General features: G+C 56.2%; 48 protein-coding genes and 2 tRNA genes (2 of these 50 running past the window's edge). 4 read left to right on the top strand and 46 right to left on the bottom strand.

Annotated features, from left to right (window positions below):
- The 18 genes from pnp to HZA73_07660 form a co-directional block, all read right to left on the bottom strand.
- On the bottom strand, positions 1–420 hold the beginning of the coding sequence (pnp, locus tag HZA73_07745; GenBank protein ID MBI5805923.1) for a polyribonucleotide nucleotidyltransferase. The gene continues 1659 nt to the left of window position 1, outside the view; the window shows 420 of its 2079 coding nt (coding positions 1–420); it begins with the start codon at positions 418–420; its stop codon lies off the left edge, out of view.
- A gap of 181 nt (positions 421–601) precedes the next feature.
- Positions 602–871, bottom strand: coding sequence for a 30S ribosomal protein S15 (gene rpsO, locus HZA73_07740; protein ID MBI5805922.1), 270 nt, complete (start codon positions 869–871; stop codon positions 602–604).
- Between the two features lie 130 nt (positions 872–1001).
- Positions 1002–1454: a D-tyrosyl-tRNA(Tyr) deacylase gene (locus HZA73_07735; protein MBI5805921.1), complete on the bottom strand. Its 453-nt coding sequence runs from the start codon at positions 1452–1454 to the stop codon at positions 1002–1004.
- A gap of 92 nt (positions 1455–1546) precedes the next feature.
- The gene (locus HZA73_07730; protein MBI5805920.1) at positions 1547–3694 is read right to left on the bottom strand and encodes an aldehyde:ferredoxin oxidoreductase; all 2148 of its coding nucleotides are present in this window, start codon (positions 3692–3694) and stop codon (positions 1547–1549) included.
- 137 nt (positions 3695–3831) lie between these two features.
- On the bottom strand, positions 3832–4215 hold the full coding sequence (locus HZA73_07725; protein MBI5805919.1) for a 4Fe-4S binding protein: 384 nt from the start codon (positions 4213–4215) through the stop codon (positions 3832–3834).
- Positions 4216–4323: 108 nt separating this feature from the next.
- Positions 4324–5349 carry a CapA family protein gene (locus HZA73_07720; protein MBI5805918.1) on the bottom strand — a complete coding sequence of 342 codons (1026 nt, stop codon included), beginning with the start codon at positions 5347–5349 and terminating at the stop codon, positions 4324–4326.
- Between the two features lie 122 nt (positions 5350–5471).
- Positions 5472–6395 carry a M23 family metallopeptidase gene (locus HZA73_07715; protein ID MBI5805917.1) on the bottom strand — a complete coding sequence of 308 codons (924 nt, stop codon included), beginning with the start codon at positions 6393–6395 and terminating at the stop codon, positions 5472–5474.
- A 104-nt stretch (positions 6396–6499) separates the two neighbouring features.
- A complete protein-coding gene (locus tag HZA73_07710) occupies positions 6500–8917 on the bottom strand; it encodes an LPS-assembly protein LptD (protein ID MBI5805916.1) in 2418 nt (805 codons plus the stop codon).
- A 252-nt stretch (positions 8918–9169) separates the two neighbouring features.
- A complete protein-coding gene (locus tag HZA73_07705) occupies positions 9170–9733 on the bottom strand; it encodes a signal peptidase II (protein ID MBI5805915.1) in 564 nt (187 codons plus the stop codon).
- Between the two features lie 9 nt (positions 9734–9742).
- Complete coding sequence (locus HZA73_07700) at positions 9743–10138, bottom strand: TraR/DksA C4-type zinc finger protein (GenBank protein MBI5805914.1); 396 nt, start codon at positions 10136–10138, stop codon at positions 9743–9745.
- A 17-nt stretch (positions 10139–10155) separates the two neighbouring features.
- On the bottom strand, positions 10156–13413 hold the full coding sequence (locus HZA73_07695) for an isoleucine--tRNA ligase (protein ID MBI5805913.1): 3258 nt from the start codon (positions 13411–13413) through the stop codon (positions 10156–10158).
- A gap of 9 nt (positions 13414–13422) precedes the next feature.
- Positions 13423–14316: a hypothetical protein gene (locus HZA73_07690; protein MBI5805912.1), complete on the bottom strand. Its 894-nt coding sequence runs from the start codon at positions 14314–14316 to the stop codon at positions 13423–13425.
- A gap of 168 nt (positions 14317–14484) precedes the next feature.
- Positions 14485–15399 carry a sugar kinase gene (locus HZA73_07685; protein ID MBI5805911.1) on the bottom strand — a complete coding sequence of 305 codons (915 nt, stop codon included), beginning with the start codon at positions 15397–15399 and terminating at the stop codon, positions 14485–14487.
- 88 nt (positions 15400–15487) lie between these two features.
- Entirely contained in the window at positions 15488–16312 is an 825-nt protein-coding gene (locus HZA73_07680) for a purine-nucleoside phosphorylase (GenBank protein ID MBI5805910.1), read from the bottom strand.
- A complete protein-coding gene (locus tag HZA73_07675) occupies positions 16309–17007 on the bottom strand; it encodes a DivIVA domain-containing protein (protein ID MBI5805909.1) in 699 nt (232 codons plus the stop codon). The genes HZA73_07680 and HZA73_07675 overlap by 4 nt, the downstream gene beginning before the upstream one ends.
- A gap of 127 nt (positions 17008–17134) precedes the next feature.
- Positions 17135–17440 (bottom strand): YggT family protein, encoded by a 306-nt coding sequence (locus tag HZA73_07670; protein MBI5805908.1) that lies wholly within the window; start codon positions 17438–17440, stop codon positions 17135–17137.
- Between the two features lie 118 nt (positions 17441–17558).
- Positions 17559–18248 (bottom strand): YggS family pyridoxal phosphate-dependent enzyme, encoded by a 690-nt coding sequence (locus HZA73_07665; GenBank protein ID MBI5805907.1) that lies wholly within the window; start codon positions 18246–18248, stop codon positions 17559–17561.
- Positions 18249–18366: 118 nt separating this feature from the next.
- The gene (locus tag HZA73_07660) at positions 18367–21498 is read right to left on the bottom strand and encodes a T9SS type A sorting domain-containing protein (GenBank protein MBI5805906.1); all 3132 of its coding nucleotides are present in this window, start codon (positions 21496–21498) and stop codon (positions 18367–18369) included.
- A 297-nt stretch (positions 21499–21795) separates the two neighbouring features.
- Between HZA73_07660 and HZA73_07655 the strand changes: the two genes are divergently transcribed.
- Positions 21796–23949 (top strand): PBP1A family penicillin-binding protein, encoded by a 2154-nt coding sequence (locus HZA73_07655; protein ID MBI5805905.1) that lies wholly within the window; start codon positions 21796–21798, stop codon positions 23947–23949.
- A 55-nt stretch (positions 23950–24004) separates the two neighbouring features.
- Here the strand turns inward: HZA73_07655 and lpxD are convergent, their stop codons facing one another.
- The 12 genes from lpxD to HZA73_07595 form a co-directional block, all read right to left on the bottom strand.
- The gene (gene lpxD, locus HZA73_07650) at positions 24005–25057 is read right to left on the bottom strand and encodes a UDP-3-O-(3-hydroxymyristoyl)glucosamine N-acyltransferase (protein MBI5805904.1); all 1053 of its coding nucleotides are present in this window, start codon (positions 25055–25057) and stop codon (positions 24005–24007) included.
- Positions 25054–26007: an OmpH family outer membrane protein gene (locus tag HZA73_07645; protein ID MBI5805903.1), complete on the bottom strand. Its 954-nt coding sequence runs from the start codon at positions 26005–26007 to the stop codon at positions 25054–25056. The genes lpxD and HZA73_07645 overlap by 4 nt, the downstream gene beginning before the upstream one ends.
- A 66-nt stretch (positions 26008–26073) precedes the next feature.
- Positions 26074–28338 (bottom strand): outer membrane protein assembly factor BamA, encoded by a 2265-nt coding sequence (gene bamA, locus HZA73_07640; protein MBI5805902.1) that lies wholly within the window; start codon positions 28336–28338, stop codon positions 26074–26076.
- 562 nt (positions 28339–28900) lie between these two features.
- Positions 28901–31360 carry an ATP-dependent Clp protease ATP-binding subunit gene (locus HZA73_07635; protein MBI5805901.1) on the bottom strand — a complete coding sequence of 820 codons (2460 nt, stop codon included), beginning with the start codon at positions 31358–31360 and terminating at the stop codon, positions 28901–28903.
- Positions 31361–31450: 90 nt separating this feature from the next.
- Entirely contained in the window at positions 31451–32509 is a 1059-nt protein-coding gene (locus HZA73_07630; GenBank protein MBI5805900.1) for an ATP--guanido phosphotransferase, read from the bottom strand.
- 146 nt (positions 32510–32655) lie between these two features.
- Positions 32656–33162, bottom strand: coding sequence for a UvrB/UvrC motif-containing protein (locus HZA73_07625; GenBank protein ID MBI5805899.1), 507 nt, complete (start codon positions 33160–33162; stop codon positions 32656–32658).
- Between the two features lie 203 nt (positions 33163–33365).
- A complete protein-coding gene (mfd, locus tag HZA73_07620; GenBank protein MBI5805898.1) occupies positions 33366–36605 on the bottom strand; it encodes a transcription-repair coupling factor in 3240 nt (1079 codons plus the stop codon).
- A gap of 61 nt (positions 36606–36666) precedes the next feature.
- Positions 36667–37473 (bottom strand): ABC-2 family transporter protein, encoded by an 807-nt coding sequence (locus tag HZA73_07615; protein MBI5805897.1) that lies wholly within the window; start codon positions 37471–37473, stop codon positions 36667–36669.
- Between the two features lies 1 nt (position 37474).
- Positions 37475–38266: an ABC-2 family transporter protein gene (locus HZA73_07610; protein ID MBI5805896.1), complete on the bottom strand. Its 792-nt coding sequence runs from the start codon at positions 38264–38266 to the stop codon at positions 37475–37477.
- The gene (locus HZA73_07605) at positions 38263–39246 is read right to left on the bottom strand and encodes an ATP-binding cassette domain-containing protein (protein MBI5805895.1); all 984 of its coding nucleotides are present in this window, start codon (positions 39244–39246) and stop codon (positions 38263–38265) included. The genes HZA73_07610 and HZA73_07605 overlap by 4 nt, the downstream gene beginning before the upstream one ends.
- Positions 39247–39426: 180 nt before the next feature.
- Positions 39427–40713 (bottom strand): type IV pilus twitching motility protein PilT, encoded by a 1287-nt coding sequence (locus HZA73_07600; protein MBI5805894.1) that lies wholly within the window; start codon positions 40711–40713, stop codon positions 39427–39429.
- A gap of 263 nt (positions 40714–40976) precedes the next feature.
- Positions 40977–41447 carry a hypothetical protein gene (locus tag HZA73_07595; GenBank protein MBI5805893.1) on the bottom strand — a complete coding sequence of 157 codons (471 nt, stop codon included), beginning with the start codon at positions 41445–41447 and terminating at the stop codon, positions 40977–40979.
- Positions 41448–41519: 72 nt separating this feature from the next.
- Here HZA73_07595 and HZA73_07590 point away from each other — a divergent pair, with 72 nt between their 5' ends.
- Positions 41520–42608 (top strand): DUF1624 domain-containing protein, encoded by a 1089-nt coding sequence (locus HZA73_07590; GenBank protein ID MBI5805892.1) that lies wholly within the window; start codon positions 41520–41522, stop codon positions 42606–42608.
- Positions 42609–42682: 74 nt separating this feature from the next.
- Here the strand turns inward: HZA73_07590 and HZA73_07585 are convergent, their stop codons facing one another.
- The 6 genes from HZA73_07585 to HZA73_07560 all read right to left on the bottom strand — a co-directional run bounded on the left by HZA73_07585 (position 42683) and on the right by HZA73_07560 (position 46226).
- Positions 42683–43213, bottom strand: a complete 531-nt coding sequence (locus HZA73_07585; GenBank protein ID MBI5805891.1) for a ferritin family protein — start codon at positions 43211–43213, stop codon at positions 42683–42685.
- A gap of 148 nt (positions 43214–43361) precedes the next feature.
- A complete protein-coding gene (locus HZA73_07580; protein ID MBI5805890.1) occupies positions 43362–43769 on the bottom strand; it encodes a hypothetical protein in 408 nt (135 codons plus the stop codon).
- A gap of 240 nt (positions 43770–44009) precedes the next feature.
- Positions 44010–44489: a cyclic nucleotide-binding domain-containing protein gene (locus tag HZA73_07575; protein ID MBI5805889.1), complete on the bottom strand. Its 480-nt coding sequence runs from the start codon at positions 44487–44489 to the stop codon at positions 44010–44012.
- A 33-nt stretch (positions 44490–44522) separates the two neighbouring features.
- Entirely contained in the window at positions 44523–44714 is a 192-nt protein-coding gene (locus HZA73_07570; GenBank protein MBI5805888.1) for a hypothetical protein, read from the bottom strand.
- 35 nt (positions 44715–44749) lie between these two features.
- Positions 44750–45925 (bottom strand): LysM peptidoglycan-binding domain-containing protein, encoded by a 1176-nt coding sequence (locus tag HZA73_07565; protein ID MBI5805887.1) that lies wholly within the window; start codon positions 45923–45925, stop codon positions 44750–44752.
- 22 nt (positions 45926–45947) lie between these two features.
- Positions 45948–46226: a DUF1844 domain-containing protein gene (locus tag HZA73_07560; protein MBI5805886.1), complete on the bottom strand. Its 279-nt coding sequence runs from the start codon at positions 46224–46226 to the stop codon at positions 45948–45950.
- A 166-nt stretch (positions 46227–46392) separates the two neighbouring features.
- Between HZA73_07560 and alr the strand changes: the two genes are divergently transcribed.
- Together alr and mazG are read left to right on the top strand one after the other, a co-directional pair.
- On the top strand, positions 46393–47544 hold the full coding sequence (gene alr / locus HZA73_07555; protein MBI5805885.1) for an alanine racemase: 1152 nt from the start codon (positions 46393–46395) through the stop codon (positions 47542–47544).
- Between the two features lie 106 nt (positions 47545–47650).
- Complete coding sequence (gene mazG / locus HZA73_07550) at positions 47651–48493, top strand: nucleoside triphosphate pyrophosphohydrolase (GenBank protein ID MBI5805884.1); 843 nt, start codon at positions 47651–47653, stop codon at positions 48491–48493.
- Positions 48494–48703: 210 nt separating this feature from the next.
- Here mazG and HZA73_07545 read toward each other — a convergent pair whose 3' ends face one another.
- From HZA73_07545 to moaC, 10 genes are all read right to left on the bottom strand, one after another.
- Complete coding sequence (locus tag HZA73_07545; protein ID MBI5805883.1) at positions 48704–50446, bottom strand: OmpA family protein; 1743 nt, start codon at positions 50444–50446, stop codon at positions 48704–48706.
- Positions 50447–50907: 461 nt separating this feature from the next.
- Positions 50908–50982 (bottom strand) — tRNA-Glu (locus tag HZA73_07540).
- Between the two features lie 93 nt (positions 50983–51075).
- Positions 51076–51588, bottom strand: a complete 513-nt coding sequence (locus HZA73_07535) for a cyclic nucleotide-binding domain-containing protein (GenBank protein MBI5805882.1) — start codon at positions 51586–51588, stop codon at positions 51076–51078.
- Positions 51589–51622: 34 nt separating this feature from the next.
- Positions 51623–51698, bottom strand: a tRNA-Lys gene (locus tag HZA73_07530).
- Positions 51699–51896: 198 nt separating this feature from the next.
- The gene (locus HZA73_07525; GenBank protein MBI5805881.1) at positions 51897–53183 is read right to left on the bottom strand and encodes an adenylosuccinate synthase; all 1287 of its coding nucleotides are present in this window, start codon (positions 53181–53183) and stop codon (positions 51897–51899) included.
- A 73-nt stretch (positions 53184–53256) separates the two neighbouring features.
- Positions 53257–54501 (bottom strand): ATP-dependent Clp protease ATP-binding subunit ClpX, encoded by a 1245-nt coding sequence (clpX, locus tag HZA73_07520; protein ID MBI5805880.1) that lies wholly within the window; start codon positions 54499–54501, stop codon positions 53257–53259.
- A gap of 169 nt (positions 54502–54670) precedes the next feature.
- Positions 54671–55168: a MogA/MoaB family molybdenum cofactor biosynthesis protein gene (locus HZA73_07515; protein MBI5805879.1), complete on the bottom strand. Its 498-nt coding sequence runs from the start codon at positions 55166–55168 to the stop codon at positions 54671–54673.
- Positions 55161–56738: an ATP-binding protein gene (locus HZA73_07510; protein ID MBI5805878.1), complete on the bottom strand. Its 1578-nt coding sequence runs from the start codon at positions 56736–56738 to the stop codon at positions 55161–55163. Before HZA73_07510 ends, HZA73_07515 begins: the two co-directional genes overlap by 8 nt.
- A gap of 10 nt (positions 56739–56748) precedes the next feature.
- Positions 56749–57180: an MOSC domain-containing protein gene (locus HZA73_07505; protein ID MBI5805877.1), complete on the bottom strand. Its 432-nt coding sequence runs from the start codon at positions 57178–57180 to the stop codon at positions 56749–56751.
- Between the two features lie 178 nt (positions 57181–57358).
- On the bottom strand, positions 57359–57671 hold the 3' portion of the coding sequence (gene moaC, locus HZA73_07500) for a cyclic pyranopterin monophosphate synthase MoaC (protein MBI5805876.1). It continues 200 nt past the right edge of the window; only the last 313 of its 513 coding nucleotides appear in the window; the start codon falls outside the window, past its right edge — the gene reads right to left on this strand; its stop codon occupies positions 57359–57361.

Below are 57671 nucleotides of genomic sequence, written 5' to 3'. Positions count from 1 at the left end.
GTCGGACAGCGACAGGGCGGCCGAGGCACCGGTCAGACCCAGGATGTCGGCATCGTTCTCCCGGTCGGCCGAAAGGATCAGGCAGACTATCTGCACTTCGTTCCGGTAGCCTTCTGGGAACAACGGCCTGATGGGCCGGTCTATCAGCCGGGCCGAAAGAATCTCCTTGTCCCGGGGCTTGCCCTCGCGCTTGAAGAATCCTCCGGGGATCCTTCCGGCGGCATAGGCCTGCTCCCGGTATTCCACCGACAGGGGAAAGAAATCGATTCCCTCCCGGGGCGAATCGGAGCCTACTGCTGTCGCCAGCACCACGGTCCCTCCGCAGCGCACCGTCACCGAGCCGTGGGCCTGTTTGGCGATCCTGCCGGTCTCGATGATGAGTTTGCGGCCGCCGATCTCCATTTCCTTGGTATGAACCATAAAACCTCCTTTTTTGTCCCAGGCTCCTTGAGTCTGGGCTTCTCCCGGCTTTTTTGTCCGGGAGGAATTGTTCCGGTTAGGTTAATGACAAGGGGCGATTTTAACCGTAAAATCGCCCCTCAAAGTGCCTCCGCTGAAGCTATGGCGCTTGAAGAAGACAATCATTAAGCGCAAGCGGATTTTACTTCCTTAAGTCTAATTTTTCCACGATGGCCCGGTAGCGTGCAGCATGACGTTTGAGAAGATAATCCAAAAGTCTCCGCCGGCGGCCCACCATCATCAGCAGCCCGCGCCGCGAGGCATGATCCTTCTTGTTGGCCTTGAGGTGCCCGGTCAGCTGGTTGATCCGCTCGGTCAGCAGGGCGATCTGGACCTCGGGGCTCCCGGTGTCGCTCTCGTGCTTCTTGTGGACTGTGATCACTTCCTGCTTCTTTTCCTTTTGCAAAGGCATGGTCTTTCCGTCTCCTAAAATGGGTTGTTTTTGATACGCCGCAACCTGCGAAGAGGGGCAGGCAGGGCAGGGTTAAATGACCTGTAATTATACCCTATTTATGACCCGTAAGTCAACTGTAAATAGAACCTTACAGGCCCAGATCGTCTGAGTCCAGCATAATGGTCACCGGCCCGTCGTTCTGGATCTCGACCATCATCTTGGCCCCAAAGCTTCCGGTCTGAACCTCGGTACCTGAGTTTTTGAGTATTTCCACGAATTTTTCATAAAGCTTTTCAGCTTTATCTGGGTCAGCCGAGTTGGTGAAGGACGGCCTCCTCCCCTTTTTGCAGTCGGCGTACAGGGTGAACTGGGAGACAACCAGCACCGCACCCTTGATGTCTGCCAGCGACAGGTTCATCTTGCCCTCGCCGTCCTCGAAGATCCTCAGATTTAGGCACTTGGCGGCCATCTGCTCCGCGGTCGACTCGGTGTCCCCGTGGGTGAACCCGCAGAGGATACAGAGGCCCTTGCCGATCTTCCCGATCACTGCGCCATCGACCGACACGCTGGCGGATGAGACCCGTTGGATGACTAACCGCATGATTGCAAATTTTTAAATGCAAATGTCATATTGCAAAATATTGCTCGTTGCCCTTTGATTTTTAAATTTACATTTTGCAATTTGAATTTTGCCTACTGGTGCTTGGCCACCACTTCCACCACATCGGGAAAATCTATCCCGTTACGCTTCAGGGTCTCCAGGGTGGGGACCCCGTCGGCGGTCCAGCCCCGGCGCTTGTAGACCGCCTCCACCAGTTTCTGGTAGCGGTCCTCCCGGTACTTGCGGTGCAGGGCCATCTTCTCCTCGGTGGATTTTCCGGCCGGGTCTATCTGCATCCAGTCCTTCAGCTGCTTGTCATAGCGCTCCTGGCGGGAATCGTATTCCTCTTTGGTGACCGGCCCCATGGCCCGGTAGGGCGGCTGGTCGTATTTTCTGACCCCCTTGCCCATTCTCAGGTCGAAAACCCGCTGGAACTGGTAGACCCGCTCCGACATCTTGATGATCTCCTCCTTGGTGATCTCGCGGCCGGTGACCCCGGAGAAAAGGTCAACGTAGTTCTGGACGTGTTCCGGCACCTTGGCCGCGTCCATGGGGGCGTTCTTGGTGCGGTTGTCCCCGGGCTCGATGTCGTTCCAGGGCAGCTTGCACAGGCCGTTCAGCCCGAACCAGGTGCGGAACATCGGGAAATAGTACAGGGCCTCTGCCTTGTCCTCAAAGCTGGGGATCTGGTTGTTGACCATGTCCATGAAGATCACCCAGGCCTCGTCGTGTTGGGGGCCCTTGTTGGTGAGATAGTAGCCGCCCTGCTGGGCCAGCGACTCTTTTGACATGTATTCCGACTGCTCCAGCCCCTTGCCCTCCAGCCCGATGTCCGTAAGAAAGGCGAAGTCTCCCCAGCCCTTATCGGCGAATATCCGCTTCATCCGCTGCACCCCCTGCCCGGCGATCAGGCCGAAACCCTCGCCCCGGGCCATCTGGTGCATCAGTTCCAATTGCGATTCCCCGTTGCCCCAGCTTAGGTCCAGCCCCCCGGTGCGCTCAGGCGTAAGGATGCCCCTCTGCCAGCACTCCATCACGAAGCCGGTGATGGTGCCGAAGCTGATGGTGTCTATGCCGTAGGTGTCGCAGTAGAAGTTGCATTCTATCACCCATAACGGATCGAAGATCCCGCAGTTGGAGCCGCAGCCGGCCGCGGTCTCGTATTCCGGCCCGTCCACCACCACTTTATGACCCTTATAGGGTCCGGTGCGCAGGGCGAACTCGTCCACCCCGTGGGCGCAGGCCATGGAACAGCCGTACCAGCAGCCGTCCGGGATGCCCTGGGTGAACTGCTTGATCCAGGTGGTCTTGTCTATCTTGGGGGCGTCCACATGGCTGCCGTACTGGAAGTTCATCACCGGCAGCAGGTCGTAGGAGTTCATCACGCCGACGATATTGGTGGTGCCCACCTTGCGCATCCCGCACATCTTGTCGTCGAAGTCGTGCATCTCCCTGTGCAGGCGGACCCCGGCCCGCTGGATCCGTCCCAGGTCGGCCGGATGGTTCATGTCGCCCTTCACCTGTGGCCCGTGGACGATCAGGGCCTTTATCTTCTTGTCCCTAAACACCGTGCCGATGCCGCCCCGGCCGGCCTGCTTAAGCCGGGTCACCTTGCGCCGCACGTCGTAATAGCTGAAGTTGAGGCAGCCGATCAGGCTGTGGGCGGCGGCGGCCCCGGAGCTTACCACCGAGACGTTGCGCAGGTCGGCCTCATCTGCGGCGTACTGGTGGGTGAACTGCTCGGCCGCGATGTGGGAATCCAGCGACTCTTTGGGCGCGGTCTCGATGGTCACTTTGCCCTTGACCCCATCCAGCACCACGATCACGTCCTCTTTGGCCTTGCCCTGGATCTCCAGTGCGTCGAAGCCTGAGAACTTCATCAGCGGGCCGAAATATCCGCCCACATTGGAATCGATGGGGATGTTGGTGATAGGCGACAGGGTGACCACCAGCGACTTGCCGGCCCCCGGGTACTGGGTGATGCCGCAGATGGGACCGGGGGAGATGATGATGTCGTTCTCCGGGTCGTTCCACTTGGTGTCGGGCTTGATGGCGTCCCACAGGTATTTCAGGCCAAAACCCCTCCCGCCGGTGAACACCTCTTTCATCTTTTCATCGATCTTCTTTTCGGTGATCTTGAAAGTGCTCAGATCGACATGCAGGGAGCGGTTGTTGTAGCCCCTTTGGGGCAGGCTGGGGGTAAAAGTATATTCGGCCAGCACTTTATGGGCCGCCTTCATCGCCTCGATGTCCTGGGTGTACCTGGTATATTCAAAGACCTTGTTCTCTTCCATTTTTTCTCCTGATTGGGGCGGGTTTAAAACCCGCCCTTACTATCGGTTGGGGCACGATGCATCGTGCCCTTACGTTTATAAGATTATTTCTCCGCTATCTCCAGCGCCTTCTCGGGGCAGGCCTTGACACAGGCCCCGCAGGCCACGCACTTGAAGGGCTCCCTCAGCTCGGGATGGGTGCGCATAGAAAGGGTGGGGCAGTAGCCCACACACATCAGGCAGCCCACGCAAAGCTTTTTATCCAGCATCACCACCCCTTGCTTGTTGCGCTTGAGGGCCACCACCGGGCAGACCGGCATGCACTCCCCGCACTGGTTGCAGACATTGATCTCGAACTTTCCGTCCGCTTCCTTGACCTGGATGGCCGACTTGGCGGGATCCTCGGTCTTGAAGAAGGTCTTGGAGCATATCTTCTCGCAGGCCCGCACCCCTTTGCATTTGGCCGGACTGGTCTTGAGATACTTCATTTGGTTTGACCTCGTGTGGTTTATATGATTATTTTGGTTTTTTGGTTTTTTCAGATATTGGATTTTCATTTTAGCATCAAACAGCCCCAAAATCAAGGATAAAAGATCTTAGAACTCCACCACTGCAGTGCTGTCACTGGGCACAAACTCAAACCCCAGATCCCTGGAAAGCCGGGACAGGTTTGACAGCACGGCCAATCCTTCCGGCCCCTTCAACGGCGTGGGTTTAAAGAACACTTTATTGTTGTCCACGCACAAGGGTATTAGCTCAATCCGTTTCAGGCCGGTGGGATAAAAGTTTGTTTTCAAGATCACGCTCTCGGTGCATTTCCGGCTGCGGGAACCAAAGGCGAAATTCCCCAAGCTGTAGGCGATCAGCTTTCCCTTGTATAGCTCCAGCCCCTGCAGGATATGGGGATGGTGCCCCAGCACCAGGTCCGCCCCGTTATCGATGCAAAAATGCGCCAGGGTCCTTTGGTAAAGCTTGGCTGTGTCCATCAACTCCGCCCCCCAGTGAAAGGAAACGACAACGATGTCCGCCAGTTCCTGGGAACTTTGGATGTCCTCTTTTATCTGGTTCTCATAAGCCGGAGCGGTCCCGGCCCTCTTGGCTGTAGCCCAAAACTGGGTGGGGTGCACCCGGGAATAGGAAAGAAAAGCCACTTTGATCCCGTTTCTTTCCACAATGGCGGGTTTCCGAGCCTCGGCCAGTGTCATCCCCGCGCCGCTATGAGCTATGCCTAATGAATCCAACAAGACCATGGTGGCTTTAAGCGGCTCCGGGCCATAGTCCATCATATGGTTGTTGGCCAGGGCCACCACGTCAAAACCGGCTTCCTTTATGCCGGCGGCCAGCCGGGGCGGGACCAGGAAGGTGAACTTCTTGTTAAAAGCTTTTCCCTTGGTGCCGTAGGGCGCCTCCAGGTTGCAGACGGCGATGTCTGCCTGGCGGATCAGGGAACCGGTGTTGGCGAAGGGATAATCCGGCCCGCTATCGTTGGCCCAGGGCGCCATGCTCCCGCCGGTCATCACATCACCCACCGCCAAAATTGAAACAGTTCCAGAATCTCTCTGCGCCCATGCCGGTAAGAATATGGTGAAAGTTAGAAGAATGAATGTTTTTAATGCTCGCATCTGATAACCTGATAATTATTTCTTTTATTCCGTGTTTCAGTGGTAAGGTGTCCCGGCCATAAAAAAACCCAGTCCATTATACCATAAAATGAACTGGGAAAAAATACCTGGGACAAACAGTATCAAAACATCCGGGCGGCCAGGATATAGCTGCCGGGATCTTTGGGCTGTCCGTTGACCATCACTTCGTAATGCAGATGGGGCCCGGTCACCCGGCCGGTCTGGCCCACCAGAGCCACTACCTGGCCCCGGCTCACATTCTGCCCCACCGATACTTTGATGAGTGAGCAGTGGGCATACCTGGTGGATATCCCGTATCCGTGGTCCAGTTCCAGACAAAGGCCGTAGTTGTTGCGGTAGCCCACGAACTTGACCGACCCGGCGGCCGGGGCCGCAATGATGGTTCCGTCTGGACCGGAGATGTCTATCCCCTCGTGCATCCGCAGCTCGCCCACCAGCGGATCGCGCCGCACGCCGAAGGTGCTGATGATCCATCCCGGAGTAGGCTGGATCGAGGGAAGGTGGTTCCACATCTCCTGTTTTTCGCTTAAGGCGGAAACAATGGCCTCAAAACTTTCCAGCTGCAGGCGGGCTTCCCGGTCCAGCTTCTCCAGGTCCTGCTGTACTGTCTGCAGGCTGGCGGCGGTGCCGGGGGTGATCCCCTCGGGCAATGGAGCCGGAGCCAAACCGCCCACACCCACCCTCCGGACATCCGGGTCAATGGGAGACAGACCTGTCATCATCCGAACCTTGGAATCGAAGCTGACGAAATCATTGATCTGGCCCTGCAGTCCGGCCAGGGTTTTTCCGAATTCAGAAACCTTATCACGCAGTATCCGGTTCTCCAGTTTCAGGGTCTGCAGCATAGAGACGTCTACTACTTTGTTGACATAGCCGGTGGTCACTAGCGCCAGGCCCAATAGGATGAAAACGGCTAAAACAGCCAGTGTCTTGGCGGCCCAGGTGGGCAGCCTTAAAGTGACGGTCCGGCCGCTTTGATGCGGTACTATTATCAGGGTTAAATATGTCTTGTCCTTGATGGCCATAAATATCTGTTAAATAGAAAAGATTGCCAAAACCTGAATAGGCTTCAGTCCCAGTATAAAGATAACATAAAAATGTAACGTTTGTCAAGCGAAATCTGCTGTGTTTATTGGTACCCCACCACTCGGCCCGACTTGGTCTCCACCTTGACCTCGGGTATGGCCTTCAACCTGATGATGAAGGCGTAGGACCAGTTATCCCGGCTCTTGCTGCTGGAAAACCTGGCCTCCCAGCAATGCAGATCCCGGAACAATGAATAGTCCTGGGTGATCATCTCCCCGGTTTTTATGTTATAGTAACGGTGGTAACTGACGTTCCAGTTCCTGGTCAGGTTGAAATTGACCGAACCGTTCAAGTCAGAACCGGTAACCCCCATGTTTTTAAGCCAGTTCTGGCCGAAACCAAAATTGATTGACCAGGGCAGTCCCTTGGCTGGTTTCGGGACTGGGATGGCGGTGGTATCCGGCTTAGCCCCCAAACTGTCGCTGCCTTGTATTGTCAGACTGTCAGCAGACAGGGTATCAGCCGGTAAGACGGCAGCTTTGGTCAAAGTATCGGTTTGCATTCCGGCGGCGATGGAATCCGTTGAATCTGCTAAAACCAGGGCCGAGTCCTTGGGCTCCAGCCAGCCCAGCCATTTGCCGGAAATACCGTAACTCATGTCCAACCTGGCGGATTGGTTCCTCTTCTGATAAAAGTTGTAAACCCAGGAAAACCGGCAATTCAATGGGCTTAGATTGGGCAATAATTGAACATCGCTGGAAAGTTCGCTCCACTTTTCACCTGTAGCCAGGAAATTATAACTGGTGTTCGAGTATATGATCAGCAGGTCTATCTTCCGTTCCGTGGTGTCTTTTTTAATCTTGGCTTGGAACTGCTGTTCCAGTCTATAACCCATGTTTCTGCTTTCACTCTGTCCACTGCCCAAAAAGCCATAGAACCTGCCCTGGTCTATCTTGGGGGTGTAGGAAAATGAGGCCTGGGGTTTTACCACATGACGCAGAGCCTTGAGCTTGCGGTTCCCGAATTCCAGCAGGCCGTAAATGGTGGTACTGGCGCCTATTCCGCCGCCGTAAAGCCAGCGCAGGGAGTTGCGGTTCTGGCTGGTGTCACGATCATACCAGGTGCCGGATACTTTTGCGTTGGGGTTCAGGTTTATCCAGCGTAAAACATTGAAGGTGGCATCCAAATTGATGTTATTCTCCCAGCCTTGGTGTTTTTCGGTCATCAGCGTATCCCTCTTGTCCGTAGCCAGAAAGTGGGAGGTTCCTGAGAATCCCAGCAAGCCCTTGATGATATCCTTGCGGTAAAGGCTGACGGTGACTTCCGGCAATCGGCTGCTTTTGGTCTCAGTTTCCAGGTTGTTGTCGTGGTCCACCGCCCCGGTCAGGCTGGCGATGTTGGACAAGGGGGTGTTGACTGCCAGGTAGGAATGCAGGTTGCGGTCCATCCGGACGGCGCGGTTTTCAGAAAAATCGGTGTAATAGTTGCGGTCGCTGACGAAATTGGCGTTGCCGTTGAGATAGGTCCTCTTGCCCAGCACCTGGCTGTATAATCCGTTCAGGCTCCAGCGCTGGTAGCCTGTGTTCCGGTCATTCTGGTAGGAAAAATTCAAAGTGGAAGTAAACCTGGGCGGCATCATGTAGCGGGCCTCAAAATTTCCCCGCCAACCGATGTTTTCCAGGAAGTCAGCCGAAGCTGTGGCGTCAGATCGGTCGTTGAACACCTGATAATAGGCCAGGTTCTTGACGAATGCCCCCTCGTAGTTGTTGCTGCCGAACCGGGGCATCAAAAAGCCGGAATGCCTTTCCTTGCGCATGGGAAAGAACCAGAAGGGGATGGCCAGCACCGGGATCCCTTTGAAGCATAAGAGCACCGGCTGGGCCACGATCTTGTCATTAAGATAGATCTTCATCTGCCGCGACCAGAAGTAAAAGTGCGGTGTATCGCAGTCACAGGTGGTGTAGCGGCCGTAGTCGATGTTAAGCACCCGGTCGTCCACCTGACGGACCCGGCGCCCCCAGTAGCGGCCCTTGTTGAAATCGGTGTTGCCGTTGTATATCCAGCCCAGCCGGGTCTTGAAATCATAGACCATCCGGTCGCCCCTGATGGGCTCCTTGCCGTCGTACAGCACCGGACTTTTGTCCACGGTCAGCATCTGGTTCTTGGTGTCCAGGCTGATGCTGTCCCCGGTAACTTTTATCTCCTTGTATCGCACCTCGGCCTTTCCGGTCAGGTTGATCAGGCTCAGGTCCAGCCGGTAGTCTATCTTGTCTGCCAGATAACGAATGGCGGTTTTGGTGGTGTCGTCATTGGCCAGGTCCCATTCGTTGGAAACAGTTTTGATGTTGCTGTCTTTCTTGGATTTTGAAGAATCAGGCCAGGCAGAAACATCTGATACCCCCGGCAGCGAATCGGCGGCCCCTGTTTCCGCCGGCGGCGCTGATATCTGGCCACACAGCGGCTCCGGAACGGCCGTCAGACTGAAGGCTGCCAAAAACAAAAACAGCGGCCAGTACCCCAAGGGCCGCCGCCTATGTCGCCGGAGTTTTATCATCGTAGAAAAAACGTTTTATCTGTTGCTTTAAAATTCTTAAGCCTGGTGGGCCTTTTATTCATACAGAGCCACAAAGCACACAAAGATTTTTAGTAAATCATTAATAATGTAAAAAGATTCTCCCGTCAACTGTCTTCAGACTAAAAAAATAATATGTATGGATAACCTCTTAGTGTTCTCTGTGGCTTAGTGAGATTAAAAATCAGTCAAAATATTACATCATTTATCTGCGGCTGGGCCGGCACCAGCCCGGTATTCTTCTTTTATGGTAATGACGATCATCAGGGCCACTCCCACCATCACCGCGCTGTCGGCTATGTTGAAGGTGTACCAGCGGTCCAGGTAAAAGCCCGGGAATTTGAGGATCCCCGCCTGGAACGGGTGAATGATGATGTCCGGCATGTCGCAGTCTATGAAGTCGGTCACCGCCCCGGTGCGGAACCTGTCCAGCATGTTGCCGGCCGCCCCGCCCAGGATGGAACCGGTGGCTAGTGCCGCCAATAGGCTCCGGCTCTGGCTGCGAAGGTAAAAATATAGTATGGCAGTGATGGCCAGAAGCGACAGGGGCAGCATCAGGTAGCGGCTGAATGGGCCAAAGGAAATGCCCATCACTCCGTTGCTGTTGGTAATGTGGGTGAATTGCAGAACCTTGCCCAATACTTCATGGCTTTCCCCCAGGGCCAGACGGGATTCCACCAAAAGCTTGGTCCAGCGGTCCAGCACAAACACACCCAATGTCACCGCGATTATGACAATGCGGTTGCGCAGTCGTATTTCAGTCACAAAAGCCCCTTACTGTTCCTTGTTGCCGTTCTTGACGATCTGTTCGGCCTGACGGCTGCATTTGATGCAGTACCGGGCGTAGGGCATGGCCTCCAGCCTGGCCGGATCAACCTCTTTGCCGCAGCTATCGCAGATCCCGAACTTGCCGTCCTTGGCCCTCATCAGGGCCTGGTCGATCTCGTACAGCTCGTTGCCCTTGCTGGAGGCCAGGAACACGCTCTTTTCTTTTTCCATGGTGTCGGAGCCCTGGTCGGCCGGGTGGTAGGAAGCCGAGGAAAGATCCCCGGACGATTCCTTCTGACTGGCCATCAGCCCCTCGCTTTTGATCTGAGCCAGCTCGGTGATAAAGCGCTTCCTTTCGTCCAGCAGGATGGCCTCGTACTTTTGCAGGTCTTTTTTGTTCATGCCGGGTTGATACCTCCTTAGGATTTTACCTGTTCTATGACTAAGTTGATGGGATGGCCGTTGATTTGCATCTGCTGCCCGGCTGTTTCCGGCGATCCCGTTTTTAATTCCAGGGCCAGGGTCTCGTTCATGATATAGGTCTTGAATTTAATGATGGCCGCCGCCAGTTCGGGGTCCGTGCTGTAATAGACATTGATCCGGTCGGAGACCTCAAAGCCGGACTCCTTGCGGATGTTCTGGATACCGTGCACCAGCTCACGGGCACAGCCCTCGGCGGTCAGCTCCGGGGTCAAAGTGATGTCCAAAGCTGCCAGATCTCCGCCTTCCTCCTTGACCATTAGCCCGGGTTTGGAGACGGCGGTGATCTCCGCGTCCCCGGTTTCGACCTCAAATTGACCAGCCGGTATTTGAATGGAATATCTGCCCTGGGCTTTAAATGTTTTCACCTGCCGTCCGTCAAGTTTTAATAACTCTTCGGCTATGGCTTTGGCGTTGGGGCCGAACTTTGGTCCCAGTTTGGAGACCAACCCTTTGGCCTGGTAGTCCACCAGGCTGTCGGCATCGGCCGCTTGCTCCACCGCCTTGATGTTGACCTCGTCCCGGATGATCTCCTGGTGCCTTAGCACCGCATCCCAATTGGCGGTCTGATCACCCTTGAATAGAAGCCGGGCTAGCGGTTGGCGCACCTTCATCTTGGCCTCTTTGCGGGCGGCGTGGCCCAGCGAGACCACCTTGCGGACCACCTCCATCTCCTGCGAGAGTTTCTGGTCCGTCATTTTTTCGTCGGCCTGGGGATAGACGGTCAGGTGGACGCTCTGGGGCGCCGAGGCGTCAATTGACCGCACCAGGTTCTGGTACATCTCCTCGGCCCAGAAAGGCATGATGGGCGACATCAGTCTTATCAGGGTCTCCAGGCAGGTGTACAGCGTCAGGTAGGCGGCCTCTTTGTCGGAGTCGGACTCCGATTTCCAGAAGCGCCGCCGGGACCGCCGCACGTACCAGGTGGAAAGGTCCTCGGTGAATGATTCCAGTTTCTTGCAGGCCAAGGCCGCATCGTAGTTGTCCAGATTCTGGCGGGTGTTCTTCACCAGCAGGTTCAGCTCGGACAGGATCCAGCGGTCCAGCAGGGAAAGCCCGCATTTGTCCAGGCTTTTCCCTTTAGGAACGAACCCGTCCAGCTTGGCGTAGGTAATGTAGAAGGAATAGACGTTGTGCAGGGTCAGCAGCTTGCGTTTGAACTCGGTGGCCATGTGGTAGCCGAAATTCAGGTTCTGCACCGGATTCTGGCAGCAGAACACCCAGCGCATCAGGTCCGCCCCGATCTTTCCGGCCGCCTCGTCAAAGGGAATTGAGTTGCCCGCCGACTTGTGCATGTCATCGCCCTTCTCGTCCTTGACCAGGGCGTGGCCCAGCAGGCATTCAAAGGGCGCCCGTCCCTCCAGCACCGTGCTCATGGTCAGAATGGCATAGAACCAGTTGCGGAACTGGCCGGGAAAACACTCGGTGATGAACTCGGCCGGAAACCACTGCTGCCAGTACTCCCGGTTGACGGGATAGGCCTGGGAAGGATCGTAACGGTATTTCCCGGACTTCTCCTTGTCCGGAGTAAAGCATTTTTCCGGCGGCATAACTGTGGAGAACATCACGATCCCGGCGTCCAGCCAGGGATTGCCCACGTCGCGGATGCGGGCAGCGTCCTGGCCGCACTTGGAGCACTTGATCTTTATCTCGTCCACCCAGGGGCGGTGTGGGGTGCGGCCGTCGAATTTATCCCAGCCGGAAACGGTCCGGGATTTGAGATCTTCGTAGCCGCCGGCCACATCAAAGTTGCCGCAGGAGCACTGGAAGATGGGCAGGGCCAGCCCCCAGTAGCGTTTTTTGGAGATGCACCAGTCGCCCATGTTCTTCAGCCAGTCCAGCTCCCGGTCCAGGCCGTAGTCCGGGATCCAGCGGGCCTGCTTGACCGAGTCCATGATGCGGTAGCGCAGACTGTGTTTTTTCTCCTCGGCTGTCACTTGGTCGTAGGGCTTGTCGTAGACCGGTCCCATGCTGATGAACCACTCGTCCACCAAGCGGAACACCAGCTCGGAGTGGCAGCGCCAGCACTCGGGATAGCGATGGGTGATCTTTTGGGCATAGTACAGAACCCCCCGTTTCTTCAGGTCCTCGCCGATGGCTTCGGCCACCTCGTTGACATTTTTGCCGCTAAGCCAGTCAAACCCGTCCAGGTAGACCCCGGCCTCATCCAGCGGGGCCACCACTTTCAGGTCCTCAACTTTGGAAAGGGCAAAGTCTTCCTTGCCGCAGCCCGGCGCGATGTGCACCATACCGGTGCCGTCCTCCTCGGTCACTTCCTTCCAGGCCACGGTCCGGTGCTCTATGCCCTGCTGGGCCGACAGATGGTCGAACGGCCCTTCATACTTAAGGCCCACCAATTCCCGTCCGGGAAGTTCCGAGATGATTTCGTAATCCTTTTTTAGGATCTCCTTGCGGCCCTTGGCCAGGTAATAAACATTCCCCTCCTGGCGCACCTTAAGATAGGTGAAATCGGGGTGCACCGCCACCGCGGTGTTGGAGGTCAGGGTCCAGGGGGTGGTGGTCCAGACCAGCAGGTATTCCTTTTCCCGGCCCAGGATGGGCAGCTGGATGTAGACGCTCTTGTGGGTCATCTCCTGGTAGCCCTCGGTGGCGATCTCCATGTCCGAGAGGGCTATGCCGCAGCGGGTGCACCAGGGCATCACGTCGCGGCCCTTGTAGATCCAGCCCTGGTCGTGGCATTTTTTAAGAAAATGCCAGATGGCGTAATTATTGTCCGGGGCCATGGTGAAATAGGAGTTATCCCAATCCATCCAGTGGCCCAGCCGAATGGACTGCTCGGTCTGGATCCGGGAGAACTTGTCCACCCGCTCCTTGCACTTATTGACGAAGTTGCCGATGCCGTAGGCTTCTATGTCCTTCTTGGACTTGAAGCCCAGCTCCTTTTCCACCTCCACCTCCACCCACAGACCCTGGCAGTCAAAGCCGTTCTGGTAGCGGGCGTCGTAGCCCTGCATGGCCTTGTAGCGGTGGTAGAGGTCCTTGTAGGTGCGGCCCCAGGCGTGGTGCACCCCCATGGGGTTGTTGGCGGTGATCGGCCCATCCACGAAACGGAATTTCTTGGCCGAGCCGCGATTGCGGGCCGCCAGTTTTTCAAAGGTCTTGTTGTCTTCCCAGAATTTCAGTATTCTTTTTTCCAGTTCGGGAAAGTCAAGATTTTGGGGAACGTCCTGGTACATATGTCTTTCTTAAAATTGCACGCTTAAGGCTGTTTTGATCTCGTTGCTCTGCGGTAGGAATTCATAGGTCAGCCCGTATTTTTTGCGGACCTTCAGGTTGTAACGGTTGACGCTGCGATTGGCCACCACCACGTCGGCCACCCGCAGGACCACGTAGACCAGGGCCCAGCCGCCGGCGCCCGAACTGTTGTCGGTGACCGCCTGGACCGTGGCGGCTGACTGGGCGGTGATGGATCCCAGGAAAAAGAAGGCCGACCGTCCGTAACTCTTGGCGTAGAAGTTGCCTGCCCCCGGTATCACCAGCGACCAGAACAGCGCCCAGCCCTTGGATTTGAATTCCTGCTGGGCCTGGCCCTCCAGCAGCCGCTGCATCATCACCTCGGTCTGGGGCGTGGCCTGGGTCTGGACCGGGGTCTGGGCCTGGATCTCCCGCTTGCCGGAAAGCTCCTCGGCCACCTCCCTCATGCCCACGGTCAGCAGGAATTCCATCTGGCCCTTGTAATCCCGGGCCGAGGTCACCTCCACCTTGCCGGTCTTCAGGTCTATCAGCCTCAGCTGGGCGGCGTAAACATCGCCGATCCTGCCCAAACTGCCGCCGATCATCTTCTGAACCGGCAGCATCCGCCCGGCCTCCACCAGGCAGGCGGTCTCGTCGCAGGCCCCGGTCTGCTGGAATCCCTGCTCCTTTAGGATCTCGTCCATCTTGTCGCGTTCCAGCACATCAAATGTCCCGGCCCGCTGCAGCTCTATGGTCAGCCGGTCGGTCAGGAACCTGGTGTCCTGCTCCGAAATACCGGACCCCTTCAGGTTCATCACCGCCACTGCGGTCTTGCGGTCGGTCTGGGCTTGAAGAATTGAAGAGATCGCTGATAAAACGATCATTGTCAGCAGGATTTTTTTCATCTTCGTTTTTCCTTTAGGTTAAATAGAAAACTCTTCAGATTGCTGGGCAAGCTTATCTGTCTCAGTACGGCATTATGATATCCGTTTGAATCCCCGTGGATCCGTGTGGATCGTTCGGCTGAGCAGTTCGACAAACTCGCTATGACACTTGCCGATGCCCCTGTGATATTAGACCTCGAGTTCCTCGTAATGGGAAAGTTTCTTGAATTCCTTGAACCTTTGTTCGATCTCGTCCTTGGTCAGGGTCTTCAGCCGTTCCATCGAGAATTTCTCCACGTTGAACGAGGCCATAACGCTGCCGTAGATCATGGCCCGTCTTAAGACCCGGTCGTTGAGATCACTCTTGGAGGCCAGATATCCCATGAACCCCCCGGCAAAGCTGTCGCCGGCCCCGGTGGGATCAAACACATCTTCCACCGGAAAGGCCGGAACGGAAAATACAGTATGACCGGAGAACAGCATGGCTCCGTGCTCGCCCTTCTTGATCACCAGTATCTTTGGCCCCATGTCCCGGATGGCCCTGGCGGCCTTGACCAGGTTGGGGACCCCGGCCAGCATCCTGGCCTCGGCGTCGTTGATGAACATGATGTCCACCAGCCTGATGGTCTTAAGCAATTCTTCCCGGTTGCCCTGGATCCAGAAGTTCATGGTGTCGCAGCCGATGGCCAGCGGTTTGCTGACCTTGCCGATCACCTCCCGCTGCAGGGCCGGGTGAATGTTGCCCAGGAACAGGAACTCGGCCTGCTGGTGGGCTTCCGACAGCTTGGGATGGAAGGTTTCGAACACGTTGAGGTGGGTGGCGTGGGTCTTGGCCTCGTTCATGTCGTATTCGTAGGAGCCCGCCCAGCGGAAGGTCTGGCCCTTGGCGGTTTCCAGGCCGGAAAGGTCCACTCCCCGCTTGGCCAGGAAGTCGATGTCCGCCTTGGGAAAGTCCTCGCCGATCACGCCCACCAGGCTGACCTTGGTGAAGAAACTGGCGGCCGATGAGAAATAGAGGGCGCTGCCGCCCAAAGCTTCCTTGGCCTCGCCGAACGGGGTTTTTACCGAATCCAGTGCGATGGAACCGACCACTGTTATTGACATGATACCTCTTCTGCTGCTGTTTGAAATGTTTGATAAGTTTGAATCGTTTGAAACTGTTCAAACCAGTTCAAACTGTTTCAAACATATTTTATTGCATCTTAGCTACCACCTGTTTCACCAGCCGGACGAATTTGACTTCGGCCTGGCCGGCCACCGCGATGACCTCCTCCAGGCTGACCGAGCGCATGGCCTCGGGAAAGCCCATGTCGGTGATGATTGAGAATCCCATGACTTTGAGTCCGGAATGCCGGGCCACTATCACCTCGGGCACGGTGGACATGCCCACCACGTCGGCCCCCAGGATGCGGACCATCCGGTATTCGGCCCCGGTCTCCAAAGTCGGCCCGGTCAGGGCCAGGTAGACGCCCTTCTGAACCTTGATCTTTTCCTCCAGCGCCACCGACTCGGCCAGGGACAGCAGTTCCTGGTCATAGAGATCGTACATATCGGGGAAACGGGGGCCCAGGGTCTCGTCGTTCTTGCCGATCAGCGGGTGCCCGCCCATCAGGTTGATATGGTCGGAGATCAGCATGATGTCGCCGGCCCGGTGGGCGGGGTTGACCCCGCCGCAGGCGTTGGAGACGATCAGGGTCCTCACCCCCATGGCCTTCATCACCCGCACCGGAAAGGTCACCTGCTGCAGGCTGTAGCCTTCGTAGAAATGGAAGCGGCCCTGCATGGCCATCACGTATTTCCCCGAGAGACGGCCGAAGATCAGCTTGCCTGCGTGGCTCTCCACGGTGGAGACCGGAAAGTTGGGGATGGTCTCATAGGAGATGGTGTCGATGATCTCGATCTCCTTGACCAGCCCGCCCAGCCCTGTGCCCAGGATGATGCCGATCTGGGGAACGACCTTGGTCTTTGACTTCAGAAATTCCGAAGTCTCCTGGATCTTCTGTTTCAATTCGCTCATTTTATTTCTTCCCCGGTTGTGTGTGTTTCAGTTTGAACCTGGGGCGGTTCTTCTGTCTGCGGAACTTCGGGGATCGTCAGCTTGGCGGTCTCCATCAAGGTGGAAAGCATCCTCTGCATGTCGGCCATCTTCTGCTCGTCCATGGCCCGGCCCGGCTGGCTGGGGATCTCGGGGGCCTTGGCCTCCGGGGGCGCCTCCTCCTTTTTGCTTCCGGCAAAGATGTTGGTCTGGATCCTGACCCCGGAATCCATCTCCTGATACTGCAGGATCTCCAGATGGGAATCCAGCAGACTGCGGAACTTGGCCAGGTATCCGGTGCGCATGTTCTTGAGATCGGCGATCTGGCGCTGCAGGTCCATCAGCCGGGCCCGGGCCTCGCCGATGATCTGGTCGGCCTTGAATTGGGCTTCCTTGATCACCAGGTCTCCCCGCTGCTCCGCGTTCTTGCGCAGCTCCTCGGAGGTCTTCTGGGCCGAGAGCAGGGTGTCCTGGAGGGTCTTCTCCATCCGGCGGTAATCGTCCACCTTGGTCTCCAGTCCTTCCAGCCGCTCGGCCAGGCTGGTGTTCTCCCGGATCAGCTCTTCCACCTCGCCGGCCACCATCTCCAGAAAAGCCTGGACCTCGGACGGATCCGATCCGCCCATGGATTTTTTCTTAAAGGTCTGCTTGCGTATATCTAGAGGGGTCAGCTTCATAGGGGACCTCCTAAAGTTTAGATTTCTGAGTCAAGGTCTTTATTTTCTTTATCCAAAAGTTTTAGCTGTTCCGATTTTTCATCTGCGATAATCTGCGTAATCTGTGGATCGTAATACCCCGAATGTCCTATATCTGCTTCAGCCTGAACCCGAACTCTATCAGGCTGGTTATCAGAAACTGTTTGACGAATATTATGGCCAGTATCACCAGCATCGGCGACAGGTCCAGCCCTACCGCTCCCAGGGGAATGATGCGGCGCAAGGGACCTAAGATCGGCTCGGTCAGCTTGTACAGCAGCCGGACGATGGGGTTGTAGGGGTCGGGATTGACCCAGGACAGCAGGGCCCGGATGATGACGGCCCACATGTAGATGTCCAGGGCCATACCCAAGACCTTGCCAATAGCTATTATCAGATTTGCCAGAATGAACATTTAACCCTTTGTGCAATTTTATTAGGAAGCCAGGAAAACAGGAATATTTGATTTATGATCTCTGACTTTCCAAACCAGGAAATATTTTTTGTGTCCTTTAGTGTATTTCGCGGGTAGGTCACCCCCGGGCCCCGAAGATGGCGCTGCCGATCCGCACCATGTTCGACCCTTCCTCTATCGCCGTCTCGAAATCGCCGGACATACCCATGGACAGGTGTTTCATCTGAACGTTCGGCAGGCCCAGCTTGGCTGCCTCCTGAAATATTATCCTCAGCCGACGGAATGCCTTTCGTACCCTCTGATCGTCTTCGGTCAGCGGCCCCACCGTCATCAGACCCATGACCTTTATTCCCTCTATATCCTTTATGCCGTTTAAAGCATTTGAGACATCTTCCAGCCCGAACCCGTATTTCTGTGGTTCTCCGGAAGTATTGACCTCCAGCAGGACCTCCTGCACTTTCCCTATCTCCAGCGCTCTCCGGCCGATCTCCCGGGCCAGGTCCGGGGAATCGACCGAGTGGATCAGGGAGAACATCTCCACCGCTTTTTTGGCCTTGTTGCTTTGGAGGTGTCCGATCAGGTGCCATTGCACTCCGCCGGCGATCTCGGGATGCTTCTGGACCGCCTCCTGCACCCGGTTCTCGCCTATGATGGACACCCCGCAGGCTATGGCCTGGTTTATCAGGTCTGGGTTCACTGTCTTGGTGACCGCCACCAATATGATATCGCCGGGCTGGCGGCCGGTTTTTAAAGCAGACTCGGCTATCCGCTTTTGAACAATCTTAAGATTTTCTTCAATTCCAACCATAACATATAATTATACCCTATTTAAAAAGTATTTTTCAATACATTTCGGAGATTAAATTCACCACTGGAACCAAAAGGGCTGCCCGGGAGGGCAGCCCTTTTGCGCCAAGGAAAGAGATCTACTTGACGATCATCAGTTTCTTGGTGGAAACAAAGTCCCCGGCCTGAAGCCTATAGAAGTACACCCCGGCTGCAGCCTGGTTCCCGTTCCAGTCTATCTTATACTGACCAGCCGGCTTGACGCCCAGGTCAAACCGCTTGACCGCCTGCCCGGCTATGTTGTAAACCGTTAAACTGACATTGGAGGTTTTCGGCAGCTGGTAGCCAAAGCTCACCCGGCCCGAAGACGGGTTGGGCCGGCAGGGTTGAAGAGCGAAGATCTTTGGTAAATCGTTACCCGGCTGGCCGGCCACGCCGGTGGGATAGGTCAGTTTAAAGGATCTGGCCGGTGAACTGATGAAGTTCTTGGTATCGTCCAGGGCCCAGACATAGTAGCTGATGTTGATCGTATCGCCCATGACAAGGGATTGTGCCGGGATGACCGCGCTGAAAGTGTCTGCCGCTCCGGCTGCCATGGCAAGGGTATCCCAAGCTCCGCCGTTGATCCGGTAATACAGAACCGCCTGGTCCACCGAACCGTCGTCGGTGATCTTGGATTTAACCGTGTACGGTCCGTAGGCCGAATCTATGTCATCCGGCAGTGAATCTACCCAGATCACCGGCGGCACCGAAACCGAGTACCAGTCGGTCACCATGCCGTAAACATCCCAACCGGTAGCGGTTCCTTTCATGCTTCCGCACAAGGCAAAGAACAGGCGATCGTCGCTGGCCGCCATGTTCTGGGCGCCCCATATATAGAACCAGCTCCAGTTGGCACTGTCGGCCAGCAGCTCATTGACACCCTGGGGCAGGCGGTCCTGGTAGCGCTGGGAGAAAAGGAAATCGTTGTAATCGCTGTCCTCGCCGTTCCAGTAAACTGCATAACGTCCGCCGTCCGGAGACGCTGCCACGGAAGCGCAGTACTGGTCAATGGCCGGGACGTTGCTTACGGCAAAACTGGAGTCCTCTGGCTGGCCAGCGGCATTCAGGTAACGCCCGTAAACATTGTAATTGCCCGCCCGGTTGTCATCCCAGGTGGCCAGGAAACCATGATCTGACCCGGCGATGGAGACGTCCTCCTCATCGTAATCCACGCTGTCGCTTATCAGGTAATTGCCGCCGGCCAGGCTGCCATCCCACCGCATCCTCTGGCCGTAAATGTGGTTGTAACTGCCGTCGCGGTAATCCTCCCAGGCCACCACCAGGCCGCTGTCGTTGGCAGCGGCGCAGGGGTATTCCTGGTCCTGATCCATGGAATCATCGCTGACCAGCACAACCGGGCCGACGCTGTCGCCGTTGGTCTTATATATCCGGCCGAAGATGTCGTAATCGGAGTACTTGTCGCCGTACCAAAAAACCCCGTAACCGCTGTCGGCTGAGGCAATGGACAACTCGTAGTCTTCCGACCCCTGATGGCCGGTGGATATCAGGTGGTTGCCGCCCACCGGACCCCCCGAAGCGTCCAGCCGCTGGCCGTAGATGTCGTAATCGTTGTCACTGCGATAATCGTACCAGGCCACCAGGTAAGAGCCGTCGGCCAGCCCGGCAACCTTGGGCTCGTAGGCATAGCGGGAGTTAGAATTATAGGATGTATCGGAGATCAGGAAGTCCGGGGTCAGGGCATTGCCGTCCTGGTCATACAGCCTTCCGTAGATGTCGCAGACATTCCCGCTGCCGTCACCATTGCGACGATCATACCACACCGCCAAAAATTTGCCGTCTTGTCCGGCGGTCACCGTAGCATCATACTGGTCCTGCACTCCGGCCACGCTGTCGCAGGCCATGAAATTGGGGGTTACGGCGCTCAGGGATGCATCGTAAGCCTGGCCATAGATCAGGGAAATGTCTTTCTCCCTCTGATCGAACCAAAGGAAGGCCCAGCCGCTGTCGCCGGCCAGGGCTTTGGGTATATACTGGTTTTTGCCGGTGGCATCGTCGCTTACCAGCACCTGCCCTCCCAGGGTGTCGCCGTTGGGCTTGAACCACTGGGCGTAGATGTCCGAATCGCCGCTGCGGTCGTCGTACCAGGACAACACGGTCCAGCCCTGCCGGTGGGCGATGGTGGGATAAAAACCCCAACCGGTTCCGTCGGTCACCCGGTAATTGGCGCCGGCCGCGGCTCCGGCGGTGTCGTACCTCTGCAGATAGACGTCGCAGATGCTGTTCCGGCCGTCATACCAGGTGACGGTAAAGCCGCTGTCGGTGCCGCAGGCTTCCGGATAATACCTGCCGGAGGTTGAATTGTCGTTGACCTTGAACTCCGGCCCCAGGGTGTCGCCGTTGGAGTTATAACGGCGAGCATATATATTGTAGCCGCCGGTCCTGGTGTCCTCCCAGACGACCACAAAGCCCTGGGCGGTCCGGGCCGCGGTTGACCTGTACTGGTACTGAGAGGTAACTCCGTTGACCCTTACGTTCGTCCCTTTCAAGTGGCCAAGGCTGTCGATCATCTGCAGGTAGACGTCGCCATCACCGCTTCGGTCGTCATTCCAGGTCACCGCATATCCGCTGTCGGTGGCTGTCAGCGACGGCTCGTTCTTGTCCCCCCCGTCGTAATCATCCACCCGGAAGGCGGTGTCCAGTGGGTTGCCGCTGGCATCGAACCGGCGGCAATAGACGTCGTAAGAGCTCCATGAACGGTAATCCAGCCAGGACAGGACAAAGCCTCCGTCGGGGCTGGCAGCTATTGCCGGATAATTCTGGTAGGTTTCTTTATCGTCCGCCAAAAAGACCGGACCAAGCTTTTGGCCGTCCGGGGCAAAGCGCTGGCAATACAATTTCTGCCACCCTGACCGGTAATCTGACCAAACGCTGACGATGCTGCCGTCCTCCAGCAGGGCCGCCGCCAGATCATAGCGGTAAAGGTTGAAGGGCAGGCTGTCGGTGTTCATTTTGAATTCCGGGGCCACCACGCCCTTGGCTGCCGGAGCGGTGATGGATGAAGCTGACTTGGTTGCACGGATCGGTTTTTTATGCCGGGCAGGATGAGCTCCCTTTTTATGAGCCTCCCCTTTACCCGGCCGCTGCAACGGAAAAACAGGAACCCCGGGTGTATTGGCTGTTGCCGGAAGCGGAAGCCGTTCTGATAACGCCAGCGCCTGGCCGGCGATTACCGCCAGCGCTAAGAGGATGACTGACCGGAGATGCCTCATGAAGAACTCCTTGGTTAAATTTATGTTTTTGGTTTGATGACTGAATTTAAGAACACAGCCGTTTTATTTTACTCCATCCACCATTGTATGTCAAGACAATGTCCTTCGGCTGCCTTTTTCTCTTGACTAACCAATTATTTAAAGGTAGAATTAATGTCGTCTTTCCTATTGCCACGACCTGAGGCTTTCGCTGAAGCTGCGGCCTCCAAGTGAAGGCAAATATGTAGCATAAGCAAAAGGATGTGGCAATAATACCGGTTTACTCACGAAACAACTCCAATAAAGGTAAACATCCATATGTCCGGTTTTTTATTCAGAACCAGGGAATTCTTCCACGCCCGCAAGACCTCCGGCAAGTTCGTCCGCACCGCCGCCAGGCTGGCCTTTTGGGCCGGGCTGGCCCTGTTCTTCTTTCTGGGACTGGGGGCCGGGGCCTTCGTCTTCTACTCCCGCACCCTGCCCTCCACCAAGGCCCTGGAGGACATCCAACCCAAGCAGGGCACCAAGGTCTTTGATGCCAACCAGCAGCTGATCTACGAGTTCGCCGAGGAGCACCGGATAGTGGTGCCACTGGCCAGGATCCCCAAACTGCTGGTGGATGCCACCATCTCCATCGAGGACCGCAGTTTCAGACGGCACTGGGGGGTGGACATGTTCGGCTACGCCGCCGCCTTAAAGGATTTTGCGCTGCGCCGGAGCAAGCGCCTGCGGGGAGCCTCCACCATCACCCAGCAGCTGGCCCGCAACCTGTTTTTGACCCAGGACCGCACCATCTCCCGCAAGATCGCCGAGGCCATTCTGGCCCTGAAGATCGAGCGGCTGTTCTCCAAGGACGAGATCCTGGAGCTTTACTTCAACCAGATCTATTACGGCAACGGGGCCTACGGGGCCGAGACCGCGGCCCAGTTGTATTTTGGCAAGCACGTGGACAGCCTGAGCCTGTCCGAGGCCGCCCTGCTGGCCGGGCTGCCCAAGGGCCCCACCCTCTACTCGCCCTATGACCGCCCGGAGTCGGCCCTCAAGCGGCGGGCCACGGTGCTTGAGGCCATGGTCCAGACCGGAGCCATCAAAAGGCCCCAGGCCGAGGCGGCCGCCCGGGAAACGCTTAAGCTTAAGCCAAAAGAACTGCGGCTGAACGACGCCCCCTATTTTGTGGAGGAGATCCGCAAATACCTGGAGGCCAAGTACGGGGCCAACGCCATCTATCAGGGAAGGATGGTGGTCTATTCCACTTTAGACCTGGAGGTCCAGCGGATGGCCAACAAAACCTCGGAGGACTGGATGCAGAAGCTGGAGGAGACCCGCAAGTTCAAGCCCAGCCGCCGGGAGTACAAGGCGCCGGTCAGCGAAGAGGGCGTGACCAACACCCCTTATATCCAGACGGCCCTGATGGCCATCAACCCCCACAACGGCCGGGTGCTGGCCATGATCGGCGGCCGGGACTTCACCGTCAGCAAGTTCAACCGGGCGGTCCAGGCCAAGCGCCAGGCCGGCTCGGCCTTCAAGCCCTTCGTCTATACCGCGGCCGTGGACAACGGTTTTTCCCCGGGCGACGTGATAGTAGACGCCCCGATAGTGGTGGACGACGACGGCTCGGGCAATGCCTGGTATCCCAGCAACTACGACGGCAAATTTGACGGACCAATTTCCATCCGCAAAGCCCTGGCCCTTTCCAAGAACCTGATCGCGGTCAAGCTAATCCAGAGCGTGGGGCCCAGCAACGTCATCAGCTATGCCCGCAAGATGGGCATCAAGACCTCCCTGCCGGCGGTGCTGTCGCTGGCCCTGGGCTCGGCCGACGTCACCCTGTACGACATGGTCAGCGCCTACGGGGTATTCGCCAACCGCGGAGTGCGGGTGGAGCCGGTGCTGATACTAAAGATCACCGACCGGGCCGGCACGGTGATGGAGGAGAACAAGCCCTATGCCGAGGAAGTGCTTTCTCCCCAGACCGCCTACATCATGGCCAACATGATGAAGACCGTGCTGGACGGCGGAACCGCATACTCCGCCAGGCTTTCAGGATTCACCAAGCCGGCCTCCGGCAAGACCGGCACCACCAACGATTACACCGACACCTGGTTCATCGGATACACCCCGGACCTGGTCTGCGGGGTCTGGGTCGGCTTCGACCAGAAGAAGATGGTCTACGAGGGAGCCACCGGGGCCGGGCTGGCCCTGCCCATCTGGACCGAGTTCATGAAGCTGGCCACCTCCAAGTCATCGGGGGCCGATTTCCCGGTGCCATCGGGCATCAGCAGCGCCACCGTCTGCACCGAGACCGGTCTGCTGGCCACCCCGGCCTGCCCCAAGGTCCGGCCCGAGGTCTATGTCACGGCCAACGTCCCCACCCAGATGTGCAATATCCACAAAATGCAGGACCTGAACCTGCAGGGCAAGGATTACAATTTCGAGCAGCTGGACAAGGGCTCGCTAGACAGCCCGGAGTAAGCTGGATGAAACAAAATAGCCCAGGCCTTAAGGCCTGGGCTATTTTTTATTATTATTACTTCCCATTCTGTTTTATTTCCAGCTTCTCCTCCAGCTCGGCCACCCTTTTTTCCAGGTCGCTGATCACCTTCAGCTTCTCCGGCAGCATGTCAACCGCGGCGTCGATCCGCTTGCCCCTGATGTGGGGCCGGCCCGGGTTGCCGTAGAGCATTGTCTTGGAGGGGGTGGACTTAGTGACCCCGGAATAGGCCAGGCAGATCACATCATCGCCGATCTCCAGATGCCCGATCACTCCCACCTTGCCGCCCATGATCAGCCGGTCGCCGATGATGGTGGACCCGGCGATGCCGCTCAGTGCCGCAATGGCTCCGTCCTCGCCAATTTCCACGTTGTGAGCGATGTGGCACAGGTTGTCCAGCTTGGTCCCCCGTTTGATGCGGGTGGGCCCCAGGGCTCCCCGGTCGATGGTGGAGTTGGCCCCGATCTCGACCTCGTCCTCCAGAATGACAATCCCGGTCTGGGGGATCTTGACGTATCTGGCGCTCTCCCGGGCGTAGCCGAAGCCGTCGGAGCCCACCACCGCCCCGCAGTGGATGATGACCCCGTTGCCCAAGAGACATTCTTCCCGGATCGCGGCGTTGGGGTAGATCAGACAATCGCTTCCGATTCTGGCCCGGGCGCCGATGAAGCTCGGCCCCATCACCACCGTACGGGGGCCGATTGCGGCCCCGTCCTCGATCACCGCATACGGCCCGACCGTGGCGGAAGGATCTATCCTGGCGCCGGGAGATACCACTGCGGCCGGATGGATCCCGGGTTCAGGCCTGGGGTTTGATTCCCGGTAGAAAAGCTGGGCGGCCTTGGCGAAGCCCAGATAGGGATCCCGGCATTCAATGACGGTCTTGCCACTCACTTCCGTGCCCGGGGGAACTATTATGCAGGAAGCCTTGGTGTCGGGAAGCGCGGCGGCATATTTGGGGTTGGATAAAAAACTTAAAAATCCGGGCTGGGCCTCCTTTAAGCCGGACAGCCCTTTCAGCTCCAGGTCGGGGCCCGCCATGCGTCCCTGGCACAGGGCGGCGATCTCGCTGGCCTTGATGCTTCTCATTTTCCGCCGGCCTTCTGGGCCAGCCTGGTTACCAGGTTCTCGCAGGCCCCGGAAAGTTCGGTCTGGCTGGCCGCCACTTCGCTCTCCTCGGCCAGCATCATCCCGGTGTCCACGTTGAACAGCCGGAGTTTTAGGGTGATCTGCCCGCTGGCCGCATTATAATTGATGCCTCCGCTGATGGAGAACTGGGCGGTAAGTATCTTGGCCAGCTCCATGCCCCTGGCATCGCTGACCTCTTTGTCTTCCAGCCCCTTGTCCTTGACCAGGTCCCTGACCAGCTTTTGGGCCAAAGGCTTAAATGTTTCGGAGCGGCCCAGGGAACTGAAAAGATATCCGAAGGCCATCTTGCCCAGTTTTTTGCGCACCGCCTCGGGATCGGCGTCCCAGACCGGAAACAGCGCCAGGGTTGGTTGGTACTGGGCCACTATCCCTTCCGCCTTTGCCAGTTCTTCCAAAACCTGATCGGTCAAGTCCAGGTCCTTGTCGGCATAGACCACCATGCCCGAAGACGAGTCCAGCACCAGCAGAATGTTATTGTCCAAAGCCACCTTTTTGATGATGGCCCCGATCTTCTCCACCATCGGCTTGGAGAGTTCCTTGTTCCTGGCGTCCAGTTTGCCTTCAGGGTCGTAGACCTGGTGGATCAGGGTTTCCACCTCTTTGCTTTTGGCCTTGATCTCGTCCTGCTTAAACTTGCGGCGCTCGCTGCTGATCACCAGGTTCTGTGACTCCAGGTAACGCTGCAAAGAGTCTATCTCCGCCCGTTTGGCTTCGATCTCCTTGTTCCAGGTGTCCAGCGCCCGGTTGACCTGTTGCTTGATATCCGCAGCTCCCTTGTAGTTCTCGAATATCTTCTTGGAATCCACATAGCCGGTCTTCTGAGCCTGGCACCAAGCGGCTCCGACCAGCATCATTGCCGTCAAAGCCAAGAAGAACCTAATCCTGTTCATCGTCACTCCTTCTGGTTGAATCCTAAACATACGGCCTATAGCTGAAAGCTATAAGCTATTGAGTTTTCAGAACGTGGTCCCTATTTGGAAGTGAAATTCCCAGTGATCGTTAAGTTTGTAGGGAAGCCATTTGCGGTCGAACCCGTAGGCCCAGTCAAAGCCCAAAATGCCGATCATGGGAATCTCCATCCTGACCCCGGCCCCCAGGCCCTTGTAAGCCTTGGCCCTTATGTCTTTGACGCTGAGCCAGGAGTTCCCGGCGTCCAGGAACAGCATGGTGTAAATGCTGGAATTAATGCCGTAGCGCAGTTCCAGATTGGATACTGCCATGGCCCTTCCCCCGTAAGAAGTACTGATGGAGCGGTCGGGATAGCCCCGGATACCGTCCTCGCCGGCCCCGCCCACAAAAAAGCGCTCGCTGATGGGAACGGTGTTGGGCGTGGAATAACCGTCCACCATTCCGGCCCGGGCCCGGCCCATTACCGCCAGCTTCCAGAACAGGGGGTGGTAATAGCGGTATTCGCCGATGTATTTTTGGTAATCCACCTGGCCCTGCAGTATCCCTCCGCAGAACTTGGTGCTGAGCATGGTCCGGCTCCCGTTGGTGGCGTTGAACGGCCGGTCCCGGCTGTCCCTCACCAGGCTGATGCCGGTGCTGGAGGATATACGGGGCCAGGTCTGACTGGTCAGACCTGCCGAAGCGGTGGAGGAAAGGTTGTATATGTCCAACCGTTCCAGATTGTACTGCCAGTATCCCCTGGTATAATCCAGCCAGGGAATGGGCCGGCCCAGCCGCAGCCCGCCGCCGATCCTCTCCTCGTCATAAGTGGTGTAGGAATAGGTGGTGCGGTAAAGGTCGATCCCGGCCGAAGTGGGGGTGTCGAACAGCCAGGGTTCGGTAAAGCCCAGATCCAGATTGAATTTCTTGGAGCTGAATTCCGTCTTAAAGTTGATCTCCTGCCCCCGGCCGAAAAGGTTGGGCATCCCGATCTGGACGAATCCGGCCAGTCCGTCGGTAGCCCCGTAGGTGGTGCCCACCTGGAACTGGCCCACCTGTTTTTCCTTGACGGTGAATATCAGGTCGATATCCCCGCTGGTATCGGCAGGCTGGGAACCGATCTGGACGTCCTCAAAATATCCCAGGGAGAAAACTTCGCGCTGGCTGCGGATCACCAGGGAACGGCGGAACAGGTCCCCGGGCAGAACCTTCAGCTGGCGGCGGATGACCTTGTCCCGGGTCTTGGTGTTGCCGGCGATGATCACCTGGCGGATGTGGGCCGGGTTGTTCTCCAGGATGCTGTATTTCATGTCGGCCATCGAGTCGTGCAGGCTGGGCTCCGGGATCACCCGGCAGTAGATGAAGCCCTCCTCGGTGTAGATGGTGTAAAGGTTCTCCAGCGTCTTGTCGGCGTGGTCGGCGCTGAAGACCTGGCCCGGTTTAAGGACCAATGCATGTTTCAGCCTGGGGGTGGTTATTTTTTCGTTGCCCTCAAAGGTCAGCTGTCCCACCCGGTACTTGGTCCCCTCCGTCAGGTTGATGTAGGTGGTCACCCGGTCCCGGTTGTCATTGTAGCTTACGCTGTCCAGCACGGCCTTGGCCTCTATAAATCCGTAGTTCTGGCAGAACCGTTCCACCCGGGCCAGGTCATCGGTCAGAGTGTCCTGGCTGTAGGCTCCCTTGCGGTACCAGGGAACCGCCTTCCACAGCAGGGTCCAGCCGCGCTGCTTGGTGGTCATGGCGTTTATGATGTCCCGGCTTTTGAGTGAAGGGTTGCCGGTGAATACGATCTTTTTTACCCGGACCTTGCGGCCTTCGTCTATCACATAGCGCAGTGAGTATTTGCTGCCGGATTCTATCAGGGTGTCCCGCACCGTCGCGTCGGTATAGCCTTTCTCCAGATACAGGCTGCGGATCAGGGCGGCGTTCTGGCTGATGATCTTTTTGTCCAGCATGGACCCGGGCCGGACCGTCAGGGTGTCCTCCAAGTCCTGGGTGCTGATCTTTTCGTTGCCCAAAAATTCCACCCGCTCCACCAAAGGCTTTTCCGACACAACGAAGACCAGGTCGCTGCCTATGGCAGTGCTATCGGTGCGGATCTGGACATCCTTGAAATATCCCAGGGCGTAGACCTTGCGCAGGGCCGAGGAGAGGCCATCGGTATCCACGCTGTCCCCCACCGTCAGTTGGGAAGCGTTGATGATGGAGACCTGGTCTACGTTCTGGTTGCCCTCCACCTTAAGACCGGTCACGGTCAGGGCCAGGGAAAGGGAACCTGTAAAGGCCGATAAAAACAGGATCAAGCAGGCTATCCGGAATGGTTTTTGATTCATAGATCTTCCTGATAAGTTTGTTTCCCCGGAGGGGAAAAGTTCCCGTCCGGATTGAAGGCAGGATATTGCTTAGTTGCTGTTGAAAATAACTCTTTTACCCGCGCTTGTCCGCCGCAGGAGGGAAAAACGCTAAATGTACGAAAATATTTTATTGGCAAAACAATTGATATTCATAGTGCTGCAAAGACTATGCCAGAAATTTATTTTAGTGTAATTCGCGTATTTAGCGGGCGACTTAGGTAAAACTAATTATAACATCCGCCCTATTAATAGTCAATGCGAAAAAAGGCCCATTTAGAAGAGGAAAACGGGCTTCATATATACTACGCAAATCCGGGACAAAATGTTCCGTTATTGTCTGCCGCCGTTGAGTTGCAATATCATAAGGAAACAAAGAAAAGGCCTTGGTGACCCAAAGCCCTTTTTGTTCATAAAAAAATTAGACTCGCAAAATAGAGTAATGGTTTAAACCTCATCAAAAAAGCATACCAGGTAGTAAAAAAAAGGCCGGAACTAAACGTTCCGGCCTGATATAGCTTTTTTAGTTGGGTGGGTTTCGAGATCACGCCTTTTTCTTCCCGCTGACCGCCCGGCTTCTGGCCGGTTTGAAGTGAATGATCCCGTCCTTGGCCTCCACCTCCACCGTATCCCCCGGCTTGACCGCGCCCTTCAGGATCTCTTCCGAAAGCGGGTCCTCCACCAGCCGCTGGATGGTCCGCTTGACCGGACGGGCCCCGTAGGAAGGATCGAATCCCTTCTCCGCCAAAAGCTGCTTGGCCTCGGGGCTCAGCTTGATCCGGATGTCCTTTTCGGCCAGCCGGGCGGAAAGCTGCCCGGCCAGGATCTCCACGATCTGCTCCATCTCCGGTTCGCCCAGGGAATGGAACACCACCGTCTCGTCCACCCGGTTCAGGAATTCGGGGTTGAAGGTCTTCTTCAGTTCGGCCAGCACCTTGTCCTTCATCAGATCGAACGATTGCTGGTCGTCCGACGACTGGAATCCCAGGCTGACGCCTTTCTTGATCTCCCTGGCCCCCAGGTTGGAGGTCATGATCACCACCGTGTTCTTGAAGCTGACCTTGCGGCCGTAGGAATCGGTCAGCAGACCGTCCTCCAGCACCTGCAACAGGACGTTGAAAACGTCGGGGTGGGCCTTCTCTATCTCGTCCAAAAGGACAACGGAATAGGGGCGGCGCCGCACCTTCTCGGTCAGCTGGCCGCCCTCCTCGTAGCCCACATAGCCCGGAGGGGCGCCCATCATCCGGGAGACCGCGTGCTTTTCCATGTATTCCGACATGTCCATTCGGATCAGGGCGTTCTCGTCCTCGAACAGAAAGGCGGCCAGGGTCCTGGCCAGCTCGGTCTTGCCCACCCCGGTGGGACCCAGGAAGATGAAGGATCCCATGGGGCGTTTGGGGTCCTTGATCCCGGCCCGGGTGCGGCGCACCGCCCGGGAGATGGCCGAGATGGCCTGGTCCTGGCCCACCACCCGCTTGCCCAGTTCCTGCTCCATCTTCAACAGCCGGGCCGACTCCTTCTCCTCCAGCTTGACGATGGGGATGCCGGTCCAGCGGGCCACCACATAAGCGATGTCCTCCTCGCCGATCACCACCCTGATCTGCTCCCGGCTCTTCTTCCAGGCGGCTTTCAGCCGTTCTATCTCCTGTTTCTTGTTGCGCTCGGCATCCCGCCAGCGGGCCGCACCCTCGTAATCCTGTTTCTTTACGGCCGCGATCTTGGACTGAACGATCTGTTCAAGTTCGCCGTCCAGGGCCTTGATCTCCAAAGGCGGTTCGCTGGCCCCCAGCCGGGCCCGGGAGCCCGCCTCGTCGATCACGTCTATGGCCTTGTCCGGCAGAAAGCGGTCGCTGATGTAGCGGTCGGAGAGCCGGACCGCCGATTCGATGGCCTCCGGAGAATATTTTATCTTGTGATGCTCCTCGTACTTGGACTGCAGGCCTTTCAGTATCCTGATGGTCTCCTCCACCCCCGGCGGCTCCACCATTATGCTCTGGAACCTGCGCTCCAGGGCCGCGTCCTTCTCCACGTGCTTGCGGTACTCGTCCATGGTGGTGGCCCCCACGCACTGGATCTCGCCCCGGGCCAGGGCCGGCTTCAGCATGTTGCTGGCGTCCAGTGCCCCCTCGGCCCCGCCGGCGCCGACGATGGTATGGAGCTCGTCCAGAAAGAGGATGGCATCGCTGGCGGTCTTCAGCTCGTTCATCACCGCCTTCAGACGCTCCTCGAACTGCCCCCGGTACTTGGTGCCGGCCACCACCGCCGCCAGGTCCAGGGCCAGCACCCGCTTGCCGGAGATCTGCTCCGGCACCTGCCCGGCTATGATCTGCTGGGCCAGGCCCTCCACTATGGCGGTCTTGCCCACCCCTGCCTCGCCGATCAGCACCGGATTGTTCTTCTTGCGCCGGGAAAGGATCTGGATCACCCGCTCTATCTCCCGGGCCCGGCCGATCACCGGATCCAGTTTGCCGTCACGGGCCAGCTGGGACAGGTCGCGGCAGAAATAATCCAGGGCCGGGGTCTTGCTCTGGGAGTCGGCTACAGGCTTGGGCAGTCCGCCCGGCTCCACCGCCAGCAGCCTCAGCATCTCGGCCCGCACCCGCTCGGTATCGACACCGAAGGACAGCAGTACCCGGCCGGCCACCCCGTCGGGTTCGTCCAAAAGACCAAGGAGAAGATGCTCGGTACCCACATAGCTGTGCTGCAGGGAGCGGGCCTCGTCCACCCCGTATTCCATGGCGTTCTTGGCCGCCTGGTTGAAGGGCATGTCGCCCAGGGCCATGGTTCCCCCGGCCAACGGGGCCATCTCCTCCACCCGGCGCTTGACCTGTTCCAGATTCAGCCCCAGGTTGACCAGCACGGTGGCCGCCACGCCCTGGCCCTCGCGGATCATGGCCAGCAGGATGTGCTCGGTGCCCACGTAATCGTGCTGCAGACGGCGGGCCTCCTCCCGGGCCATGAACAGGACCTTCTTGGCCCTCTCGGTAAATCGGTTTTCTTTCATAGCATCCAAGTATTAAAGTATTGGAGTAGTATGTATCATCCTTAGCCCAGCCCTTAAGGGCTGGGCTAAGGATGGGACTAAAATAAAATCCTACACAAACATCGCCCGGACCCGGTCCGCCCGTTCGATATCCTCCTGGGTGGCATCCAGCGTCCGGTCGCAGGCAAACTGCAGGTGGGCCGGCTGCATGGCTATCAGCATCCGGTTGAGTTCCGGAAGCTTCGGGGAATCAAACAGCCCCAGGCTTAAGCCCAGCCGGACCGCCGACCATAAGCTTAAAAACTCATCAAGTGAAAGCAGCCTGGCCTGGCTTAGTACCGCCCTGGCCCTGAAGACCCGGTCTTCCAGCTCGGGGCGGGACCTGCTCCACAGATCATCCCGCTGCTTGTTCTCTTCTCCCTGCAATGATCTGGCTGCCTGCTCCACCTCTTCCACTATCTCCAGCTCGCTTTTGCCCAGGGAGGTCCGGTTGGAGAATTGGAACAGGTTGGCCTTGACCCGGCTGCCCTCGCCGTAGGCGCCCCGGGCCACGATCCCTTTTTGGGAAAGCTGTTCAATGATGGTCTCCCTCTGGTCGCTCAAGGCCAGCGCCGGCAGATGCATCAGCACCGAGGCCCTTAGACCGGTGCCCAGGTTTGAGGGACAAGCCGTCAGGAATCCGTGGTCGGAGGTAAAGGCCACTTCCATCCGCTCCTGCAACTGGTCGTCCACCTGGTCGGCCACCCTGAAAGCCTCCAGCAGGTCCAGCCCCGGAAAGATCGACTGCAGTCTCAGGTGGTCCTCGTCGTTGATCATCAGGCTGACATTCTGTTCCGGGGAGATCAGCACCCCGGCCTGAAGCTGCTCCCCCGGGCCGGAGTCGGCCATTCGCCGCTCCTCCAGGGCTCTCCTGCCCAGCTTGGTGATCCCGTCCAGGGAGAAGAATGCCGCCCCCTTGAGGTAATTGACCTGAAGGGCCTGATCTTTGGTGAAATCAAGGATCTCCCGGCGCTCGGCTTCGCGGCAGCGGCCGGGGAAATTGTAGTTTTGCAGATTGCGGGCCAGCCTGACCCGGCTGGACAGTATGGTCTCGGCCTCCTGTCCGGCGCCGGCGGTCCAGCCAGGTGGTTGCTGTAGAAGTCCTATGATCCCTGCGTCATCTGGATTCATGTCATATCACCCTATTTGCCACAGAAGGCACATTAACCGTTATAACGTTACTACGTAATAACGTTTAACGTGTTTGATTTGTGTACTTTGTGCCCATTCGACTCGGCTCAGGGCAGGCTTTTTTGTGGTTGATTAATTTCGGTTGGTCACTTCAACTGCTCCGATTCCAGCACCTTCAGCCGGTCGCGCAGGGTAGCGGCCAGTTCAAACTGCTCCTTTTCCACCGCTGCGTTGAGTTGGCGTTTCAGAATGACCGCCTGGTCCCCGGCCACCGGTAGTTGTACCGCTGCCTTCTTAGCGGTCTTGCCCAGATGCCGGTCGCTGTGCTGGATGCGCTGCACCAGCGGTTCCAGTTTCTCTGAAAAATCCCGGTAACAGCCGGGGCATCCCAGCCTGCCGGTCTTCTGGAACTGGGACCAGCTGAGGCCGCAGCGGCTGCAGCTTATATCGGGCCGGGCCGGGCTGGAATCGGTCAGTTCCATCATCAGCTGGGTAAGCAGGTCGCTCAGGCCGGAGATGGCGGCCTCCATAGGGCTCAATAGGCCCTGGCTCAGGGCGCATTCCTCGCACAGCATCCTGTGGCGGGCCTGTCCGGCCTTGATCTCGGTGTAGCTTAATGTGGCCTGTTTTTTATGGCAGGATTGGCAAAGCATACTTGTTTTATGAGAAGTTAGATTGATTGAATTACTGAACTCTTCCCCTCGGTCCCCTTCTCTTGGACTTGTGCTGAGTGACACACTGAGTATGCCGAAGTGCATAGCCGAAGCAAAGAGAAGGGGATGAAAGGGGTTGAGTTCTAATGTGATACTGAAGCCTTGTTTCTATCAGATAAATATATACATTAAAAGGTGTTTTGTCAACCCTTGAACATCACTTTGGCCAAAGCCTCTATGTCATACTCCTTCCCCAGCGCCATCTTCACCATGAACCTCTTTCCGGAAACGAACTCCAGCGGCAGGTTCACCTTGGAAACCACTTTTTCCAGCAGTTCCCGGGCCGGGTCCCGGTCCTCGGGCCACCACCATTCCATGATGTTGTTCCTCCACACCAGGCGGTCGGCCCCCAGGCTGGCCGCGGCCAATCTCAGCCTGGCCACTTCCAGCAGTTTATTTGCCGGGCCCGGGGGTTCCCCGAACCGGTCTTTAAGCTCCCCAGCTATCCGTTCTATCCCGGCCAGATCGGCGGCCTTGTTCAGCCGGCGGTAGAGGTTGATCCTCTCATTAGGCTCCTCCACGTAATCGGCGGGGATGATGGCCTGGCCCTCGATCTCCATGGTGACGTTGATCTGGGAGATGGCCGGAAGGCCCTTCAGCTCCCGCACCGCCTCCTCCAGCAGCTGGCAGTACATGTCAAAGCCCACCGAAAGCATGTGCCCGTTCTGTTCCCGGCCCAAAAGATTTCCCGCCCCTCGGATCTCTAGGTCCCTCAAGGCTAATTGGAAACCGGAGCCCAGCTCGGAAAGTTCCTCGATGATCCTCAGGCGCTTGCGGGCGATGTCGGTCATCTTGCCGCCCTTGGGCACCACCATATAGGCATAAGCCCTTTTGCTGGAGCGGCCCACCCGCCCCCTCAGCTGGTACAGCTGGGCCAGCCCAAAACGGTCGGCCCGGTTTATGATGATGGTGTTGACGTTGGGCATGTCCAGGCCGGATTCGATGATGGTGGTGGCCACCAGCACATCGTAGCGCCGGGCGGTAAAGGCCAGCATCACGCTCTCCAGCTCCCGCTCGTCCATCTGGCCGTGGGCGTAGGCGATCTCGACCGACGGCAAAAGGCGCGACAGCAGGGCGGTCATGGCCCCTATTGACTGCACCCGGTTGTGGAGGAAGAACACCTGGCCGCCCCGGTCCAGCTCCCTTAAAACAGCTTCCTTGATCCGGGCCTCGTTCCAGGGCATCATCTCGGTCACCACAGCCAACCGGTCCTTAGGCGGGGTCTCGATATTGGAGATGTCCCGCACACCTAAGAGCGACATGTGCAGGGTACGGGGAATGGGAGTGGCGGTCATGGTCAGCACGTCCACGTTCTGGCAGAATTGCTTTATCTTCTCCTTGTGTCCCACCCCGAACCGCTGTTCCTCGTCCACCACCAGCAGGCCCAGGTTTTTGAACTTGACGTCCTTCTGCAGCAGGCGGTGGGTGCCGATGGCGATGTCCACCCCCCCGGCCGCTATAGACTTGACCGCTTCCTTGATGTCGGCCGGACGGCGGAAGCGCGACAGCATCTCCACCTTGACCGGGTAGTCGGCCAGCCGCTCCTTGAAGGTCTGGTAATGCTGTTCGCAGAGAACTGTGGTGGGCACCAGCACCGCCACCTGCTTGTTGTCCATGGCCGCCTTGAAGGCAGCCCTTAACGCCACCTCGGTCTTACCGTAGCCCACGTCCCCGCACAGCAGCCGGTCCATGGGCTTGTCGGACTCCATGTCGGCCTTGATCTCGGTCAGGGCCTTCAGCTGGTCCGGGGTCTCCTGGTACATGAACGAAGCCTCCAGTTCCTTCTGCCACTGGGTGTCTTCCGAAAAGCGGTGTCCCGGCTGGGATTTGCGCTGGGCATACAACGCCACTAATTCTCCGGCCATGTCCTTGGCCGCCTTCTTGACCCGGGCCTTGGTCTCCTCCCAGGCCTTGGAGCCGAGTTTGGATAGCACCGGCACGAAACCTTCCTCGGAGGAATAGCGCTGCACCCGCTTCATGTGCTCGATAGGAACGTAGAGCTTGTCGTTGTCCCTAAAGAACAGCAGCAGGCATTCCGTCTTCTGGCCGTTCAGCTCCAGGTCCACCAGGCCCTTGTACTGGCAGATGCCGTAGTCCACGTGTACCATGTAATCGCCGGACTTCAGGGCGTCCAGGCTGCGGATGGCGCTGCCCCCCTTGAAGAAACGGCGGAAGCGGCGGTGGCGCTCCCGGGCGAAGATCTCCCGCTCGGTGATGGCGCAGATCCTTCCCTCGGGGAAGATGAACCCGGCGTGCAGTCCGGCCACCTCCACGCCCCGGACCTTGGCCAAAGCCTCCGGGGTCAGGATCTCCTTCAGCCGCCCCTGCTGTCCGGTATTGTCGCATAGCAGATGGGTGGCGAAGCTTTCGGCCTCCAGCTTGTTGAGCTTTTGCTCCAGCAGTTCCAGGTTGGACATGAAGGGCTCCACCGGGCCGATGGATATCTTGACCTGGTTGGCCGGCTCGGCCCCTTCAAAACTGCCGAAACCCGCGCCCGAGGTCATGATGATCCGGCTATGCTCCTCCAGCCGGGCGGTGAGCTCTTTTGGTTCGCAGAACCTTTCGTCGGCCCCGAAATCCAGCACCTCCTCGGCCTCCTGCCTCCACTCCATCCCCACTTCCTGGGGCTCGTCCCACAAAAGCAGGGAGTCTTTGGGGAGGTGGTCAAGCAGCAGCACCGCCCGGTTCAGGTCCTCCCGGCAGGGCAGTATCTTTGCCCGGTCCAGTTTCTGGGTGGAAAGCTGGTCGGAAAGGCCGAAGGTCCGCATCGAGGCCAGGGTTTCATCCGATATCTCCAGCCTCAGGGGCTGGCTGTTCCCCAGAGTGGCCACGTCGATGATGCTGCCCCGCACCGCGTACTCGCCGAAACCCGACACCGCCGACTGCCGCTCGTAACCTCCGGCCACTAATTTTGAGATCAGGTCATCCCGGTCCAGTTTCTGCCCCAGCGCCAGATCCAGCCGGCCCTGGTTGAAATCGTGGGCCGCCATTGTTTTCTGCATCAAAGCCCGGGCGGAACTGATCACCACCCCTTTGGAGCCGGTGAAAAGATGTTCCAATGATTCTATCCGGCTGCCCAGCAGTTCCAGGTCCGGCTCCCGTTCCTCGCCCGGCATCACGTCCCAGGCCGCCCAGTGTTTTATAGAACCTTCGCCCAGCAGGGCCGTCAGATTGTCCCGCTGGCGCTCGGCCTCCTCTTCGGTGGGCAGCAGCCATAAAAGGGGATGCTCCGCCTTTTTCAAAAGACTGCTGACTATCAGCGCCTTGCCGGTCTCGGCCGGGCCGGTCAGGCCCAGGCTGGAGCGGTTCTCCGGCAGCAGCTGAAACAGCTTTTTGAAGGAAGCGCTTTGGGTGACGGATTGGGATATGGTTTGCCAGAACATGATATTGTCTTTTGATTGAACGTTGATGTATTTGGTATTGTTATTGAACCTTTGACTTTTCTCAGCTGCCGGTTGACCGGTAGTGCCGCACGCCAAATTCCCAGAGGTACAGCGAGGCCAGCAGGAACAGTACCCCCATGACCGGTGCCGTGGATTGCAGCCATACCGGGCTGTGAAATATCGCATCCTCCCGGCCCAGCAGCGCCACCACCGGCAGGTAGGTGACGCATCCCAGGGGTATTATGAAGAAGAAGAAACGCTGGAACCATTTTTGGTAGATCTCCAGCGGATATTGGGTGGTCTGCACCCCGCCATAGGTGAACATGTTCATCACCTCCAGTGATTCCACCGTCCAGAATGACGCCGTGGCCTGAAAAACAAACAAAGCATAGAACATGCAGATGGCCCCGGTCAAGGCTGACAGCAGTATCAGCAGATGGGTCCAGTGCCAAGCTACATTGACCGTCAGCATTCCCCAGGCCATTACTGCCGCACCCTGGGCCAGCCGGCCGATCCTCATCAATTGGAAATCACTGACCGCCACCTGCAGCGCCGTGCTGCGCGGGCGCAGCAGCAGGATGTCGAAATCGCCTGATTTGACCAGGCGGGAAAATAGGTCGAACCCCCGGGCCGTTCCCTCGGCCACGGCAAATGAAATATGGGCGATCCCGTAAAACAGCAATACTTCCGGCAGGCGCCACCCCCGGATCGAGCCGAACCGGTCAAACAGCGCCAAGATGACCACCGCTTCCAGCGCATGCAGCACTAATTGCCCGAAGACCCGCATGATGAACGACGCCCGGTATTGCAGCTGGCTCCGCACGGCCTGCCTTGCATACCGGCCCCACAGTTTTATTGCATTGGCCATTTCAACCTCCCTGAATGACGACTAATTTCAAGCCCCGCCGGAGCAGCAGGTGCCCGGCCAGGACGAAAAAGATGATCCACAGACACTGCCCCTGCATCAGGCGCGGCAACTCTCTGACCGGCAATTGCCCCAGGTAAAGCCGGAAGGGAATGTCCATCAGTCCCCGGAAGGGCAGGAAACTGACGATGGGCTGGGACCAGTCCGGCAGCAAAGGCAGCGGAATGTAGGTGCCGGAGAAGAGAAAGGTGAAGACCATCAGCATCTGGGAAAGCCCCTCGCCCGAAACGGTCCAGAAGAACAGGATATTCATGCAGACCACGATCGAGGTGCTGAGCAGGATGCCGAACAGCATTGCGATGGCAAACGCTATGGCAGCAGCGGCCGAGGCCGGGGGCTGCAGCCCCAAAAGCGGGATGGCGATCAGGAATATGGGAATGGAGCGCATGGTCATGGGCACAACCTTGGTGGCCAGAAACCTGGAGTACCACATCCCATAGAGCCTGACCGGCCTTATCAACTCGTACCCCACACCGCCGTCCCGAATCATCTGCATCACATCCCGGTCGTTTGACCACGGCAGCACCAGCAGCATGGCCTGCCCCAGCCAGATGTAACTTATCACCTGCGGCAGTGTCATCGGTTTTGGCCCCGATGAAGAATGGTACAAAGCCTGGTAAAGCATCACCAGGATCAGTCCCCAGAAAAGCTGGGTGCAAAAGCCGGCGACGGCCGCCGTCCGGTACTGGAGCATCACCGCACAGCGGGTTTTGAAGACGGCCCAGTATGGCTTCATTGCTCTGCCCCGCCATACAACCTGGCGATGATCTCCTCGATGGGAGGGTTTTCTACGAATATGTCCCGAACAGGGTGGGCCTTGGCGATCCGTTCGATCAGCTCCGGCACCGTGATCTTTGCCGGGTCGAACCGCAGCCACACCCGGTGCCCTTCCTGTTTGATAAGTTCTGCGTCCGGATCTGACAACGACACGGCTGAATCCTCCAGGTCGATGATCAGCCGCCGTTCGGTGGTCACCAGCGACCGCAGCTGTTGCAGGGTGCCGTCCATGAATATCTTGCCTTGGTTGATGACGATCACCCGCCGGCACAAGGTTTCGATGTCGTCCATGTCGTGGGTCGTCAGAACGACCGTCACGTCCTGTTCGCGGTTGATCCGGCCGATAATGTCGCGGATGGCCAGCTTGCTGACGGCATCCAGGCCGATGGTCGGTTCATCCAGGTACAGTATCTTGGGAGAATGCAGCAGCACCGCAGCCAGGTCGCATTTCATCCGCTGTCCCAGCGAAAGCTGCCGCACCGGGACATCCAGCAGGTTTTTCAGGTCCAGCAGTTCCGCCGAACTGGCCAACTGATGTTCATATTGGCGATCGGGGATCCGGTAGATGTCCTTCAGCAGTTGGTATGACTCTATCACCGGCAGGTCCCACCAAAGCTGGGTCCTCTGGCCGAACACCACGCCGATGTGCCGCACCGATTCTATCCTCTCTTTCCAGGGAATGCGCCCCATCACCTCCACCCGGCCTGAATCCGGCACCATGATACCTGAAAGGATCTTAACGGTGGTGCTTTTCCCCGCTCCGTTGGGGCCGATCAATCCCACCAATTCTCCTTGGTCCAGGGAAAAATCAATTCCGTCGAGTGCCTTTACTGTCCGATACTTTCTATGGACCAATCCTTTCACGGCTCCCATGAAACCGGTTGACCGTTCAGCCACCTGAAAGGTTTTGATCATTTTTTCGACCACGATTTGCGGCATCGGCCTCCTTATGGAATGTTTTGTATTCTTACGGTTATACTATATCCCGAAAAGATGATTTCAAGCAAACGCCGAAAGGCCAAGGCCCCGGAAGACCCGGGGTGTCTTGGCTGCGGCTTGGGTATTGTTTATTTTGAACCTAAAGGTGCCTGTTTTCCACGGAAGAGAGCACTAAGATGTCTATTTTATCTCATCCACAAAGGCCGTGTTATGGCCGTCACGCTTCAGCTGGTTCAGGATGTCCGGCTTGTCCAGCGCTTTCATGTAGGCCTCTTTGGCCTCCACTTTCTTCAGATTGACCAGCTCCATCAATGACTCATTCAGGCTGACCATTCCCAGCTTGCGGTTGGTCTGGATGATGGAGGGCAGCTGGTAGGTCTTGGATTCCCTGATCAGGTTGGAGACCGCCGGGATGCCCAAAAGGATCTCCATGGCCGCTATCCGGCCCCCGCCGATCTTCTTGCACAATGTCTGGGAGACCACGCCCTTAAGCGATTCCGAAAGCATGATCCTGATCTGCTCCTGGCGGTCGGCCGGGAACTGCTCGATCACCCGGTCCACGGTGGAGGCGGCGGTGGAGGTGTGCAGGGTGCCGAAGACCAAATGCCCGGTCTCGGCGGTCTCGATGGCGATGGAAACCGTCTCCAGGTCGCGCATCTCGCCCACCAGCACTATGTTGGGGTCCTCGCGCAAAGCCGCCCGCAGGGCGTTCTTGAACGAAGCGGTGTGGGGACCCACCTCCCGCTGGTTGATCAGGCATTTCTTGTTCTCGTGCACGAACTCGATGGGGTCCTCCAGGGTGATGACATGCCCGGCCCGGGTGCGGTTGACCAGGTCCACCAAAGAGCATAGGGTGGTGGACTTTCCCGACCCGGTTGGCCCGGTCACCAGCACCAGCCCCTTGTTCAGGTTGCACAGGTTCTGGATGGCCATGGAGATGTTCAGATCCTCCACCGTCACCACCTTGGTGGGGATCACCCGGAACACCCCACCCATGCCCTTGCGGTCCAGAAATATGTTGACCCGGAAACGGGCCACTGCGGGGATCTCGTAAGCAAAGTCGGTGTCGTTGTCGTTCTCAAAATCTTCGCGGTAGCGCTTTTCCATTATCTGGTACAGCATCCGCTCGGCGGCGGCCGGGGTGGTCACCGGAAATTCATCCATCCGCTTGATGTCCCCGTCGATCCGGAAGATCGGCTTTTCCCCGCTGGAAAGATGAAGGTCCGAGCCCTTGCGCTCCACCAGCAGTTTCAAAAGCTTATCGATCTCAGCTTCCCGGTAAACCTTGGCATATTTGGATTCCTGCTGCTGCTCGGGCACGGTTTGGGCCGGGGCCGGGGCAGGAGCGGCGGGAGCCGCCGGGCGGGAAGTTTCCGTCGCTGGTTGTTGAGGCGGCGGGGGATTAAAGGATTCCGTTACCACCGCCGCGGCCGGGACGAAGAGGGCCGAGAGATGCTGGCCCTGCATGGTCACCTTTCCCTGGTATTCCTCCCCCTGGGGGGATTTGTAACTGAAGTCCACCGTGGGCTGGCTCATCAGTTTTTCCCTGATGTTCTCCGGCATGATCTCGGACAGCAGGCTCATTACCTCCTGCCGGGAGAACTTCTGTTTGGAGACCGATTGCAGCGATCCCCCTATCACGAACTGGGGCTCGGCTTCGCTGTTCAGCTGGAATTCCGCCGCCTGATAGTCTGACATGGCTTTAAAGAAAGTGTCGATTCTGGCCATTTTCATCTCCTGGGGGTTACAAAGCTTATTTGCCGCCGGTTAATGATGTGCACCGTTTGTTCGGTCCGGAGTAAAAAGAACTTTTCGTCCTGGTTTAAAAAGTCTATCAGCCGCGATTTGGCGGGCGGCAGTTCCACATAGGCGTTTCCGTCAAGGGCGTGATGGTGGTTAAAGTGGACCTCCATTGGTTCCTCCTTGGCTCCCATCCCCGAAAGGTCCTGGCCTCCCAGCTCGGCCTCGGCGCTGATCTCGATCTCCACGATCCGATCCTTGTTCATCATCCGCACCGGCGGCTCGGCCTGAAGCCGGAGCACGAAGAAACGCTCCGGGCCGTTCATGAATTCCAGCGCCGTCTCCTGCCCGGTGTGATTCTTGGAAAACAGACTCAGGAAAAGTTCTCCCCTGATATCCTCGCAGTCTACACAGCGGATGGTGACCGGCACTTTTCTTTTTTCTACGGCCAGTTCCTGCATAGCGGTTGCTCCTCTTTTTGTTTCGCGGAAATATTTTGACAGTTTGCCGCAGTTTGAGTATAATTGTGGCTTATGATAAAAAACGATTCCCCAAAATTCAGGCTCATTCACATCGATTGGGCCCGCGGTCTGGCAGTCCTGCTGATGATCCAGACCCATGCCATAGACGCCTGGCTGGCCCCCCAATACCGCCTGTCCGCCTTTTTCGGCAAGTCCCAGCTGCTGGGAGGATTTCCCGCTCCGGCCTTCCTGTTCCTGGCCGGGCTGGCCATGGCCCTGGGCTACGGTAAAGTGGACAATTCGGAAACGGCGCTACTACCAAAGCTCTGGCTCTCGGTCAAGCGCGGACTGCAGGTTCTGGGACTGGCCTTCATATTCAGGCTGCAGGAATTCGTCCAGTGGACGGAATGGCGTCAGTGGCCCAAGCTCTTCCGGGTGGACATCCTCAACACCATCGGAATCTCCCTAATGGCGCTGGGTCTGTTGTTTTGGGTGGTCCGGGCAAACCGATGGCGATTCGTTCTTCTTCTGGCTGGCATCTCTGCCCTGGCTGTCTTTACGCCATTTGTTCAGAATTCCACGGTGGTCAAATCCCTGCCCTGGCTGCTGGGCGAGTACCTGGGCTGGCGCTTCGATTACGGATATTTTCCGGTATTCCCCTGGCTGGCCTTCTCCTATGCCGGTGCCGCCGTAGGCCTGCTGATCGCGGAATACAAACAGGACCGGAGCAAAAGTATTTATCTGAGCCTGGGGCTGGCTGCCCTGGCTTGGGCTTTGATCATCGGAGGCAACCTCTGGGCCAAACACTCTCCTCACGGAGCAGGATGGAGCTTCTGGCGCAACAGTCCGGAATATGCCATCATCAGGATCGGGATCCAGGTCCTGGTCCTGTCCAGTAGCTTTGTGCTCTGCCTGTTCTTTAAGCCCCAGAGTTTTTCGTTAATGCGTCTATTGGGGCGGCACTCCCTGCTGATATACTGGGTCCACATCACTATGGTGTACGGCCGTCCGCTGTTCTTTTTAAAACTGAAGCTGGATCCTCTGCAGTCGGTCCTGGGAGTGGTTGCTTTGACAGGAATGATGCTGGGCTTGGCCTGGCTGGCGGAAAATTGGCGTGAATTGTGGAACGATATAAAAGGCAAACTGCCAAAACAATGGTGATGCAACTGTAATACTTTTAGCCAACGTTGTTGCCACGATCGCATCGCCATCGCATACCTATGGGTTCACTGCCGTTACGAGTTCATCCAGTTCCAGGTTTCGCTCTCCGATCGCTCCAGCCAGTCCCCGTTGTTGGTCATGTAGGCATAAACGTTGGACAGCGCCTCGTAGTGCTTGGTCTCTTCGGCCATCAGATGCTTGAAAAAATCCTTCTCCGGACCGTCCACCGATTCCTTCCACAGTTTTTCATACATCTTAAAACTATACCACTCCATGTCCATGGCCACCTTCATCCCCGAGGTGTTGTCCGGTTTAAGTTTTACCCCGTCCCGGTTGAGCTTGAGGAACAGCTTCTTGATCTCCGCTTCCAAAAAGCCGGTTTTCTTTCCGGCTGGCACCGGCCAGGCCTGACCCTGAATGATGGCGGCGTAGATCTCGTTGATCCGCCCGATATGCTCCACCTCCTGCAGGGCTAGCTGGTCGTAGAGCTTTTTGGCCAGGATGTTCCCGGTCTTCTGGGACATCTTAAGATAAAAGGCGCTGCCCTTGTGCTCCAGCTTCAGGGCGGCCTTCAGGGCTTTGGGCATGTTCTTTAGAGTTTTCATTTTGTCCCCTTAGTAACGGTTGCGGCGCCGGTTCTGTTAGACCTAAGCCCTTAAATGAAAGGACTGCTTTTAAATATACCCCAATGCCAGAATATAGTCAACTTCTAAATGAAAGTTGAAACCCCTTTTTAGGGGTTTTATTTTTTTATCATTCTACCGGCTCGGCCTTCTCCACCTGCAGAATAAATCCTTCATCCTGTTTTACCCACTTCCCCAACAACCTGAGGGTTTTTCCCAGATAATCCGAGATCAAGGCCGGACGGTTCCTGGGCCCGCCGGGACGGGGAGGCGGCACCGAAATGGGCAGCCAGGGTTGGACCCGGATGCTGTTCCCCTGGCCGTCGCTGAGGATTACCTTAAGATCGTTGAAATAGTTGGTGCCGGAATTGCTCAGCTCGCCCTTTACTGCTATCAGCTTATCGGCATACTTTTCCTGGTTTACAGATAGCTGGGAAAGTTTCAGTTTGAACGGTTTTGAAGTTCCCAGACCCTGCCGGCAACAACCGGCGGACAGCAGAACAGCGGCCGCCATCGTTATAATTAGATATTTTCGCATTTCTTCCTTTTAAATAACCGTTTATGAAGTAGCCAGCAAATGCCGGATTATGATCGTTAAGATTATGCCCCAGTATTTATCCTAAAAATCATGTAAATCCGCTTACGCTTCAACGCCGGACTTCTTCAAGCGCCGAAGCTTCAGCGGAGGCGCTCCTGTCCACCCCCAGTTCGCTCCCGTAAAAAACCAAAACGAGGCCGAAAAAATAATTCAACCTCGTTTGGTAAAATTGCTCCGACCTTAGAACGCCTTGGCCATGGCGAAAATGCTCTTCAGCTTCTCGTTGGTCTCGCGCAGCCGGGAGGAAAGGGTCTTAATGAAGACCGACAGCAGCTTGTAGGCCAGTTCCTTGTCCTCGGAAAGCATTTTTTTGAAATCCCGCTTATAAATGGCCAGCAGCTTCACCGGGCCCTGGTGGGCAATGGCCGCGGCCGAACGGGGGAAATCGTCGATCAGGGCCATCTCCCCGAAATACTCCCCGGGACGGAGGATCTTTAAAGCCTCCTCGCCCACCCCCGGAACAATGGTGGAGATCCGGACCTCGCCTTCGGTCACGATGTAAAATGCGTCGCCGATCTCGCCCTCTTGGAAAACAGCCGCCTCCTTTTCGTAGCTTTTGTCATAGGCCAGCCCCATTATCTTTTCCAGCTCCGGTTGGGATAGGTCGTTGAACAAATAAACATTGCGCAACAACTCTGAACTTTTATTTACCGGGGGCATATTACCTCTATTGAAATGTTTATTGGGCCGGGTTTAATCAATTTCCTGGATGGACAGCGCCCGCTTGATGTCTTCGTGCCCCAAAAACCCCAGCTCCACCAGACACTCCCCGATCTTCTTGCCCTCGCCCTGCATCTGATGGCGGCGGGCTTCATTGATGTGTTCCACCGAGACGTAGCCCAGCGAAACTAAAATCTCTCCGATCAGCTTTTTTTGCGGTGTCATATTTATTTGTTCAGCATCAGGTGTTGAATTTTTAGTTACTGCTGGATCGGTACTTTTTTTATCAGCCGGATCTGGTCACCGGGCTTGATATCCTCTATGATAGAATTGTTGATATAGGCCGAGCAAGTGGCCGGGCGGGGATTCAGCACCTGAATGGTGCCGATCACTGTTTCCAGTTTTTCAACTTTTGGGCCTCCGCCCGGGTTGGTTATTTTGCCCTGCAGCCGGTAGATCTCAAAAATGTCGCCGATGCCGATGCCGTCGTCGGTCCCCTTGTCCAGAAAGACCACCCGGTAGGCGGTGGCCGCTTCGACCGGGGATTTGGTGGCTACGATAAAACCTTCCGGGGTCTTGGCCACGGCCAGCATGGGGTCTCCCATGGTGACTTTGGGAACATTGAATTTTTCGTAACGCTTGAGCATCTCTTTGCGGGAAATGGCTTCCATGCTGCGGATGATCTTGGCCTTGCCCGACTGCGGACCAACTTCGGTCATCTGCACCAGACCCACGATGGTTACGATCTTACCCATCTTTTTCCCGGTCTGGGGGTGGGAGACCTTATCGCCTATGCGGTAGATGGTCAAAGTATCTCCGGGCTTTAGGCCTTGATCGCTTCCAGCCGTGATATAAACGATGTCGTTAGGCATCAGATAATCGCTGAGAGGCTTGTCGGCGCCGTTGATGTACGCCAGGGGCTTTTCCTCTTCGGCCGTGATGTAGCCCGAAGAAAAGACCAGTTCCTCGGAAACCACCGGGACGATCAGCTTCCGGACCACCACTTGGCCTCCAGTGATTTTTACCGGACCCGCGGTCTGGGGTTCCGGCTCCGGCTCCGGCTCTGGCTCCGGCTCCGGTTCCGGCTCTGGCTCCGGAGCGGCCTGCACCTGGACCGGAACAGGGGTTGTATCAATCGCCGTTGGCGTAATCACCTTGGAGGTATCCGGTGCGGCGGCCATGGCTTCGGGGGTCAGCGGTATGACCAGTTCCTGTCCGGGATATATCCAGTGCGGGTCTTCGATCTTGTCCTTGTTGGCGTTATAGATTATGGGCCAGGAAGCCGGGTTGCCGAGATACTGTTCGGCCAGGCCGTGCAGGGTCTCGTCCAATAAAACGGTGTGTGTGGTCTTGCCGTCCTGCGCCTTGGCGGTGAAGCCCAAAAAGACCGAAACCGCAGCGGCGATAAGGAAAAACCCAAACCTCTTCTGGGACATGATCTTTTCCTCCTAAAAGTTTTTATTTCTTTACTTGCGAAGCCGCGGCGTATTTAAGCCTCAGCTCGTTAAGTATCTCCATGCATAGCCGGTCCTCGGCCGGGGTCAGGTTTCCCTTGGTCTTTTGCTGCAACAGTACGATGGTATCAATGTTGTGGCAAGCCATGACCAGGTCTGTTTTCTTCTTTTGATCCACCGGGTTGGGCACTTCGCCCAGGTTCACCAGGGCCGAGGTGGCCAGCATGTAAAACAGTGATTCCATGCTGGGCGAAGGCAATGAATTGTTTATAGGTTCTGTCATTTTACTTAACTTGTGCTTTAATCTTAATTTTTATCACATTTTGACTTAAAAAGCAATAGTTATTTTTCTTTTTTTTAAATATTATTGCATCACAGGCCATAAAAGTAGTAGAATATATGAAATAAGGATCAAATCATAAAATTTCCACTGTAAGGACAATTAAAACATGCAAAAAACCGCGGCCATAGATCACCTGATCTGGGTTGAGCTCAATCAAAAATCTTTGTTAAAAAATCTGCAGGCCTTCCGGGGCCTGCTGGGTGACGGAACAAAACTCTGCCCGGTGGTCAAATCCAACGCCTACGGTCATGGGGCATTTCAGACCGCCCGGATGATCCAGGATTCCGGGCTGGCCAGCTGGCTGGCGGTCAATTCGGTGGACGAAGGATTGGAACTGCGCCGCCGGGGAATAAAGCTTCCGGTGCTGGTGCTGGGGTACGTCCCTCTGGAAAGGCTGTCTGAAGCGGCGCAGTACGACCTGCGGCTGACGGTCTACAACCGGGAAACAGTACTGAGACTGAAAGCCCTGAAAACCAAAAAGAAAATATACCTCCACCTCAAACTGGAAACCGGCACCAACCGCCAGGGAGTGGACCTGAAAGACGCGCTGCTGCTGGCCAAAATGATCAAGGTATCAAGGAACATGGTGCTTGAAGGTTATTCCACCCACTTCGCCAACATCGAGGACACCACCGACAGAAGTTTTGCCGGACGGCAGTTACAGCGTTACCAGAAGATGCTGGGCGAACTGGAGAAAAATGGTTTTAAGGCTCCGGTCAACCATATCGCCTGCACTGCGGCCTCGCTGGTATTTCCCCAGACCAGATTGCAGCTGGCCCGGATCGGCATCGGGCTTTACGGGCTGTGGCCCTCGCGCGAGACCATGGTCTCGCTTAAGGAGCAGGGATCGGAATTCAGGCTGGAGCCGGTGCTGTCCTGGAAAACCCGGGTGGCCCAGGTAAAAACGGTGGCGGCCGGGGAATACATAGGCTACGGCTGCACCTTCAGGACCAGCCGCAGGACCAGGATCGCGGTGCTGCCGGTGGGCTATTACGACGGTTACGACCGCAAACTTTCCAACACCGCTTATGTGCTGGTTAGGGGAAAGCGGGCCCCCATCCGGGGCCGGGTCTGCATGAACTTGTGCATGGCCGATATCACTGACATTCCGGGGGTCAGGCCGGAGGACGAGGTGGTGCTGCTGGGAAAGCAGGGCAGGGAGCATCTCTCGGCCGAACAGCTGGCCCAGTGGATCGGAACCATCAACTACGAGGTGGTGACCAGGATCAATCCCCAATTGCCCCGGGTGGTTGTGTGACCATTCCCAGGAGGATCAACGGTGCTTGTACCTTTGATTAACAGAAATATCAAGAGTCCGGGTGCTGACAACATGAACAATATCCTGAAAGATTTTGAGACAAACAATGCCGACTAAACCAAAAACAAAAAATAACCGTAAACGGCTAAATAGTAAACAGCCCCAAGGCAGACCGTTCTACGAACTAGTGGACATCTTCGCCCGGCTGCGCGCCCCCGGCGGCTGCCCCTGGGACCGGGTCCAGACCCCCAAGACCCTCAAGCCCTATCTGATCGAGGAAACCTACGAGGTGCTGGAGGCCATCGACGAGAGCGATCCGGTTAAGATGAAGGAGGAGCTGGGCGACCTGCTGGGGCAGATCATCTTTCACTCCCAGATGGCAGCCGAGAAGAAGTTGTTCGACATCGACCAGGTGATACAGGGCCACGCCGATAAGATGCGGCGGCGCCACCCCCACGTTTTCGCCCAGGGCCGCGCCAGGGACGCCAAAGAAGTGCTGATGAACTGGGAGGAGCTGAAATACAAGGAGAAGAAGGGCGTCCGGCGCTCGGCCCTGGACGGCATCCCCCGCCGCCTGCCGGCCCTGCTTAAGGCGCACAGGATCCAGGACAAGGCCGCCCGGCTGGGTTTCGACTGGGAGCACATCGACGGGGCCTTCGCCAAGCTGGAGGAGGAGCTGGGGGAATTCTCCAAGGCCTACAGCAAGGGGAATAAAAGGGAGATCCAGGACGAGCTGGGCGACATCCTGTTCACTTTGGTCAACCTGTCCCGGTTCCTGAAGATCGACCCAGAGGATGCTTTGCGGCTGACCTCGGAAAAATTCACCCGGCGTTTCAAGTATATCGAACAGCAGATGGAAAAGACCGGCAAAACCTTCAAACAAAGCAGCCTGGAGGATCTGGAAGCCCTGTGGCAGAAAGCCAAGAAGCAGCGCCGCAGAAAGAGCTGAAAACGTCATTACGAGAAGGCATTCCATCAAGAGCTAGCACTGAGTGTGGCTCCTTGAATGCCTAACGAAGTGAAATAATACGACTGGTTGCTTGTTGGACCGCTTCGTTTGAAATCCCATGAAACCGCGCTCGCGGTAACCGTTATTGGTATAATAGAAAGAGCCCCGCTGTAAACAGCGGGGCTCTTTATTATGCCGTGTTAAGCTGGCTTATTCTACGAAGGAAACTTCAACCTTGGTGTTGAGGGCCCGGGCGGCATTGGTCTTGCCGGCGGGGACGACCAGCTGGCCGACGGTGGTGATGCGGGCAACGTCAATCTTGCCGTCAACTTTAACCAGCTCAGCGCGAACCGCATCGGCTCTCTGGGTGGCTAAAGTCTGGTTCATCTTCTTGCCGCCGACCCTGTCGACATAGGCAGTGATGACAACCTTGGCCTTGGGATTGTCCTGGATCATCTTGACCAGGGCTTCCACGTTGACGGTCTTGACCATGGCCTTGTTGGCGGCGGTCCATACAACTTCCACCGGAACCACTGCGCCCTTCTTCAGCATGGCGAAGTCAGTCATGGCGGTGCCCTTCTCGGTGATGGCGATGGTGGCCGTCTTGTCGAAATAACCGGCCGCAGTAACGGTGGCGGTGTAGTTGCCGGTCTGCAGGTTGACATTGTAGGCTCCGGCGACGGCCTTGGCGGTCTCGGCCTTGGGTCCGGCAAAGGCTATGGTGGCTTCAACCGGTCCCGCAGCGTCCTTGACCATGCCCTTGGCTGCGCCCATCGGGATGGGCTTGAGCTCTAAAGCGAAGTCCTGGACAGCCGGGGTCTTCTTGTTCTTCTTGGTCAGGATAACCGAGGCGCTCTTGGCGATGTAAAGTTTGGCGTCGGCTTTGATCTCTACCGGGGCCTTGGTGATCGGCAGGCCGGCCAGGGTATAGACGCCGGTGGCGGGATCGGTGTTGGCGGTCAGTCCGCCGGCGGTGATGGTGGCGGCCAGGCCCTTGCCCTTGGCATCGGTGACCTTACCCGAGATGCTGGCGGTGGGGGCGACCTTGGGTCCGGCTGTCTTCACCGGGGCATAGGCCAAGCCGAAGTGACCGATCCACGGATACGGCTTTGCTGCGATCCCCTTTACGGTGTCGATAAGATTATAGGAGAACCCGGCAGTGATATGGAGACCCATCGGGAATGACATCCGCAAACCAGGGGTAACGAACATATCATAGTTCATGAAACCACGGGTCTTGGCGTCTGTGCCATATTTGTTGGTGTCCATGGCATATGAGCCAGAAGCTTCCACAAACGGCGTGAACATGTCGTTTACCTTGTAGCTAAAGCCCAATCCGTAAGGTATAACCATGTTGGGATAAACAGCCTTGCTGTCAGTAGTATCGACAGTAGCCCCATCCGGGACTTTGTTCAAGCTATAGTCAACGCCTACGTTCAGGTTCAGATTGGCGGCTCCAAAATTGAAGCCGGGGATCAACACTCCATGGACCACGCCGGTATACTTGTAAGCCGAACCCGTGGCGCCAAACTTAAAGGTGTCGGCCAAGGTCGGGACATCGTAACCAGCATAGACGCCCAGGCAGAACAGATCGCTGAACTTCTGGGAGTATTTAACACCGACCCTGGTGTCCAACAATCCATTGTTCTTGTAATCAGTACCGGCAACAGTGGTTGTGGTCATTTGATATGCGGGAGCGACCGAAAGCTCGAACATATCGCTGATTGAAAAATAAATCCCGGGAAGAACTGTGATGCTCATGGATTTGTAGGTAAATAAGGTTGAGTCGCTCATCATGACGGCTCCGTTTACGCCCACGCCGTAGTTCATGGGGCCGGCGTTGCCGGGATCGATCGTCCAAATCAAACCCTTGGAACCGTAGATTGACGGCTGGGCCATGGCCATGCCGGCCATCAGGGCTACCACTGCGAACATTGCGAAGATTCGCTTCATTTGGGTTATTCCTCCTGTTTAGTTAATTTGTTTGTTTTCTTTTGTTTAATAAAAGACGCCATTGTTCAGGTTTGTTACGTCTTTTGTTTTTGTGCCGGATTTAAATAATAAAATCCCTTTGCGAAAAATTAAAGGGTTATCACCTCCTGCGTTCGCATTTGATTTTTGGATTAAAAGTATCGCTATGTTAAAGGGATATAAAGGTTTTATTAAACACTCAATAATATTACCAACTTTTGCCCTGGTTTGTCAAGGGTTTTTTAAAAAAATGTCATTTTTTTATATTCCCTTTGGTATGAACCAAGACACACCGGGAAAATACCCTCCAAAACGTTGATTCTCCGCTTGCGGCGGAGAACCTTCTCGTGCTGCCTTAAGCCATCTATTCACGGTAACAGCACGTTATTTGTTAGTGACACCCCGCGCCTGTATTAGGATGTCATCCTGAGCTTGTCGAAGAATGGCGTTCCCAACGGGATTCGAACCCGTGCCGCCACCGTGAAAGGGTGGTGACCTGACCGCTAGTCGATGGGAACAAAGCTTAAGATTATTGGGAATTGATTGGGGGTCCGTGTTCCGGATATTATTATTCAAAATCTGCGGGGATCAGCGTCCGGTAAATATAAATCTCAAACCTTGAGGTGGCTTTGGATATAAAGCCGGCGGAACTGTTCGTTGTCCACGATGGCCCGGTTGATCAGGAAGTAGGTTTCCAGGTTCTCATTTGTGGATTGGATCCGGTCGCAAAGGATCTCGGTGATGGCCAGCAGGATCCGGGCCGAAAGCTGGGGTTCCTTCACCAAAAGCCTCTGGAATTCCTCCTTGGTCAGGACGTAGATCTCGGAATCCACCATGGCAATGGCGGTGGCGGTGCGGGGCTTGTCGGTGATCAGGGCCATCTCACCGAAGAACGAGCTTTCCTGGAGCTCGGCCAGCACCAGTTTGGACTCGTTGCGGGAGATAGAGATCTCCACCTCGCCCCTGGTAATCAGGTACATCTCGTTGCCCTGACTGCCTTCGTTGAAGATCTTTTCGCCCTTGGGCACCGCCCTTTTTACCAGCCGGTCATGCAGGGCGTCCAGTTCGGTGGACGAAAGGTACTTGAAAAGAAACACCTTCTTTAAAACATCGGTCGTAGCCATAATGAATGACCTCCCAATTAATAGTGATGTTTCCTGGTGAGCCAGATGAGATTCGAACTCATGACTCCCGCCTTAAAAGGGCGGTGCTCTACCGACTGAGCTACTGGCTCATTTTGTGCGACTTATCGCAAACTGTTAATTTTACTATAAATACCAGGCCTTGGTCAAGCAAAAAACATTAGGTCCGGCTATTTCTATCCGCAGATTTCACAGATTTACACAGATTTTTAATTAAATCGCTTCAGATAAAGGCCGTTTTTTATCTGCGTTAATCTGCGGATAAACCCCCGGTTTGATTAAACAGACATTTAGAACTTACCCCGGAGAATGGTGGCCTGCCGTTCCGAGCCCACCGAGATGATGCTGGCCCTGGCCCCGGCCAGTTTTTCTATGGTGCTGATGTACCTTTTGGCATTGGCCGGCAGGTCGCTGTACTTGCGAAGTCCGGCGGTGGGCTTATCCCAACCGGGCAGGGTCAGATACTGGGGCCGGCACCCGGCCAGTTCTTCGGTGCTTAGGGGATAGCCGTCTATCTTCTTTCCTTCATGACTGTAACCCACGGCGATCTTGATATCTTTGAAGCCATCCAGAATGTCCAGCTTGGTCAGGGCCAGCTCGCCGGCCCCGTTAAGCTGCACCGCCCGTTTCAGCATCACGGCATCCAGCCAGCCGCAGCGCCGGGGGCGGCCGGTGGTCCGGCCCACCTCGTCGCCGGCCTTGGCCCGCAGAAAGTCGGACATTTTGGCATCGAACTCGGTGGGGAACGGCCCGTTGCCCACCCTGGTGGTATAGGCTTTGGCCACTATGATCACCCGGCCCACCTTGTCCGGACCGATCCCCAGCCCGGTGCTGGCCCCTCCGGCGATGGTGGATGACGAGGTGACGAAGGGATAAGTGCCGAAGTCCACATCCAAGAACGTACCCTGGGCCCCTTCGAACAGCACCTTTCGGCCCTTGGACATTTCCTTGTTCAAAAGATCTGAGACGTCGGCGATATAGGGCCTTAAGACCTTGGCGTAAGACCGGTACAGCGCCAGGGTCCGGGAAAAATCATCTTTTTTATGGCCGTAATATTTCTGGAGGATGAAGTTCTTCTCGTCCAGGTTGCGCTTGAGGCTCCTGGAGAAAAGCTCCGGGTCCAGCAGATCCACCATCTTCAGGCCGCTGCGGTAGGCCTTGTCAGCGTAGGTGGGCCCTATGCCCCGGTGGGTGGTGCCGATGGCCCCGGCGCCCTTGGATTCCCGGGCGCTGTCCAGCAGCTTGTGATAGGGCATGGTCAGGTGGGCCCCGCCGCTGATCAGCAGACGCCCCTTGACGCTGATCCCCAGTTTTTTCAGGTACTCCATCTCCTCCAGCAGGCTCTTGGGGTCTATCACCACCCCGCTCCCGATCAGGCACAGCTTGCCGGGATGGACGATGCCGGAGGGGATCAGATGCAGCACGAATTCCTTTTTGTTGACCTTGACGGTGTGCCCGGCGTTGGCCCCGCCCTGATAGCGGGCCACTATGTTGACCCGCTCGGCCAGCAGGTCCACTATCTTGCCCTTGCCCTCATCGCCCCACTGGGCCCCCACGATGCAGATGTTCTGTTTCATGCGATCTCTATATTGCTTTTGATATTAAGTTCCGGCTATCACAGATCCCAAAGATCAATTCCCAGTTCCCACGTTACGCCGCGTCCTGCTCCTTGCGGACATACTCCGGCTCCTGCCGGTTGACGATGACCTCGCGCCCGATGGTGCACTTGGTGATGTCCTTGCTGGAAGGCAGGTGGTACATGATGTCCAGCATGGCCTCCTCCAGCACCGCCCGCAGGCCCCGGGCCCCGGTGCCTCGTTTTAAGGCGTCCTCGGAGATTGCTTCCAGGGCCGGGGGCAAAAATTCCAGCTCCACCCCCTCCATCCCGAAGTAGGTCTGGTACTGCTTGACCAGGGCGTTCTTGGGCCTGGTCAGTATCTCCATCATGGCGGATTTGTCCAGCGGGTCCAGGGAGCAGATCACCGGCAGCCGCCCGATCAGCTCGGGGATCAGCCCGTATTTCAGCAGGTCGTCGGGCTGGACCTTGGCCAAAAGCTCGTTGGGCTGCAGCTGGCTCTTCTCCCGGATGTCGGCCCCGAACCCCAGGGTCTTGGTGCCGATCCGCGAGGAGATGATCTTGTCCAGGCCGTCGAAGGTGCCGCCGCAGATGAACAGGATGTTCTTGGTGTTGACCGGCAGCAGCGGCTGTTCCGGGTGCTTGCGGCCGCCCTGGGGCGGCACGTGGGCCATGGTGCCCTCCAGGATCTTCAGCAGGGCCTGCTGCACCCCTTCGCCGGAGACGTCCCGGGTGATGGACGGGCCCTCGGACTTGCGGGCCACCTTGTCCATCTCGTCTATGTAGATGATCCCGATCTCGGTCCGCTTCAGGTCGTAGTTGGCCGACTGCAATAATCTGACCAGGATGTTCTCCACGTCCTCGCCCACGTAGCCGGCCTCGGTCAGGGTGGTGGCGTCGGCGATGGCAAAGGGGACCTTCAGCATCCGGGCCAGGGTCTGGGCCAGCAGGGTCTTTCCGGTGCCGGTGGGCCCGATCACCAGGATGTTGCTCTTGTCCAGCTCCACCTCGGAATCGCCGCCGTAGGAAAGGATCCGCTTGTAGTGGTTGTAGACCGCCACCGCCAGGGCCTTCTTGGCCCGGTCCTGTCCGATCACATATTCGTCCAGCGCCGCCTTTATCTCCAGGGGCTTGGGCAGGTCCTCCTTGGAGGGAAAGCCGGTGTACTTCTTGTCCTGGGAGATGACCTCGGAGCACTTGGTTACGCAGTCGCTGCAGATGGCCGCCTCGCCGCTGTCTATCAGCTGGGAGACCTCGCTGGAGGGGCGCCCGCAGAACGAGCATTTGTTGTGCTTGGGGTAATAATTGTCTTTGGGCATGCGGCACCTTAAATATAGTGAGAATGATATTTTACTTTAACACAAGATAAAAGCCAATGCAAGGGGAAAATCAACCCTTCGACAGGGGCTTCGGCACGCTCAGCCCGGCGGCTCAGGGCAAGAAATCAAAAACCAAATATTTTTAGTATTTTATTTTTTATATTTTGTTTTAAGTTCTTCCGCACTCGCCGGCATCGCCCCGCAGGATCTCTATCCCGTGGACCAGCGCCGGAAGCACCGCCTCCAGCGACTCCCGCGCCCCCTTCTCGCTGCCGGGCAGGTTGATGATCAGGGTCTTCTTGCGGATCCCGGCCACCGCCCGGGACAGCATGGCCTTGGGGGTTATCTGCATGCTTTTGGCCCGGATGGCCTCGGGGATGCCTGGCGCCAGGCGGTCCAGGACATCCAAAGTGGCCTCGGGGGTCACGTCCCGGGGCGAGAAGCCGGTTCCGCCTGTGGTCAGCACCAGGTCGCAGCCCAGGGTGTCCGCAAAGTACTTGAGCTTATCGGCGATGAGCGAGCGCTCGTCGGGCACGATCTCGTAGGCGGCCACTTCCGCGCCCAGGGGCGCCAGCATTGCTTTGAGGGCCGGCCCGGAGGTGTCGGTGCGCTGGCCTTTGGAGCCCTTGTCGCTGACCGTGAGGATGGCTATTTTGAATTTAACCATTTATATTTTTGTCAATGTTTGTTAAAACGTCTATTATTTCTTTCGTAGATTCTTTAAACTTTTCTTTTGCTTCTTCTTGGTTGTTCTCAATCCAATCGATTACTTTTTTCAATAATTCTTCCTTGGCAATTTTCTTCTGTTCACCTTCTTTTGACAATGCGCTTTCTACATCTTCTTTAAAATTATCTGGATAATACTTTTCAAAATTATCTTTTGACAAGCAGATAAAATTATTCTCACACCATTTACCACTTGTGCAATATTTTGACTTTATAAATTTTTCTTTAATTGTAGTTCCATAGGCACCACCGTCAAAAATAACCCATGCTTTATCTTTATAGATTTGTTGTTTATGTATAAATAGAAATAATCTGTCAAAATCTTCTACCTTAGCCTCAAGCTTATCAATACCTTTTGCAGAAATGCTACCCAGCCTGTTGCTTAACTTTGGAGTAAACCAAGGTATTAAATATTTCACAATTATTGTTTCTGCCGAAGATTCTTCAAAAATAATCCAACCATTCCATAAATTATAATCAAATAATTCATAACCAAGATTTTCCAATAAGTTGATTTTCCCGTTTTCATCAACTACTTCGGAAACAGTTGCCGTGGGAACATTGTTTTCTGTTGTGTTGTCAATACGGAAGATCTTCGTTTTTTCTTCCGAACCTAAATGTTTTGCGACAATATTTGAATGCGTTGTAATAATGAATTGGTTGTCTTGTGAATTATTTACAATTAATTCACATAACTTCTTTATACTCTTTGGGTGTAAATTAGTTTCAATTTCTTCTATTAAAAATATTTTATTTTTTGCACGAATAATATCTATCAAAAAAGATATTATGTGTGGGACGCCATCCCCCATGGAATCAATATTTATTTTAGAATCATCATCTATTTTTAGCCCAACATTATTGCCATTGGGTGCTGGATAATGGCTTAATTCAATTCCCAATAACTGTTGTACATACTCGTCAAACCCTTTACTGACAGTACGGTCACCTGATATCTTGACAAATTTTGCAATTATATGTTCTATGTCATCATACACATAATCAGCTTTTTCACTTTTAGTTTCTTGCGAATAATTTATTACATTTCTCTTAGAAGAATACGCATAAATAATATTATTTGGTTCTTTGTTGTCAAATGGTTTATGTTGAGTGAATTCAAAATTGTTTTCGACATATTTGTTGATAAATAATTTGAGATTTGATTGATTTACGTCATCTCTATTAAGGTGGTATGTGATTGCATGGTTAATACCATTGTCGTTTACAAATTTTCTGTCATGTCCTATTGGCCCTCCACCACTAAATCCCCCAGACTTAAACTCAAAACCATCTACATAAAGTATGACCTTCAGCCCTCTTTTACCGTGCCTAATATCAGGCATATTTAATTCTATTTTATTTTGCAGCTGTATATGTTTTATTGCTTTTATGATCGTAGATTTCCCGGAATTATTTGGGCCAACAAATAAATTAATGCCCCGCGAGAATAATACTGGGGCTATTACCTTAAAGCATCTAAAATCTTCAACCCTTATCCCTTTAATCCACATTTTGCTTACCTCACAGAATAATGATTGAATTACCATTAGAGACTTCGCCGCCTTTTATCACCTTCGCAAACACTCCCTCCCGCGGCATCACGCAGTCGCCCACCTGTTTCTTTATGGCGCAGTCGTTATGGCACTCCTTGCCGATCTGGGTGATCTCCAAAATAATCTCAGAACCAACCAACAACCTTTGCCCAATTTTCAATTTACTTAATTGTATATTCTCTATAGTGAGGTTCTCGGCAAAATCCCCTGGGTGCAGCTCAACCCCATTGCCCCGCATCTGGTCCACGCTCTCTGTGGCCAAAAGGCTCACCTGGCGGTGCCAGTCCCCGGCATGGGCGTCGCCCACGATGCCGTGGTTTTCTTTGAGAACGGCGGAGGGAACGCTGGTCTTCTTTTCGCCCTTGCCCTGGCTTATGTTTATGGAGATTATTTTACCCATATCTTTTACAATTTACGAACCCTCTCCCATTGGGGGAGGGCAGGGAGGGGTTAATCCTTGGGCGATTCATGAATCGCCCCTACAATATCTTCCCTCTCCGCATCGGGGAGGCCTGCACTGAGATAGACTTTTATATTACATGCGAATGTGGCAGGGAGGGGTCGAAACCTTGGGCGAATCACGATTCGCCCCTACGCCATGTTCCGCTCTTTCCCCCTCTTTTTTCGATTAACTTCAGGTCCTTTATCACCATCCCCTTTTCCACCGCCTTGGCCATGTCGTAGATGGTCAGGCAGGCCGCGGCCACTGCGCTTAGGGCCTCCATCTCGGCCCCGGTGCGGTCGGCGCAGCGCACGGTGCCGGTCACTTCCACCACGGATCTTTTCTTGTCCAATCTGCATTCCACCTCCACGTGGGTCAAAGCCAGAGGATGGCACAGCGGGATCAGCTCGTGGGTCCGCTTGGCCGCCTGGATGCCGGCGATCCTGGCC

This window comes from candidate division TA06 bacterium, from assembly GCA_016235665.1.
In the GTDB taxonomy this organism is placed as follows: Bacteria; Edwardsbacteria; AC1; order AC1; family EtOH8; genus UBA5202.
Note: the sequence above shows the minus strand (reverse complement) of the source record. Positions and strands in the feature narration are given on the sequence as shown.

What these genes read in the sequence shown, in the direction of transcription:
- HZA73_07655 (MBI5805905.1), top strand. Translation starts at nt 21,796, where the DNA reads ATGTCCGGTTTTTTATTCAGAACCAGGGAATTCTTCCACGCCCGCAAG.
- HZA73_07570 (MBI5805888.1), bottom strand. Translation starts at nt 44,714, where the DNA reads ATGACACCGCAAAAAAAGCTGATCGGAGAGATTTTAGTTTCGCTGGGC.
- lpxD (MBI5805904.1), bottom strand. Translation starts at nt 25,057, where the DNA reads ATGAGAAGCATCAAGGCCAGCGAGATCGCCGCCCTGTGCCAGGGACGC.
- HZA73_07580 (MBI5805890.1), bottom strand. Translation starts at nt 43,769, where the DNA reads ATGCGAAAATATCTAATTATAACGATGGCGGCCGCTGTTCTGCTGTCC.
- HZA73_07645 (MBI5805903.1), bottom strand. Translation starts at nt 26,007, where the DNA reads ATGAACAGGATTAGGTTCTTCTTGGCTTTGACGGCAATGATGCTGGTC.
- HZA73_07535 (MBI5805882.1), bottom strand. Translation starts at nt 51,588, where the DNA reads ATGGCTACGACCGATGTTTTAAAGAAGGTGTTTCTTTTCAAGTACCTT.
- HZA73_07590 (MBI5805892.1), top strand. Translation starts at nt 41,520, where the DNA reads ATGATAAAAAACGATTCCCCAAAATTCAGGCTCATTCACATCGATTGG.
- HZA73_07595 (MBI5805893.1), bottom strand. Translation starts at nt 41,447, where the DNA reads ATGCAGGAACTGGCCGTAGAAAAAAGAAAAGTGCCGGTCACCATCCGC.
- HZA73_07615 (MBI5805897.1), bottom strand. Translation starts at nt 37,473, where the DNA reads ATGGCCAATGCAATAAAACTGTGGGGCCGGTATGCAAGGCAGGCCGTG.
- HZA73_07565 (MBI5805887.1), bottom strand. Translation starts at nt 45,925, where the DNA reads ATGTCCCAGAAGAGGTTTGGGTTTTTCCTTATCGCCGCTGCGGTTTCG.
- HZA73_07685 (MBI5805911.1), bottom strand. Translation starts at nt 15,399, where the DNA reads ATGTCAATAACAGTGGTCGGTTCCATCGCACTGGATTCGGTAAAAACC.
- HZA73_07545 (MBI5805883.1), bottom strand. Translation starts at nt 50,446, where the DNA reads ATGAAGCGAATCTTCGCAATGTTCGCAGTGGTAGCCCTGATGGCCGGC.
- mfd (MBI5805898.1), bottom strand. Translation starts at nt 36,605, where the DNA reads ATGTTCTGGCAAACCATATCCCAATCCGTCACCCAAAGCGCTTCCTTC.
- HZA73_07515 (MBI5805879.1), bottom strand. Translation starts at nt 55,168, where the DNA reads ATGGTTAAATTCAAAATAGCCATCCTCACGGTCAGCGACAAGGGCTCC.
- clpX (MBI5805880.1), bottom strand. Translation starts at nt 54,501, where the DNA reads ATGCCCAAAGACAATTATTACCCCAAGCACAACAAATGCTCGTTCTGC.
- HZA73_07660 (MBI5805906.1), bottom strand. Translation starts at nt 21,498, where the DNA reads ATGAGGCATCTCCGGTCAGTCATCCTCTTAGCGCTGGCGGTAATCGCC.
- HZA73_07585 (MBI5805891.1), bottom strand. Translation starts at nt 43,213, where the DNA reads ATGAAAACTCTAAAGAACATGCCCAAAGCCCTGAAGGCCGCCCTGAAG.
- HZA73_07625 (MBI5805899.1), bottom strand. Translation starts at nt 33,162, where the DNA reads ATGCTTTGCCAATCCTGCCATAAAAAACAGGCCACATTAAGCTACACC.
- HZA73_07635 (MBI5805901.1), bottom strand. Translation starts at nt 31,360, where the DNA reads ATGAAAGAAAACCGATTTACCGAGAGGGCCAAGAAGGTCCTGTTCATG.
- bamA (MBI5805902.1), bottom strand. Translation starts at nt 28,338, where the DNA reads ATGAATCAAAAACCATTCCGGATAGCCTGCTTGATCCTGTTTTTATCG.
- HZA73_07610 (MBI5805896.1), bottom strand. Translation starts at nt 38,266, where the DNA reads ATGAAGCCATACTGGGCCGTCTTCAAAACCCGCTGTGCGGTGATGCTC.
- HZA73_07605 (MBI5805895.1), bottom strand. Translation starts at nt 39,246, where the DNA reads ATGCCGCAAATCGTGGTCGAAAAAATGATCAAAACCTTTCAGGTGGCT.
- HZA73_07720 (MBI5805918.1), bottom strand. Translation starts at nt 5,349, where the DNA reads ATGCGAGCATTAAAAACATTCATTCTTCTAACTTTCACCATATTCTTA.
- HZA73_07715 (MBI5805917.1), bottom strand. Translation starts at nt 6,395, where the DNA reads ATGGCCATCAAGGACAAGACATATTTAACCCTGATAATAGTACCGCAT.
- HZA73_07700 (MBI5805914.1), bottom strand. Translation starts at nt 10,138, where the DNA reads ATGAACAAAAAAGACCTGCAAAAGTACGAGGCCATCCTGCTGGACGAA.
- HZA73_07690 (MBI5805912.1), bottom strand. Translation starts at nt 14,316, where the DNA reads ATGAAAAAAATCCTGCTGACAATGATCGTTTTATCAGCGATCTCTTCA.
- alr (MBI5805885.1), top strand. Translation starts at nt 46,393, where the DNA reads ATGCAAAAAACCGCGGCCATAGATCACCTGATCTGGGTTGAGCTCAAT.
- HZA73_07575 (MBI5805889.1), bottom strand. Translation starts at nt 44,489, where the DNA reads ATGCCCCCGGTAAATAAAAGTTCAGAGTTGTTGCGCAATGTTTATTTG.
- HZA73_07665 (MBI5805907.1), bottom strand. Translation starts at nt 18,248, where the DNA reads ATGGTTGGAATTGAAGAAAATCTTAAGATTGTTCAAAAGCGGATAGCC.
- HZA73_07735 (MBI5805921.1), bottom strand. Translation starts at nt 1,454, where the DNA reads ATGCGGTTAGTCATCCAACGGGTCTCATCCGCCAGCGTGTCGGTCGAT.
- rpsO (MBI5805922.1), bottom strand. Translation starts at nt 871, where the DNA reads ATGCCTTTGCAAAAGGAAAAGAAGCAGGAAGTGATCACAGTCCACAAG.
- HZA73_07600 (MBI5805894.1), bottom strand. Translation starts at nt 40,713, where the DNA reads ATGCAGGGCCAGCATCTCTCGGCCCTCTTCGTCCCGGCCGCGGCGGTG.
- HZA73_07560 (MBI5805886.1), bottom strand. Translation starts at nt 46,226, where the DNA reads ATGACAGAACCTATAAACAATTCATTGCCTTCGCCCAGCATGGAATCA.
- HZA73_07725 (MBI5805919.1), bottom strand. Translation starts at nt 4,215, where the DNA reads ATGAAGTATCTCAAGACCAGTCCGGCCAAATGCAAAGGGGTGCGGGCC.
- HZA73_07675 (MBI5805909.1), bottom strand. Translation starts at nt 17,007, where the DNA reads ATGAAGCTGACCCCTCTAGATATACGCAAGCAGACCTTTAAGAAAAAA.
- mazG (MBI5805884.1), top strand. Translation starts at nt 47,651, where the DNA reads ATGCCGACTAAACCAAAAACAAAAAATAACCGTAAACGGCTAAATAGT.
- HZA73_07630 (MBI5805900.1), bottom strand. Translation starts at nt 32,509, where the DNA reads ATGAATCCAGATGACGCAGGGATCATAGGACTTCTACAGCAACCACCT.
- HZA73_07505 (MBI5805877.1), bottom strand. Translation starts at nt 57,180, where the DNA reads ATGGGTAAAATAATCTCCATAAACATAAGCCAGGGCAAGGGCGAAAAG.
- HZA73_07730 (MBI5805920.1), bottom strand. Translation starts at nt 3,694, where the DNA reads ATGAAGGCGGCCCATAAAGTGCTGGCCGAATATACTTTTACCCCCAGC.
- HZA73_07510 (MBI5805878.1), bottom strand. Translation starts at nt 56,738, where the DNA reads ATGTGGATTAAAGGGATAAGGGTTGAAGATTTTAGATGCTTTAAGGTA.
- HZA73_07680 (MBI5805910.1), bottom strand. Translation starts at nt 16,312, where the DNA reads ATGAGCGAATTGAAACAGAAGATCCAGGAGACTTCGGAATTTCTGAAG.
- HZA73_07695 (MBI5805913.1), bottom strand. Translation starts at nt 13,413, where the DNA reads ATGTACCAGGACGTTCCCCAAAATCTTGACTTTCCCGAACTGGAAAAA.
- HZA73_07525 (MBI5805881.1), bottom strand. Translation starts at nt 53,183, where the DNA reads ATGAAACAGAACATCTGCATCGTGGGGGCCCAGTGGGGCGATGAGGGC.
- HZA73_07670 (MBI5805908.1), bottom strand. Translation starts at nt 17,440, where the DNA reads ATGTTCATTCTGGCAAATCTGATAATAGCTATTGGCAAGGTCTTGGGT.